General features: G+C 71.6%; 47 protein-coding genes (1 of these 47 cut by a window edge). 18 read left to right on the top strand and 29 right to left on the bottom strand.

Features of this window, described 5'->3' with window-relative positions:
- Nucleotides 1-4 precede the first annotated feature (4 nt).
- Nucleotides 5-931 carry a phosphotransferase family protein gene (locus ACFFHU_RS26110; RefSeq protein ID WP_377342906.1) on the top strand — a complete coding sequence of 309 codons (927 nt, stop codon included), beginning with the start codon at nt 5-7 and terminating at the stop codon, nt 929-931.
- Nucleotides 932-988: 57 nt separating this feature from the next.
- Here ACFFHU_RS26110 and ACFFHU_RS26105 read toward each other — a convergent pair whose 3' ends face one another.
- The gene (locus ACFFHU_RS26105; RefSeq protein WP_377342905.1) at nt 989-2,488 is read right to left on the bottom strand and encodes an FAD-dependent monooxygenase; all 1,500 of its coding nucleotides are present in this window, start codon (nt 2,486-2,488) and stop codon (nt 989-991) included.
- A gap of 126 nt (nt 2,489-2,614) precedes the next feature.
- Nucleotides 2,615-3,235, bottom strand: a complete 621-nt coding sequence (locus tag ACFFHU_RS26100) for a TetR/AcrR family transcriptional regulator (protein ID WP_377342904.1) — start codon at nt 3,233-3,235, stop codon at nt 2,615-2,617.
- Nucleotides 3,236-3,332: 97 nt separating this feature from the next.
- Here ACFFHU_RS26100 and ACFFHU_RS26095 point away from each other — a divergent pair, with 97 nt between their 5' ends.
- On the top strand, nt 3,333-3,956 hold the full coding sequence (locus ACFFHU_RS26095) for an HIT family protein (protein ID WP_377342903.1): 624 nt from the start codon (nt 3,333-3,335) through the stop codon (nt 3,954-3,956).
- 50 nt (nt 3,957-4,006) lie between these two features.
- On the opposite strand, the gene ACFFHU_RS26090 is transcribed toward ACFFHU_RS26095, so the two are convergent.
- Both ACFFHU_RS26090 and ACFFHU_RS26085 read right to left on the bottom strand, forming a co-directional pair.
- Nucleotides 4,007-4,582, bottom strand: a complete 576-nt coding sequence (locus ACFFHU_RS26090) for an AAA family ATPase (protein WP_377342902.1) — start codon at nt 4,580-4,582, stop codon at nt 4,007-4,009.
- Entirely contained in the window at nt 4,579-4,995 is a 417-nt protein-coding gene (locus ACFFHU_RS26085; RefSeq protein ID WP_377342901.1) for a GNAT family N-acetyltransferase, read from the bottom strand. The genes ACFFHU_RS26090 and ACFFHU_RS26085 overlap by 4 nt, the downstream gene beginning before the upstream one ends.
- 112 nt (nt 4,996-5,107) lie before the next feature.
- Here ACFFHU_RS26085 and ACFFHU_RS26080 point away from each other — a divergent pair, with 112 nt between their 5' ends.
- Together ACFFHU_RS26080 and ACFFHU_RS26075 are read left to right on the top strand one after the other, a co-directional pair.
- Nucleotides 5,108-6,346, top strand: a complete 1,239-nt coding sequence (locus ACFFHU_RS26080) for an MFS transporter (RefSeq protein ID WP_377342900.1) — start codon at nt 5,108-5,110, stop codon at nt 6,344-6,346.
- A gap of 164 nt (nt 6,347-6,510) precedes the next feature.
- A complete protein-coding gene (locus ACFFHU_RS26075; RefSeq protein WP_377342899.1) occupies nt 6,511-7,647 on the top strand; it encodes a hypothetical protein in 1,137 nt (378 codons plus the stop codon).
- A 187-nt stretch (nt 7,648-7,834) separates the two neighbouring features.
- Here ACFFHU_RS26075 and ACFFHU_RS26070 read toward each other — a convergent pair whose 3' ends face one another.
- The 3 genes from ACFFHU_RS26070 to ACFFHU_RS26060 form a co-directional block, all read right to left on the bottom strand.
- Nucleotides 7,835-9,364: an MDR family MFS transporter gene (locus ACFFHU_RS26070; protein WP_377342898.1), complete on the bottom strand. Its 1,530-nt coding sequence runs from the start codon at nt 9,362-9,364 to the stop codon at nt 7,835-7,837.
- A gap of 138 nt (nt 9,365-9,502) precedes the next feature.
- On the bottom strand, nt 9,503-10,207 hold the full coding sequence (locus ACFFHU_RS26065) for a response regulator (protein ID WP_377342897.1): 705 nt from the start codon (nt 10,205-10,207) through the stop codon (nt 9,503-9,505).
- Nucleotides 10,204-11,388 (bottom strand): sensor histidine kinase, encoded by a 1,185-nt coding sequence (locus ACFFHU_RS26060; protein ID WP_377342896.1) that lies wholly within the window; start codon nt 11,386-11,388, stop codon nt 10,204-10,206. The genes ACFFHU_RS26065 and ACFFHU_RS26060 overlap by 4 nt, the downstream gene beginning before the upstream one ends.
- Nucleotides 11,389-11,554: 166 nt before the next feature.
- Between ACFFHU_RS26060 and ACFFHU_RS26055 the strand changes: the two genes are divergently transcribed.
- The 3 genes from ACFFHU_RS26055 (at nt 11,555) to ACFFHU_RS26045 (ending at nt 14,482) form a co-directional block, all read left to right on the top strand.
- Entirely contained in the window at nt 11,555-13,720 is a 2,166-nt protein-coding gene (locus ACFFHU_RS26055) for an MMPL family transporter (RefSeq protein WP_377342894.1), read from the top strand.
- Nucleotides 13,721-13,740: 20 nt separating this feature from the next.
- The gene (locus ACFFHU_RS26050) at nt 13,741-13,959 is read left to right on the top strand and encodes a DUF5957 family protein (RefSeq protein ID WP_377342892.1); all 219 of its coding nucleotides are present in this window, start codon (nt 13,741-13,743) and stop codon (nt 13,957-13,959) included.
- Between the two features lie 172 nt (nt 13,960-14,131).
- Nucleotides 14,132-14,482, top strand: a complete 351-nt coding sequence (locus ACFFHU_RS26045; RefSeq protein ID WP_377342891.1) for a VOC family protein — start codon at nt 14,132-14,134, stop codon at nt 14,480-14,482.
- 119 nt (nt 14,483-14,601) lie between these two features.
- Here the strand turns inward: ACFFHU_RS26045 and ACFFHU_RS26040 are convergent, their stop codons facing one another.
- Nucleotides 14,602-15,375 carry a DeoR/GlpR family DNA-binding transcription regulator gene (locus ACFFHU_RS26040; RefSeq protein WP_377342890.1) on the bottom strand — a complete coding sequence of 258 codons (774 nt, stop codon included), beginning with the start codon at nt 15,373-15,375 and terminating at the stop codon, nt 14,602-14,604.
- A 38-nt stretch (nt 15,376-15,413) separates the two neighbouring features.
- The gene (locus ACFFHU_RS26035) at nt 15,414-17,447 is read right to left on the bottom strand and encodes a beta-galactosidase (protein WP_377342889.1); all 2,034 of its coding nucleotides are present in this window, start codon (nt 17,445-17,447) and stop codon (nt 15,414-15,416) included.
- A 274-nt stretch (nt 17,448-17,721) separates the two neighbouring features.
- Here ACFFHU_RS26035 and ACFFHU_RS26030 point away from each other — a divergent pair, with 274 nt between their 5' ends.
- From ACFFHU_RS26030 to ACFFHU_RS26020, 3 genes are read left to right on the top strand one after another with little or no spacing between them, the layout of a single operon-like run.
- Nucleotides 17,722-19,065, top strand: a complete 1,344-nt coding sequence (locus tag ACFFHU_RS26030; protein ID WP_377342888.1) for an ABC transporter substrate-binding protein — start codon at nt 17,722-17,724, stop codon at nt 19,063-19,065.
- A 22-nt stretch (nt 19,066-19,087) separates the two neighbouring features.
- The gene (locus tag ACFFHU_RS26025; protein WP_377342887.1) at nt 19,088-20,044 is read left to right on the top strand and encodes a carbohydrate ABC transporter permease; all 957 of its coding nucleotides are present in this window, start codon (nt 19,088-19,090) and stop codon (nt 20,042-20,044) included.
- On the top strand, nt 20,041-20,922 hold the full coding sequence (locus tag ACFFHU_RS26020; protein ID WP_377342886.1) for a carbohydrate ABC transporter permease: 882 nt from the start codon (nt 20,041-20,043) through the stop codon (nt 20,920-20,922). The genes ACFFHU_RS26025 and ACFFHU_RS26020 overlap by 4 nt, the downstream gene beginning before the upstream one ends.
- 34 nt (nt 20,923-20,956) lie before the next feature.
- Here the strand turns inward: ACFFHU_RS26020 and ACFFHU_RS26015 are convergent, their stop codons facing one another.
- Together ACFFHU_RS26015 and ACFFHU_RS26010 are read right to left on the bottom strand one after the other, a co-directional pair.
- A complete protein-coding gene (locus ACFFHU_RS26015) occupies nt 20,957-21,328 on the bottom strand; it encodes an ArsR/SmtB family transcription factor (RefSeq protein ID WP_377343490.1) in 372 nt (123 codons plus the stop codon).
- A gap of 178 nt (nt 21,329-21,506) precedes the next feature.
- Nucleotides 21,507-22,220: an FKBP-type peptidyl-prolyl cis-trans isomerase gene (locus ACFFHU_RS26010; RefSeq protein ID WP_377342885.1), complete on the bottom strand. Its 714-nt coding sequence runs from the start codon at nt 22,218-22,220 to the stop codon at nt 21,507-21,509.
- Between the two features lie 163 nt (nt 22,221-22,383).
- On the opposite strand from ACFFHU_RS26010, the gene ACFFHU_RS26005 reads away from it, so the two are divergent.
- Both ACFFHU_RS26005 and ACFFHU_RS26000 read left to right on the top strand, forming a co-directional pair.
- Complete coding sequence (locus ACFFHU_RS26005; RefSeq protein WP_377342883.1) at nt 22,384-23,535, top strand: endo-1,4-beta-xylanase; 1,152 nt, start codon at nt 22,384-22,386, stop codon at nt 23,533-23,535.
- 223 nt (nt 23,536-23,758) lie between these two features.
- Nucleotides 23,759-24,109, top strand: a complete 351-nt coding sequence (locus ACFFHU_RS26000; protein ID WP_377342882.1) for a DMT family transporter — start codon at nt 23,759-23,761, stop codon at nt 24,107-24,109.
- Between the two features lie 84 nt (nt 24,110-24,193).
- Here ACFFHU_RS26000 and ACFFHU_RS25995 read toward each other — a convergent pair whose 3' ends face one another.
- Complete coding sequence (locus ACFFHU_RS25995; protein ID WP_377342881.1) at nt 24,194-24,760, bottom strand: Uma2 family endonuclease; 567 nt, start codon at nt 24,758-24,760, stop codon at nt 24,194-24,196.
- A 270-nt stretch (nt 24,761-25,030) separates the two neighbouring features.
- Between ACFFHU_RS25995 and ACFFHU_RS25990 the strand changes: the two genes are divergently transcribed.
- Nucleotides 25,031-25,651 (top strand): L-threonylcarbamoyladenylate synthase, encoded by a 621-nt coding sequence (locus tag ACFFHU_RS25990; protein WP_377342880.1) that lies wholly within the window; start codon nt 25,031-25,033, stop codon nt 25,649-25,651.
- Nucleotides 25,652-25,692: 41 nt separating this feature from the next.
- Here the strand turns inward: ACFFHU_RS25990 and ACFFHU_RS25985 are convergent, their stop codons facing one another.
- From ACFFHU_RS25985 to ACFFHU_RS25970, 4 genes are all read right to left on the bottom strand, one after another.
- Nucleotides 25,693-26,586, bottom strand: coding sequence for a S41 family peptidase (locus ACFFHU_RS25985; RefSeq protein WP_377342879.1), 894 nt, complete (start codon nt 26,584-26,586; stop codon nt 25,693-25,695).
- 83 nt (nt 26,587-26,669) lie between these two features.
- Nucleotides 26,670-28,073, bottom strand: coding sequence for a glycosyltransferase family 39 protein (locus tag ACFFHU_RS25980; RefSeq protein ID WP_377342878.1), 1,404 nt, complete (start codon nt 28,071-28,073; stop codon nt 26,670-26,672).
- Between the two features lie 247 nt (nt 28,074-28,320).
- On the bottom strand, nt 28,321-29,424 hold the full coding sequence (locus tag ACFFHU_RS25975; protein ID WP_377342877.1) for an alpha/beta hydrolase: 1,104 nt from the start codon (nt 29,422-29,424) through the stop codon (nt 28,321-28,323).
- 2 nt (nt 29,425-29,426) lie between these two features.
- Complete coding sequence (locus tag ACFFHU_RS25970; RefSeq protein ID WP_377342876.1) at nt 29,427-30,461, bottom strand: hypothetical protein; 1,035 nt, start codon at nt 30,459-30,461, stop codon at nt 29,427-29,429.
- A 911-nt stretch (nt 30,462-31,372) separates the two neighbouring features.
- On the opposite strand from ACFFHU_RS25970, the gene ACFFHU_RS25965 reads away from it, so the two are divergent.
- The 3 genes from ACFFHU_RS25965 (at nt 31,373) to ACFFHU_RS25955 (ending at nt 36,772) form a co-directional block, all read left to right on the top strand.
- Nucleotides 31,373-34,219 carry a carbohydrate-binding protein gene (locus ACFFHU_RS25965; RefSeq protein ID WP_377342875.1) on the top strand — a complete coding sequence of 949 codons (2,847 nt, stop codon included), beginning with the start codon at nt 31,373-31,375 and terminating at the stop codon, nt 34,217-34,219.
- A 61-nt stretch (nt 34,220-34,280) separates the two neighbouring features.
- Nucleotides 34,281-36,389, top strand: coding sequence for a ThuA domain-containing protein (locus ACFFHU_RS25960; protein WP_377343489.1), 2,109 nt, complete (start codon nt 34,281-34,283; stop codon nt 36,387-36,389).
- A 41-nt stretch (nt 36,390-36,430) separates the two neighbouring features.
- Complete coding sequence (locus tag ACFFHU_RS25955) at nt 36,431-36,772, top strand: TIR domain-containing protein (RefSeq protein WP_377342874.1); 342 nt, start codon at nt 36,431-36,433, stop codon at nt 36,770-36,772.
- A gap of 323 nt (nt 36,773-37,095) precedes the next feature.
- Here ACFFHU_RS25955 and ACFFHU_RS25950 read toward each other — a convergent pair whose 3' ends face one another.
- Nucleotides 37,096-37,278, bottom strand: a complete 183-nt coding sequence (locus tag ACFFHU_RS25950) for an MBL fold metallo-hydrolase (protein WP_377342873.1) — start codon at nt 37,276-37,278, stop codon at nt 37,096-37,098.
- Nucleotides 37,279-37,298: 20 nt separating this feature from the next.
- The gene (locus ACFFHU_RS25945) at nt 37,299-38,276 is read right to left on the bottom strand and encodes a phosphotransferase family protein (RefSeq protein ID WP_377342872.1); all 978 of its coding nucleotides are present in this window, start codon (nt 38,274-38,276) and stop codon (nt 37,299-37,301) included.
- Nucleotides 38,277-38,294: 18 nt separating this feature from the next.
- Here ACFFHU_RS25945 and ACFFHU_RS25940 point away from each other — a divergent pair, with 18 nt between their 5' ends.
- Nucleotides 38,295-38,993 carry a hypothetical protein gene (locus ACFFHU_RS25940; RefSeq protein ID WP_377342871.1) on the top strand — a complete coding sequence of 233 codons (699 nt, stop codon included), beginning with the start codon at nt 38,295-38,297 and terminating at the stop codon, nt 38,991-38,993.
- 20 nt (nt 38,994-39,013) lie between these two features.
- On the opposite strand, the gene ACFFHU_RS25935 is transcribed toward ACFFHU_RS25940, so the two are convergent.
- From ACFFHU_RS25935 to ACFFHU_RS25895, 9 genes are all read right to left on the bottom strand, one after another.
- Nucleotides 39,014-39,415: a tautomerase family protein gene (locus tag ACFFHU_RS25935; RefSeq protein WP_377342869.1), complete on the bottom strand. Its 402-nt coding sequence runs from the start codon at nt 39,413-39,415 to the stop codon at nt 39,014-39,016.
- A gap of 51 nt (nt 39,416-39,466) precedes the next feature.
- Nucleotides 39,467-39,859 carry a VOC family protein gene (locus ACFFHU_RS25930; protein WP_377342868.1) on the bottom strand — a complete coding sequence of 131 codons (393 nt, stop codon included), beginning with the start codon at nt 39,857-39,859 and terminating at the stop codon, nt 39,467-39,469.
- A 115-nt stretch (nt 39,860-39,974) separates the two neighbouring features.
- Nucleotides 39,975-43,982, bottom strand: coding sequence for a galactose-binding domain-containing protein (locus ACFFHU_RS25925; RefSeq protein ID WP_377342867.1), 4,008 nt, complete (start codon nt 43,980-43,982; stop codon nt 39,975-39,977).
- 97 nt (nt 43,983-44,079) lie between these two features.
- Complete coding sequence (locus ACFFHU_RS25920; RefSeq protein ID WP_377342866.1) at nt 44,080-46,962, bottom strand: galactose-binding domain-containing protein; 2,883 nt, start codon at nt 46,960-46,962, stop codon at nt 44,080-44,082.
- A gap of 197 nt (nt 46,963-47,159) precedes the next feature.
- Nucleotides 47,160-48,785 carry a glycoside hydrolase family 13 protein gene (locus ACFFHU_RS25915; RefSeq protein ID WP_377343488.1) on the bottom strand — a complete coding sequence of 542 codons (1,626 nt, stop codon included), beginning with the start codon at nt 48,783-48,785 and terminating at the stop codon, nt 47,160-47,162.
- Between the two features lie 103 nt (nt 48,786-48,888).
- Nucleotides 48,889-49,779, bottom strand: coding sequence for a carbohydrate ABC transporter permease (locus ACFFHU_RS25910; RefSeq protein WP_377342865.1), 891 nt, complete (start codon nt 49,777-49,779; stop codon nt 48,889-48,891).
- Nucleotides 49,780-49,782: 3 nt separating this feature from the next.
- Entirely contained in the window at nt 49,783-50,742 is a 960-nt protein-coding gene (locus ACFFHU_RS25905) for a carbohydrate ABC transporter permease (protein ID WP_377342864.1), read from the bottom strand.
- A 101-nt stretch (nt 50,743-50,843) separates the two neighbouring features.
- Complete coding sequence (locus ACFFHU_RS25900; protein ID WP_377342863.1) at nt 50,844-52,220, bottom strand: ABC transporter substrate-binding protein; 1,377 nt, start codon at nt 52,218-52,220, stop codon at nt 50,844-50,846.
- Nucleotides 52,221-52,500: 280 nt separating this feature from the next.
- A complete protein-coding gene (locus ACFFHU_RS25895; protein WP_377342862.1) occupies nt 52,501-53,502 on the bottom strand; it encodes a LacI family DNA-binding transcriptional regulator in 1,002 nt (333 codons plus the stop codon).
- 188 nt (nt 53,503-53,690) lie between these two features.
- Here ACFFHU_RS25895 and ACFFHU_RS25890 point away from each other — a divergent pair, with 188 nt between their 5' ends.
- Nucleotides 53,691-55,742, top strand: a complete 2,052-nt coding sequence (locus ACFFHU_RS25890; protein WP_377342861.1) for a glycosyl hydrolase family 28-related protein — start codon at nt 53,691-53,693, stop codon at nt 55,740-55,742.
- Nucleotides 55,743-55,832: 90 nt separating this feature from the next.
- Here ACFFHU_RS25890 and pip read toward each other — a convergent pair whose 3' ends face one another.
- Nucleotides 55,833-56,825 (bottom strand): prolyl aminopeptidase, encoded by a 993-nt coding sequence (pip, locus tag ACFFHU_RS25885; RefSeq protein WP_377342860.1) that lies wholly within the window; start codon nt 56,823-56,825, stop codon nt 55,833-55,835.
- Between the two features lie 158 nt (nt 56,826-56,983).
- On the bottom strand, nt 56,984-57,142 hold the 3' portion of the coding sequence (locus ACFFHU_RS25880) for a CsbD family protein (RefSeq protein WP_377342859.1). The gene runs 15 nt beyond the window's last position; 159 of the gene's 174 nt are visible here — the last part of the coding sequence; its start codon lies off the right edge, out of view — the gene reads right to left on this strand; the stop codon is at nt 56,984-56,986.

Genomic DNA, 57,142 nt, shown 5'->3' with positions numbered 1-57,142 from the left:
CAGCGTGGATCTTTCCCATCTCGGCACGCCGACCGGGCCGCTGCTCCGCGTCCACGGCGGGTTCGCCAACCGGACGTACCGGCTCGACACCGACCGGGGGTCGTTCGCGGTGAAGGAGTTGAAACTCGTCGACGGCCGCCCGACGTACGAGGTCGAGGAGGTGTTCCGGTTCGAGCGGGCCGCCTTCGCCGCCGGGGTCCCGATGCCGGAGCCGATCTCGGCCGACCACCGCATGGTCGTCCACCGGTGGGTCGACGGCGAGAAGGTCCCCGAGGCGCCGGTGTCGCGGGCGTACGCGTTCGAGATCGGTGAGATCCTCGCGCGCCTGCACGCGCTCGACGTCCCCTGGACCCCGGGTCCGCTCGCGGTGGATCCGACGCCGCGGGACTGGCCCGAGCTGGCAGAGCGGGCGGTGGCGACCGGGCAGCCGTGGGCCGACGAACTGGCCGCCGCCGTCGAGACGCTTCTCGCGATCGCCCAGTTCGTGGCCGGCTGCGAACGGCCGGGTCCCATGGTGCTGACCCACCGGGACATCCAGCCGTGGAACCTGCTCGCCCGCGAGGGCCGTCCGGTGCTGCTCGACTGGGAGCTGTCGGGGATGCTCGACCTGTCCGGCGAGCTCGGCTCGACGGCGCTGAGCCTCTCGAAGGGGCCGGGCTTCGACGATGTCCGGCCCGCCGTCTTCCGCGCGGTCCTCGACGGGTACGCCGCGGCGGGCGGCACGCTGCCGCCGTGGGGTCCGAGCTGGTTCGTCTACCTGATCGGCGGCTGGCTCGGATTCACCAGGTGGAACGTCCTGCGCTGCCTCGCCGGGGTCGAGGCGAGCACCGGACCCGACCTCGCGCTGTCGCACGAGTCCGTACGCAACGGCGTGCGCGGCCTGCCCGACATGTTCGGCCGGCTTGCGGAGCTCGAGACGATGCTCGGGTGACCTGACCGCCGCCCGACCGGACCGCTGCCCAGCCGGTCCGGCCGACGGTGTTCCCGGTCATCGCGGGAGGCCGAAGTGCCGGGTGAGTGAAGCGCGCAGCGTGCCGGCGTCCCCGGCGGACCAGGCGATGAAGCAGTCGGGGCGGACGAGCAACGCGGTGGCGGTCGTGCCGTGCAGCGGTCCGGTGACCACCTCGACCCGGTCTCGCCACGGCCCGACGACGTCGACGTAGCCGCCCGTGGCGTCCAGCAGGAGCGGCCGGGCGGTACGGGTCAGTTCGGCCAGCCGGGTCGGGCCGCGATCGGCGTGCACCACCACGTCCGGGGCGCAGCGGCCGGCCAACGGGTCGCCGGGATCGGCCGGATAGCGGGTGTCCGCGCCGGACATCAGGGCCGCGATGTGCCCGGTGACCTCGGGTTTGCGCAGCAGCTCGGCGAACAACTCGCGCAGACCGGTGATCTCGTCGCCGGGGCCGATGAGCGCCGACTGTGCCTGGGTGGACATGACGACCCGTTCGGCGACGGGCCGGCGTTCGGTTTCGTACGTGTCGAGCAGGTCCTGCGGCGCCCAGCCGCGCACCGTGGCGGCCAGCTTCCAACCCAGGTTGGCGGCGTCCTGCAGGCCCAGGTTGAGGCCGGGACCGCCGATCGCGGGGTGTACGTGTGCGGCATCCCCGAGCAGCAGCACCCGACCGGCGCGGTACCGGGCCGCGATGCGGGTGTTTCCGCCGGTCAGCCGCCGCAGCATGCCGGGACCGGCGGGCGCGCCGATGGGGATGTCGGCGCCGAGCACCCGGGCGACACTGGCCCGCAGTTCCGCCAGCTCCATCGGAGCCTCGTCGGCGACGGGCGCGTCCGGCCACTCCGTCGCGCTCAGGATCGCCGGGCGGCCGGGGAACGGCGCCCAGGCGATCATGCCTCGGGCGGTGCGGGTGTGCTGGAACGGCGGAACGACGCCGAATCCGGGGACGCGCAGGCCGCCGGTCCCGGGGTCGAGGAAGGACGCCGGGACGGTCACGGTGCCGGTACGGGAGACCGACCGGTCGTCGGTGACGCCGGGGAACTCGATGCCGGCGAGTCGGCGTACCGCGCTGCGGCCGCCGTCGGCGCCCACGAGGAAGCGACAGGTGAGGGTCGTACCGTCGGAAAGGCTGACCTCGACCGCGTCGGGCCGTTGGTGGAGGTCGACGACCTCGTGGCCGCGGCGCAGGTCGACCTTCAGTTCCGCGGCCCGGGCGGCGAGGGTGGCCTCGAGCTGGGCCTGCGGCACGCCGAGGGCATACTGCGGGTTCTCCGCGAGCATCGTGAGATCCAGCGGGAAGGCGGCGAAGACGTACCGTGGCAGGGGCGACGGCGGGGTGCTCTCGCCGCTGAGCCGGGTATAGAGGCCCCGCCGGTCGAGCAGCCGGACGGCTTGGCCGACGATGCCGTTGGCGCGCGGCTCGCCGGTGGGCGCCGGGTGGCGTTCGAGGACGACCGGGTGTACGCCGGCGAGGGCCAGTTCGCAGGCGAGCATGAGGCCGTTGGGGCCGGCTCCGACGATGACGACGTCGATCATGGTCCTACTCCCTTCGAGGCGTGCGTCATCGCCACGACCGGCGCGGCGTGGGCCGGCCCGGCGCGGGATGCGACGCGGCTGGAGGTGCGGGTGCGGGCTGTGCCTGGAGTCTCGGCGCGGAGGGCGTCAGCGCGGCGGCGCGGGGAGGCCGGCGGCCAACTGGGCGAAGGCGTCGGTGACGATGGGCTCGATCGGGGTGGGCGGGTCGGCGCTGTCCAGATAGTGCTGCATGGCGACGGTGACGGCCGCGCTGACGGCAGCCGCGACGAGTCTCGGATAGATGTCGTGGGCGAGGTCGGTCCCGGTGCGCTCGGCCACCGCGGCGGCCAAGTCGGCCTCGGCGATCGCGGCGGCCCGCAGCCACTCGCCCTGCAGCGCGGGCTCGGCGATCATGGCTCGGATGCCGGCGGCCCATTGGGCATGTGCGGGCGTGGGCATCGCCGCCACCTCCGGACCGGGGGCGAACTGGGCCAGCGCTGACGCGGTGAGCGCCGCCCAGAGCGGCTCGTCGACGGGGCGTTCGCGCAGCGCGGCTGCGGTGCGCAGGCTGCGGTCGAGGTGCCGGTAGGCGATCGCCTCCGCCTTGCTGGAGAAGTAGTTGTTGAAGGTACGCGGGGAGACGCCGGCCGCCTCGGCGATGTCCTCGACGCGGACGTTCTCGTATCCGCGCTCGGCGGTGAGGTGGATTGCGGCCCAGCCGAGCGCCGCCCGCGTCTCGGCCTTCTTGCGCTCCCGCAACCCCGTCATGCCACCACGCTAGCAGAACCTGCGTAGCACGCAAATATGCGGGGCACGCAAAGTTAGCCGGACTAAGGCTGCTGATCTTTCGTACTAGGCTCGCGCCATGGCGTTGCGCCCGGACGAGTTCTATGACCACGCGGTGAATGTCGCCGACAGCGAGCGGCGGCTTCCGCTGGCCCGCATGACCGGCTGGGAGATCAGCCCGTTCGAACAGGATGGGCTGCGCGTCGCGCCGCTACGCCCACCGGTGCTGCCCGAGCCCGCCCGGCACGGCGAGGATCCGGCGGACTGCCAGATCTGCCCGAAGCGCGACGAGGGCATCTGGATCAACGATCACTGGCGGCTGACCCGCGTCCCGGGGGTGGGCGTACCGCTGGTGCTGATGCTGTATCCGCGCGACCACCATGACCTGGCGGACCTGCCCGACGACCTCGCCGCCGAGTTGGGGCTGCTGACCACGCGGATCGCGCGGCACGTGCAGGCCCTGCCGCACATCTCGCGGGCCCACGTGTACCGCTTCGGCGACGGCGCCGCCCACCTGCATGTCTGGTTCTTCGCGCGGCCCGAGGGTCAGGCGCAGCTCTTCGGCTCCTGGCTGGTCGTCTGGGACGACCTGCTGCCGGAGTATCCCGCGGAGGTGGCCGAGGCGGACGCCAACACCGTCGCCGACGCGCTGGTCGCCTCGCACGGGGGCCATCGGCCGACCACCGCCGCACCGCCCGCCTGACCGCCCGCTCGCGGCAGCCACGCGGCACCCTGGAACCACCCTGGCGTTGCTCAGCTGGTCATCCAGCCCGCACGGACCAGGACATCTTTGGCCACGTCGACGGCGGAACGGTCATTGACGATAGCGAAGTCCTCGACTGGAGGTGCGGCCGGCGCGCGGTCGTACTGGTCCAGCGCCCCGAGGTGCCGGTCAAGCTTCGGGCCCGTGTCGCGTCGCCGCAGGCGGCTGCGTACGGTTTCGTCGTCCGCGGTGAGCCGGACCAGGCGGACGTCGCAGCCGGCCAGGCTCTCGGCATACCACTCGCGCAGCGCCACGCTCTCGATGACCGCGGCCACAACGATGAACCGGGCGCCGGCGGCGCTGAAGTTGGCCCACACAGCCGCCAGGTTGGCGCACTTGAGCTCGTCGTAAAATTGGCCGCTCCGACCGTGTGCCGCGGGTGCCGGCCCGAACTGGGCCAGCATGTCGGTGTCAACGACGGCCGTCACGTGGCCCGCTGCGGCGAGGACCCCGCCGGCCGCCGCCGCCACCGTCGATTTGCCCACCCCCGCAACCCCGGTAAGCAGGAGGGCACGCTCGATCGGCGCCCAGGGACGCTCGTGCATGACGGGCTCGGGGTCATTCACGGATGCAACCGGAACCAGTAGTTGACCGTGGGACCCTGCTCGGCCAGGCCACCGCCCATCGACTCGTACAGCGCTCGCGCGGGCCCGTTTGCCTGGCCCGTGGTCAGAAACATCTTGGTCGCGCCGGCACACTTGCCAGCCCGCATGAAAGCCTCCAGAAGGGCCCGGCCAACGCCGCGTTTCCGGTGACTCTGCCGCACCTCGAGATGGTGGAGGTAGAGCATCGAAGAGCGATCCGGCCGGATCAGGTGATATCCCCAGCACCAGCCGACGACCTCGGCACCGTCGGAGGCGACGAACGCGACCGCGCCCGGACTTCGCAGATACGCCAGGCCGCCGCCGACCGAACCGTTGAACGTGCGTACGGCTCGTTCGAAAAGCCCGCTGTCGTCAGCCCCAACGCGATCGATCACACGCCATTCTGCGCCAGACCGAGCCTGGATCGCGAGCCTCGGCTGGTACACCGACCGGCCCGCCGGACGAAGGTCGACTCGTCGCCCCCCGCCCGCTAGAGTCAGTTCCCTTATGAAACTCACTACATTCTGGCGCTGGTGGACGGCCGGCACCGCCAGCCAGCTCGGCTCCGCGGTCGGCGGGGTGGCGCTGCCGCTGACCGCGCTGACCGTGCTGGACGCGTCCGCCTTCGACATGGGCCTGATCACGGCGGCCGGCTATCTCGCGTACCTGTTGATCAGCCTGCCGGCCGGCGTGATCGTGCAGCGAACGCCGCTGCGTGGCACGCAGGTGGCGCTGGATCTGATCCGGGCCCTCACCGTCGCGTCCATCCCGCTGGCGTGGTGGTTCGACGTCCTGACGGTGGCCCAGCTGATCGCGGTGGCTCTGGTGGTGAGCTTCGCCAACGTGCTGTTCGACGTGGCCAACCAGACCTTCCTGCCGGAGATCGTGCCGGCTACGCAGTTGCAGGCCCGCAACAGCCTCACCTCCGGCACCCACGCCGCCACCCAGCTCGGCGGGCCCTCGCTGGGCGGCCTCGCCGTGCAGCTGCTCGGGGCGGTGCCGACGCTGCTCGTGGACACCGTCAGCTACCTGATCTCCGCCGTGCTGCTGCGTACCCTGCCGGCCCGACGGGTGCGCCGGCCCGACGACCGGCCGCCGATGGCCACCATGATCCGCGAGGGCTGGCACTTCGTGCTGCGGCACCCGATCATCGGCCCGGCGATGTGGGACGCCACCGTGACGAACTTCGTCGCCGGCGCGCTGCTGGCCCTGTCGCCGTACTACCTCTTCCGCGACCTGCACGCGCCGCCGTACCTGGTCGGCCTGCTGCTGGCCACCGACGGCCTCGGCGCTCTCGTCGGCGCCGCGGTGACGACCCGGTTCACCGACCGGGTCGGCACGGCCCGCGGCCTGATCGTCGGCGCCTTCGTCAGCGTGGCCGGCGCGCTCATCATCCCGCTGGGCACCGGCGTGGCCGGTTACCTCGCCTTCGCCATCGGCAACGTCGTGCTCGCCGTCTCCTCGGTGGTGCTGAGCGTCACGACCCGGACCTACCGGATGCTCGCCAGCCCGCCGGACCTGCTGTCGCGGGTGATCGCCACGGTCAAATTCGTCTCCTGGGGCGCCATCCCGCTCGGCGGGCTGCTGGCCGGTGCCCTGGCCGGACCGCTCGGCGCCCGCACCACCCTGCTGATCTTCGGGGCGCTGACCGTGCTGTCCCCCGCCATCTACCTCTCGACCCCGATCCGCCGACTGCGCGATCTGCCCCTCGACGCCGCCCCGATGCCCGCCGAAGCCCGGGTGTGACCTGGGCGGTGGCAACGCTCGGCCGCCTCCGCAATGGGTTTGCAACGCCCGACGGGCATCGAACGGCATCCTTACGGCTCCCTTACGGACGTCGAGCGGGGTGCGCGCCGAGGGTCGACGAGCCCGATGCTGATGGTCAGCTACCAAAACGGGGAAGGGCCATCATGGAATCTTTGACACGGCGCGGGTTGTCGGCCGCGACGCTCGCCGCGGTCGCGGCCGGCGCGATGCTCCTGCCGGCGACGTCGGGCCAAGCCGCCACCACGTCGGCGTGGGAGGCGACGGTGCCGTCGCTGATCCCGGACAGCCGGTTGACCGGCGTTGCCGCCACCGGCCCGAACAACGCCTGGGCGGTCGGCTACCAGGCGTCGACCTACACCGGATACTCGACCGACCAGCCGTACGCGTTGCTGCAGTGGAACGGGCGGACGTGGACCGAGCGTCGGCTGCCGCACGAGGCGTTCGTACTGTCCAAGGTGTCCGCGGCGAGCGCTGCGGACGTCTGGACGGTGGGGATCAGGAAGGGCGGCGAGCCGTACGCCGGCCACTTCGATGGCCAGACCTGGACGGCACACACGCCCTTGGGCTCCTCGGCGGGGTATCCGGCTCTGCTGGACGTGGCCGCCACCGGTGGCGGACGGGCGGTGCTCGTCGGCGGCGACAACTCCGGGCCGCTCGTCGTCGAGGGCGACGCCCGGGCGTTCAATCGGGTGGCGGTGCCGGGCGCGGCGGGACGCAGCGGCGTTCTGCGAGGGGTATCGAACGCCAAGGACGGCAGCGTGTTCGCCGCCGGGGAGGAGTATCTGGCCGACGCCCCCTACCCGGTACCGATGATCGTGCAGCGCGTCGGCGGCGCGTGGCGGGTGGCGACGCTGCCGTCGATCTCGAGCGCCCGGCTGACCGGTGTGTGGGCCCGCTCGTCGACCGACGCCTGGGCGGTCGGCACGCAGGACTACGACTCCGACGCCAAGCCGGTCATCCTGCACTGGAACGGCAGCACGTGGCAACGGGTGGCCGGACCGGCAGCGGCCGGCTGGACGTACGCCATCGCCGGTGACGCCAACGGCAATGTGTGGATCAGCGGCACGAACCCGATCCCGCCATACATCGAGTACCCGGGCACGCTGCTGCTGCGCTACACCGGCGGCCGGTGGAGCGTCGCGTACGGGCCGAAGGTCGCCGGCAGCGACCCAAGCCTCGACGCCCTGGCCAATGTTCCCGGCACCACATCCTTCTGGGGTAGCGGCGCCTATTCGGGCAACGGCGTCGGCCTCGGCGGTGTGCTCGAACGAACCAGGTGACGGCAGCAGGGTGAACCCCGGCGCCGGCGCCACGTGAAGACCGCGTCCCGCTGACCGCCGTGGTCCTGCTCGCGGCAGGCACGTACCGATGAGGTGTACGGGCCTGCCGCGAGCAGGGGCGGGATCGTCGACCGGTTTTCCGCGCCGCGGCGGTCGGAGCCCGGACCGGGGCGGGTCGAGTGGCGGTCTATTCGAATGCGGTGGTGGACGGTTCCAGGTCAGCCCGCTCGGCCGCGGCGTTCTCCTGCGGTGGGGTCGGGCGGCCGGGCAGGCGAAGCGCTATGCCGACGGTGCCCAGGGCCAGGACGGCGGCGACCGCGAAGGCCCAGCGGAAGCCGCTGACCGCCGCGGCGGCGGGGTCCGCGCCGGCGGCCACGAGGGCCGTCGATCGGGCGGTCAGCACGGCCACCGACAGCGCGGTGCCGACGGCGGCGGCGACCTGTTGAACGGTGCCCAGCAGCGAACTGCCGTGGGCGTACAGGCGGGCCGGCAGGGAGCCCAGGCTGAGCGTGAACGCCGGTGGCATCACCATGGCCAGACCGCACATGATCAGCAGGTGCCAGCCGACCAGGCCGGCCAGGGGCGTCGAGCGGCCCAGCAGGCCCAGCCCGATCAGGCCGGCCGCGACCGCGACGCTTCCGGGGATGATCAGCGGCCGGGCGCCCCACCGGTCGTAGGCACGCCCGATGCGGGGCCCGGCCAGCCCCATGGCCAGCCCGCCCGGCGCGACCAGCAGCCCCGTCTGCAGCGGGGTGAGGCCGCGCAGTCCCTGCAGGTAGAGCGGCAGCAGGATCATCGCGCCCATCATGGTCAGGAAGGCCACCGCCTGCAGACCCAGCGCCATCCGGAACGTGCGGTGGGTGAGGGCGCGCAGGTCCAGCAGCGGTCCCCGCGGCCGGCGCTGAAGCCTCTGCTGGCGGACGGCGAACAACCCCACCGCCGCCATCCCGGCGACGACCGACGCCCACGGCGGGACCGGCGCGTCGGAGCTTGCGCCGAGGCCGTTGAGCCCCCAGACCAGCGCGCCGAAGCCTACGGCGGCGAGCACGACGCTGAGCACGTCGACCGAGCCGGGCCGCGGCTGGCCGACGTTGTCCAACCGGCGCAAAGCCGCGATGGTGACCAGGGCCGCGGTGGGCAGCACGACGAGGAAGAGCCACCGCCAGCCGGTCACCTGCAGGACCAGCCCGGCCACCGTCGGGCCGAGCGCGGGCGCGACCGAGATGGCGAGGGTGACGTTGCCCATCACCCGTCCCCGGTCGCGCTCCGGCACCACCGTCATGACGGTGGTCATCAGCAGCGGCAACATGACCGCGGTCCCGGCGGCCTGGACGATCCTGGCCACCACCAGCACCCAGAACGCCGGAGCGGCCGCGGCCAGCAGGGTGCCGCCGCAGAAGGCGACCATTGCGACCGTGAACGCCTGGCGGGTGGTCGCGCGCTGCAGGAACCAGCCGGTCACCGGGATCACCACGGCCATGGTCAGCATGAACGCGGTCGACAGCCACTGGGCCGCGCCGGCGGTGACGGCGAACTGCGCCATCAGCCGCGGGATCGCGTTGACCATCAGGGTCTCGTTGAGGATGACGACGAAGGTCGCGAGGGTCAGCCAGCGCAGCACGGCGTACGGCGAGCCTCGGCGGCCGTCGGCGTCGGCCAGCGGGTCGGTGCCCGGGACCGGGCGACGCTCGAGGGACTCGGTCATGGTGGCGGTCATCGGATTCTCCAGGTGATCGCGCGGGACGGTCCGGCGCGTCTGCCAGCAATGACCGGTCGGGGCGGCAAAGCTCATCGGTCCCGGCGAGGATTTCTTGCCGCCGGACGGGCGAGTGTTCCCGCCGCTCGCCGTCCTGCGCTACGGGGCGTTCTTCGCCGGCGGCCGGGACGGTCGGTCGCGGCCGCCCGGATGCACCAGGCCCGTCTCGTACGCCAGGACGACGGCCTGGACCCGATCTCGCAGGTGCAGCTTGGCCAGGATGCGTTTCACATGCGTCTTGACGGTGGATTCCTCCACCACCAGCTTTGCGGCGATCTCACCGTTGGACAGGCCGTGCCCGATGAGCGCCAGGACGTCGCGTTCCCGCGGGGTGAGCAGCTGCAACCGGCGGACCAGCGCCGGGTCCGGTGGAGCGCCCTCCCGGGCGGCCCGCTCGATGACCTTGCGCGTCACCGAGGGGGACAGCAGCGAATCCCCCGCCGCCACGGCGTGGATGGCGGCCATCAGGTCCTCCGGCCGGATGCGCTTGAGTACGAACCCGGAGGCGCCGGCGGCCAGCGCGCCGAACACGTACTCGTCGTCCTCGAACGTGGTGAGGATCAGGACCCGCGCCTGGCCGGCCTCTTCGAGCACGGCACGGGTGGCCGCGACGCCGTCCATGGCGGGCATCCGGACATCCATCAGCACGACGTCCGGGGCATGCAGCCGGACGGCCTGGACCGCGTCGCGGCCGTCCCCGGCCTCCGCGATCACGTTGATCGTGTCGTCCGTGCCGAGGATGGCGCGCAATCCGGCGCGCATCAGCTCGTCGTCGTCGACGATGAGGACCCGTACGGCGGTCATCGGACGGGCTCCTCGTACGGTAGCGACGCACGCAGCCGGAAGGTGCCGTCGGTGACGCGGACGTCCAGGCTCCCGCCCAGCAGGGTGGCCCGCTCGCGCATGCCGACGATGCCGTGTCCGCTCCGGCCGGCCGGGTTCTCGGCCGGGGCGCGGACGGCCCGGACCGGGTTGCTGACACTGATCTCCACCTCGGCCGGGCTGAACGCGACCGTCACCGCGGCGCTGCCTTCGCCGTGCCGCGCCGCGTTGGTCAACGACTCCTGCAGGATGCGGTACGCCGCCCAGGCCACACTGCGCGGCAACGCCACTCGGGTCCCGCGCAGGTCGGTGGCGATGCGCAGGCCGTCCGCCCGGTGCGCGTCGAGCAGCTCCTCCAGGGCGGCGGGATCGGCCGGGACCTCCGGGGTCCCGTCGGCGTCCCCCGCGCGCAACGCGTGCACCAGCCGGTCGATCTCTTCGATGGTGCCGCGGGCCACCCGCTCGATGATGCGAATCGCGTCCAGGGACCGGTCCGGCGCTCGCTCGTGCAGCAGTCGGGCCGCTCCGGCCTGGACGAGGATGACGTTGATGGCGTGCCCCGCCGAGTCGTGCAGTTCCCGGGCGATGCGGGTGCGTTCCTCGGCGGCGGCCAGCCGTCGCTCCCGTTCCGTCTCCCGATCGTTGCGTTCGGCCCGCTCCTGAAGCTCCAGCAGCCGTTCCCGCCGGACGCGGCTCAGGTCGCCGGCCAACCAGGCCCCGGCGAAGGTCAACGCCCAGAACAGGATGCCGGCGAGCATGCCGTCGGCCCAGTAGCCGGCCGCCGCGTAGGTGGTGGCGGCGACCGGGACGAACGCACCCACGACGACCCGCGTGCCCCAGCGGAGGGCCCGGCGCGGGTCACCGCCGTACGCGGCGGCCACGGTGTAAACGGCCAGGACGCAGCCGAACGGAAAGTCCAGCGGATAGTGCTGCCAGAGCAGCAGTCCGGTGCCGACGGCGACGACCAGGTAGGCGGTCAGCGGCGCGCGACGGCGGCCCGCGAGCGGCAGCGAGGCGGCCAGCGCGAGGGCCACCCCCTTTCCGTCCAGCGGGACGGCCTCCGGCGACGCGGTGCCGAGCCCGCCGGCCGCCAGCACGGCCAGCGACAGGGCGAGGACCAACAGCGCGACGCCCAGGTCGGCGGCGAGACTGCGACGGGTCACACCGCGCAGCGTAATCGCGGAGCGGGCCGATGCGCCTCGCCCCGGCGGGGCAGCTCCGATACCTCCCTGGGGGTACGCGGGATGCCTTCCGTCGGGGGTTCCGGACCGGCGTCCGGCGTTCGTAGCGTCTGGAACACCGATCCGACGGGCAGGAGGTCCCCGCGCCATGATCTATTCACCTCAGGCGTCCCACACGCCGGGCACCGCGGCGTCCCGTCCGGGATTCCTGTGCCGCCTGGGCGGCTGGTCGTACCGACACCGCTGGTGGGCGCTGCTGGGCTGGCTGGTGCTGCTGGTCGGCATCGGGGCGGGCGCCTCGGCGGTCGGGGCCGACTACCGCAACGACTACTCGCTGCCCGGCACGGACTCGCAGCGGGCGGTGGACGTGCTGCGGGCGCACGCGCCGGCCGAGGCAGGCGCCTCCGTGCAGGTCGTGGTCGCCGATCCTGCCGGGCTGAGCAGCCCGGGCACCCGCACGCGCGTCGAGGACATGCTGGCGAACGTGCGGACGTTGCCGCACGTCGCGGACGTGCGCGACCCGTACACCACGCCCGAGGCGCTGTCCCGCGACGGCACCATCGGGTACTCGACCGTCACCCTGGACCGCCAGTCGACCGACGTGCCGGCCGCGGACATCCGCCGCCTGATCGACACGGCGCAGGCGGCGCGGGGCGCCGGGCTTCGGGTCGAGCTGGGCGGGGACAGCATCGTCGGCGCCGAGAAGTCCGGTGGCGGCCCGGCCGAGGGCGCCGGCCTGCTCGCCGCGCTGGTCATCCTGGTGCTGCTGTTCGGGTCGATCCTCGCGGCCAGCCTGCCGATCGTCATCGCGATCTTCGCGGTCGGTACCGCGATGGGGCTGGCCATGCTCGCCTCCCATCTGGCCACGATCGCCGACTACACGGTCTCGTTGATGGTGCTGGTCGGCCTCGGCGTCGGCATCGACTACGCGCTGCTGCTGTTCTCCCGCTTCCGCGCCGAGCTGCTGGACGGGGCCACCCGCCAGGAGGCGGTGGACCGTGCTCTGGACGCGGCCGGCCGTACGGTGCTGTTCGCCGGCTGCACGGTGATCGTGGCGCTGCTCGGCCTGGTCGCGCTGGGCCAGGGATCCCTGCAGGGCGTGGCGGTCGCCGTGGCGTTGACCGTGCTGGCCACCATGGCGGCGGCGATCACCCTCCTTCCGGCCCTGCTCGGCGTGCTGGGGCGGCGTATCGAGCGCACCGTCCGCCGCCGCGCGGCGCGCTCCCGGCATGACGGCTCGGGCTGGGCCCGGTGGTCGGGCCTGGTGCAGCGCCATCCCTGGCCCGCCGTGTTGCTGGCCACCGCGGCCCTGCTCGCGCTGTCCGCTCCCCTGCTCGGCATGCGGCTGGGCATCGCCGACGCCGGCAACAACGCCACGTCGCGGACCAGCCGGCAGGCGTACGACCTGATGGCCCGGGGCTTCGGGCCGGGATTCAACGGCCCGCTGATCGTGGTGGTCGACGGTGGTGACGCCGGAGCCGCCGAGATGGCGCGGCGCACCCTTGCCGGCACGCCGGGCGTCCGGGCGGTCACGCCGCCGTTCGGCGGGCCGGACGGCACAGTCAAGACGATCATCGCCTATCCGGACGCGAAGCCGCAGGATGCCCGTACCCAGGAACTGGTCGACCGGCTGCGCAGCGACGTGTTGCCGCCGCTGCACCGGGACACCGGGGCGCGGTTCCTGGTCGGTGGCGCCACGGCGGCCACGGTGGACTTCGCCGCGTCCATCGCCGCCCGGCTGCCCCTGTTCATCGCGGTGGTGGTGGGGTTGTCCGCGGTGCTGCTGTTGCTGGTCTTCCGCTCGCTGCTCATCCCGGTGAAGGCTGCGGCGCTGAACCTGCTCAGCGTCGGCGCCTCGCTGGGCGCGATCGTCCTGGTGTTCCAGCGTGGCGTGCTGGGTGGCCCGCTCGGGGTGCAGACCGGGCCGATCGAGGCGTTCGTCCCGGTCATGATCTTCGCCATCGCCTTCGGGCTGTCCATGGACTACGAGATCTTCCTGCTGTCCCGGATGCACGAGCACTGGCAGCGGCACCGCGACGCGCCGGCCGCGGTACGGGAGGGCATGGCCACCACCGGGCGCATCGTCACGGCCGCGGCGGCGATCATGGTGGTCGTCTTCGCCTCCTTCCTCCTCGACCCCGGGCGGATGCTCAAGCAGTTCGGGCTCGGGCTCGCGGTGGCGGTGCTGGTGGACGCGCTGGTGATCCGCTGCCTGCTCGTACCGGCGCTCATGCAGCTGTTCGGGCGGCGCGCCTGGTGGCTGCCGGCGGCCGTGGCCCGGCGGCTGCCCCGGGTGGCCCTGGAACACCGGTGATCCCCGCCAAGGAGGACGAGATGAAGAACCTGCCCTGGATCCTGCTCGGCGCCTTCGTCGGCATCGTCGCCGGCCTGGTGCTCTCGGAAGTGATCGGGATAGTCGGCGTGCTGGTGTTCCACCGCGCGGTTGGCATCCGGTACCTGCCGCTGATCCTCGCCGCCGTGGGTGCGGCGCTGAGCCCGTGGGTCGCCAACCGGGTACGGCGTACCGGCCAGCACCACCGGCCGGGGAAATGAGTTGATGCGGCTCGACCAAGTCCGCAGTGGGTCCATTCGGGGCGGCCGGCGGATCAGCCGAGTTGTTGCGTGCCAGCCAGCCAGCCCGCGCGCGGCGGACGCCTGACCGCCGCCGTGCCGAAATGATGGACCCCCACCAGCCCTCAATGACACCGTCGATGCGGAGGACGACATGAAGATCAACAGCATTTCCGGCCTGCGTTACCTGGTGAAGGACCTGGACCGGACAGCCGAGTTCTACCAGCTGCTCGGATTCCGGATCGGCAAGCGGGACGAATCGGAGGTCACCTGTTACATCAACTGGTTCTGGGTGATCTTCAGTGTCGACCCCGCCGGCGCCGCGGCGGCGCCTGACTTGGGACCCGCGCTGTACCTAAAGGTGGACGACATCGACGACTCGTACAATGCGCTGCTGGCCAACGGGCTGTCGCCGGCGAGTGAGCCCCGCAAGGACCGCTCGGGCCGCAAGGAGTTTGTCCTCCTCGACCCGGACGGCAATTCGCTCGTCTTCTTCACCAAGTAGTCCCCCGATCCCTCATCGGTGAACGCGCCACCGGGACCGGCGGCGGTGGCACAAGCCACCGCCACCCGTTCGCTCAGGTGCGGTCCGCAGCGGCGCAGCGGTTACCGACACGACCGCGGTCACGTCTGGACCACGATGAGTTCGCCGACCTGTTCACCGATCTGGCGGCGCGGATCCGGCGGCAGCCCGGCGTCGGTGACCAGGACGTCGGCCCGCTCCAGCGGGGCCATGGTGGCGATGCCGGTCGTCTCCCACTTGGTGTGGTCGGCGAGGACGACCAACCGCCGGGCCGCGCCGATCAGCCGCTTGTTGACCGCCGCCTCCAACAGGTTGGGGGTGGTGAAGCCGGCGCGCGGGCTCATCCCGTGCACGCCGAGGAAGAGCAGGTCGATGTTGAGGGTGGCGATGGTCGCCTCGGCGACCGGCCCGGTCAACGCGTCCGACGGCGTACGGATGCCGCCGGTGAGCACCACCGTCTGGTCCGGCCGCGGGTTCTGGTACAGCACGTCGGCGACCGGGATGGAGTTGGTGACGACGGTGAGCCCGGGCACGTCGGCGAGCCGGGCGGCGAGGGCCGCCGTGGTGGTGCCGGCGGAGAGGGCGATGGCCATGCCGGGCTCGACGAGCCGGACGGCGCGTTCCGCGATGGCCCGCTTCTCGGCCTGCTGCCGGACCGACTTCGCGGCGAAGCCCGGCTCGTCGGCCGAGCCGGGACCGGCCAGGGTGGCGCCGCCGTGAACCTTGTCCACCAGGCCGCGCTCGGCGAGCGCCTCCAGGTCCCGCCGGATTGTCATGTCGGAGACGCCGAAGCGGCTCACCAGCTGGCCCACCCGGACGCCCCCGCGCTGGCGGATCAGCTCCAGGATGGCGCTCTGCCGTTGCTGAGCGAGCATGTGGCCTCCTCCGGTCGCACGCGGCACGGTACGCGGGCTCAGTCGGCCGCGGACGGCCCGTCCCGGTACGTGGAGGGGCCCGTCCGGGCCGCTTCCTCGCGGACCACCGCCACCTCGCCGGCCGGTACCACCAGCTCGCCGTCGCACCGGCCGCCGCCGAGCAGCTCTGTGCCGCGTACGGGCAGCCGGGCGTCCCGGTCGGTGTGGTTGATGGCGAACAGCCAGCTCCGGTCGCCGTCGCGGCGGCGGACCACCTCCACGCCGGTTGGGGCCGCCACCGGCGGCCGTACGCCCGCCTCGGCGAGCAACCGCGCCACCAGCCGGTCGGTTCCGGCCTCGTCGAGCCGGGTGGCGAGGTACCAGGCGGCGCCCGCGCCGGCGGGGCGGCGGGTGAGCGCCGGCACCCCGGGCAGCGGCCCGTCGGCGTACGACGCGAGCACCTCGGCCTGCTCGGCGTGCAGCCACTCGGTCCACACGTCCGCGGTGGCGCCGTCGTCGAGGTGGACCCGCTCGCCGGCTCGCAGCGGGAAGAACTCCTCGGTCCGTACCCCGAGCAGGTCGCGGAACGCGCCGGGGTAGCCGCCGAGCCGGATGTGGTCGTTCTCGTCGACGATGCCGCTGAAGTAGGTCACCAGCGCCGTGCCGCCGGCCTCGACGAAGCGGCGCAGGGCCGCGGCGTGGGCGTCGCGGACCAGGTAGAGGGTGGGCGCCAGGACCAGCCGGTAGCCGGAGAGGTCCGCGGCCGGGTGCACCACGTCGGCGGTGACACCGGCCCGCCAGAGCGCGCCGTGCAGGGCGGCGAGCCGGTCGGTGTACGTGACGTCGACGGTGGGGTGCGAGTCGAGTTCGGCGCCCCACCATGCCTCGTAGTCGAACAGGATCGCGACGTCGGACTCGACCCGGCTGCCGCGCACCTCGGCGATGGCGCGCAGGTCCGCGCCGAGCCGGCACACCTCGCGGAACACCTTGGTCTCCGGTCCGGCGTGCGGGACCAGCGCGGAGTGGAACTTCTCGGCCCCGGCCCGGGAGGCCCGCCACTGGAAGAAGAGCACGCCGTCGGCGCCGCGTGCGACGTGGGCGAGGCTGTTGCGGCGCAGCTGGCCGGGCGCCTTGGCCAGGTTGCGGGGCTGCCAGTTGACCGCGCTGGTGGAGTGCTCCATCAGCAGCCACGGGTCGCCGCCGGCGACCCCCCGGCTGTGGTCGGCGGCGAGGGCCAGGCCGAGCTGCGGCGCCGGGTCGGCGGCGGTGAGGTAGTGGTCGTTGGCCACCACGTCCACGTCCGGGGCCCAGGAGTGGTAGTCCAGGTGCTTGAAGCCGCCGATCATGAAGTTGGTGGTGACCGGTTGCGGGGCGATCCGGGTGAGCAGCTCCCGCTCGGCTCGCAGCTGGGCGCGCTGCTCGTCGGAGGAGAAGCGCAGGAAGTCCAGCTGTTGGGTCGGGTTGGCGAACGTCGGCGCCGTACGCGGCGGGTTGATCTCGGCCCAGTCGTGGTAGCGCTGGCTCCAGAACGCGGTGCCCCAGGCGGCGTTGAGGGTGGCCAGGTCGCCGTACCGGTCGCGCAGCCAGCGCCGGAACGCCTCGGCGCTGACGTCGCAGTAGCAGTGCGCGTTGTGGCAGCCCAGTTCGTTCGAGACGTGCCACAGCACCACCGCCGGGTGGCCGGCGTACCGGCCGGCGACGGCCTCGACCAGCGCGAGCGAGCGATCCCGGTACGTCGGCGAGCTGGGACAGTACGCCTGTCGCCCGCCCGGCCACAGCACGGTCCCGTCGGCGCGGCGGGGCAGCGTCTCCGGGTGACGGTGGGCCAGCCAGGGCGGCGGGCTGGCGGTGGCGGTGGCCAGGTCGACGCCGATCCCGCCCTCGTGCAGCAGGTCGAGGACCCGGTCGAGCCACCCGAAGTCGAAGCGGCCCGGTTCGGGTTCGAGCAGCGCCCAGGAGAAGATCCCGACGGAGACCAGGGTGACCTGCGCCCGGCGCATCAACGCGATGTCCTCGGCCCAGGTCTCTTCCGGCCACTGCTCGGGGTTGTAGTCGGCGCCGTACCAGATGCCCGCACCGTGCCAGTTCCGCATGAAAACAGAGCGTGCCCGTTCGGGCCAATCAAGTCAACATGATCAAACATCGACCGACATTAGCCCGTCTACCGGGGCATCTCTTGCCATAACTGGCCTGCGATCATCCATCGACCCCCTTGACAGCGTCGATCCACCGAGTAGCTTCAACCGCCACCGGCTGTTTGTGTTTGGTCATGTGGAGTTTCGGTGATCTGCCGCCGCCAATCCGACCGCCGGCCCGGCCGCCCGTCCCGACCCTTGAGCGCAGGGCCCTCTTCCCGCAGGAGGCACGATGTCCCGTCCTCGTTCGCAAGCCGAATACCTCAGCCGCCTCGTACCCCCGTCCGTCGCCGGTCTCCGCCGCCGCTCGCTGCTCACCGGCGCCGCCAGCACCGGCGCCCTGCTCGGCACGGGCCTGCTCGGCACCGGCCTGCTCGCCGGCTGCGGATCCGACTCGGGTGGCGGCGGCGGCTCCACGACCGTGTCACTCGGCTCCAACCAGTCCGACCCCAAGCCCAAGGACGTCATCGCCAAGGTGGCCGACGGGTTCAAGACCTCCTCGGGGGTCTCCGTGAACATCAACACCGTCGACCACAACACGTTCCAGGAGAACATCAACAACTACCTGCAGGGCAAGCCGGACGACGTGTTCACCTGGTTCGCCGGCTACCGGATGCGGTTCTTCGCGGCGAAGGGCCTGGCCGGCGACCTCAGCGACGTGTGGGGCGACCTCTCCGGCTTCTCCGACGCGTTCAAGAAGGCGTCCACCGGGGACGACGGCAAGCAGTACTTCGTGCCGGCCTCGTACTACCCGTGGGCGGTGTTCTACCGCAAGTCGGTGTGGCAGCCCCGCGGCTACCAGGTGCCGAAGACGCTCGACGAGCTGAGCGCCCTCGGCGCGCGGATGAAGAAGGACGGCCTGATCCCGATCGCCTTCGCCGACAAGGACGGCTGGCCGGCCATGGGCACCTTCGACATCCTCAACCTGCGGATCAACGGCTACCAGTTCCACGTCGACCTGATGGCCGGCAAGGAGGCGTGGACCTCCGACAAGGTGAAGAAGGTCTTCGACACCTGGGCCGGGCTGCTTCCACTGCACCAACCGGACGCCCTCGGCCGCACCTGGCAGGAGGCCGCCCAGTCCCTGCAGCAGAAGAAGAGCGGGATGTACCTGCTCGGCCTCTTCGTCGGCCAGCAGTTCAGCAACGACGAACAGGATGACCTCGACTTCTTCACCTTCCCCGAGATCGACCCGGCCATCGGCACCAAGGCGCTCGACGCCCCGATCGACGGCTACATGATGGCCCGCAAGCCGAAGTCCGAGACCAACGCCAAGAAGCTTCTGCGGTACCTGGGCTCCAAGGACGCGGCTCAGGTCGTGGTCAAGAACGACCCGAGCACCCTGGTCGCCAACACCGGCGCCGACACCAGTGGCTACACGGCGCTGCAGCGCAAGGCCGCGGAGCTGGTGGGCTCGGCCACCGAGATCGCCCAGTTCCTCGACCGGGACACCCGTCCCGACTTCGCCTCCACCGTGATGATCCCGGCGCTGCAGCAGTTCATCAAGAACCCCAAGGACATCGGGGGGCTGCTGACCAGCGTCGAGAACCAGAAGAAGTCGATCTTCACAAGCTGACGGCGGAAGGGAAGGCGCCACCATGTCCGACCTGCCCCTGGTCCAGGCGGACCGCGCCGTGCCGCCACCGGCGCCGGACACCCGCCCGAGCGGTCGCCGCCGGCGGCTGCGTTTGCTGTCGCGCGCCGACCGCGTCGTGATCACCCTGATGGTGCTGGTGCCCCTGGTGCTGGTGGTCGGCCTGGTGTGGCTTCCGGCGGCGGCCACCGTGCTGCTGTCCGGGACCGACTGGGACGGCATCGGCCCACTCGGCGGGATCGACTGGGTGGGACTGCGCAACTACCACGACGTGGTGAGCATCTACCCGCCCTTCGCCCCCGCGGTACGGCACAACGTGCTGTGGCTGGCCGCGCTGTTCGTGGTGGCCAGCCCGTTCGGGATGTTCCTCGCCGTGCTGTTGGACAAGGAACTGCGCGGGGGCCGGTTCTACCAGACGGCGCTCTACCTGCCGGTGGTGCTCTCGCTCGCGCTCATCGGCTTCATCTGGCAGCTCATCTACAGCCGCGACCAGGGCCTGCTCAACGCGGTGCTCGGCGGAAACACCGACTGGTACGGCGATCCGAAGGTCAACATCTGGGCGGTGCTGGTCGCCGCCAGCTGGCGACACGTCGGCTACATCATGCTGCTCTACCTGGCCGGGTTGAAAAGCGTCGACCCGACGCTGCGGGAGGCCGCCGCGGTGGACGGCTCCTCCGAGGTCAGCACGTTCTTCCGGGTGATCTTCCCGGTCCTGCGGCCGGTCAACGTGATCGTGCTGGTGGTGACGGTGATCGAGGCGCTGCGCGCGTTCGATCTGGTCTGGGTGGTCAACAAGGGCCGCAACGGGCTGGAGCTGCTCTCCGCCCTGGTCACCCAGAACGTGGTGGGCGAGGCGAGCCGGATCGGCTTCGGCTCGGCGCTGGCGACGGTCATGCTCCTGGTCTCGCTGCTGTTCATCAGCGTCTACCTGTTCACCGTGATGAGGGAGGACGAGCGATGACGACCGTACCGGCCGACCGGCGCCGGCCCGTGCGGCCCGCCCGGGTGGTCCTGCACCTCTTCCTGGCCACCGTGGCCATCGGCTGGCTCTTCCCCATCCTCTGGGCGGTGCTGACCTCGCTCCGGTCCTACGACTACACGGCCCGGCACGGCTACGTGTCGCTGGGCGGTTGGACGCTGAACAACTACTTCACCGCCTGGCGCACCGCCGACTTCGGCACGCACTTCCTCAACTCCGTCTACATCACGGTGCCGGCGGTGCTGCTCACGCTGCTGCTCGCCTCCTGCGTGGCGTTCGTGATCGCCCGCTTCCCCTGGAAGCTCAACATCGCCCTGCTCGGCCTGTTCACCGCGGCGAACCTGCTGCCGCAGCAGGCGCTACTGATTCCGCTGTTCCGGCTGTTCACCCAGGTGCCGCTGCCGGCCTGGATGAGCGACTCGGAGCTGCTCTACGACAGCTACTGGGGTCTGATCCTGGTGAACGTGGCCTTCCAGTGCGGCTTCTGCGTCTTCGTGCTCAGCAACTACATGAAGGCCCTGCCGCACGAGCTGTACGAGGCGGCGATGGTCGACGGGGCCAGCGTGTGGCGGCAGTACTGGCAGATCACCATGCCGCTGTGCCGGCCGGCGCTGGCGGCGCTGGCCACCCTGGAGGTGACCTGGATCTACAACGAGTTCTTCTGGGCGACCGTGCTGATGCGCTCCGGCAACAAGTTCCCGGTCACCAGCTCGCTGAACAACCTGCGGGGCGAGTTCTTCACCGACAACAACCTGGTCTCCGCCGGCTCGGTGCTCGTCGCGGTGCCCACCCTGGTGATCTTCTTCCTGCTGCAGCGGCACTTCGTCCGGGGCCTCACCCTGGGATCGGCCAAGGGCTGACGACCGGGCCGTTGCGTGCGCGGCTCGCAGGCGGTCAGCGGGCCTTCTTCGTCGCTCGCTTGCGGGGCGGCGTCAACAGGTCGGCGACCGTGGCGATGGCGGACGGCACCAGGCGGTAATACGCCCAGACGCCGCGCTTGTCACGCTCGATCAGACCGGCCTCGGTGAGGATCCGCAGGTGGTGGCTGACGGTCGGCTGGGAGAGCCCGAGCGGCTCGGTGAGGTCGCTGACCGACGCCTCCCCCTCCGGCGCCGACTGGATCAGGCTGAGCAGTCGCAGCCGGGCCGGGTCGGCGAACGCCTTCAGGACACCCGCGAGCCGTTCGGCGTCGGCGCGTTCGATCGGCTCGCCGGCGAGGGGCGAGATGACAGGCTTGGCAGTCTCCACAGTTCCCACGTCATACATCGTTGCAGCAAGCACCATCGATCCGCTGGTGAACGAGGGCAGGATCACCATGAATTTGCTGCGGAGCCCACCTGGTACGCCGACGACAACGCCGGCGCGCTCCGGATCACGCGCCCCGGGGCCCCGGCCATCCGACGGAAATCCGATAGGCAGCGACGCAGCGAGGCGGGGCTGCCGGTCAGGATGCCGACAGGACGTCGACGACGAAGCGCAGCGCGCCAGCAGGCTGTCCGCCGGTGGGTTTGTCGCCGTACGCCAGCTTGGCCGGGATGTCGAGCTGCACCCGGCTGCCGATCTTGGCCCCGATCAACCCCTGGTCCCAGCCCTTGATCACCCGGCCGGCCCCGACCGGGAAGCTGAACGCCTGCGAGCGGCTCCAGGACGAATCGAACTCCTTGCCGTCGGCGTAGGTCACGCCGACGTAGTTCACGTTCACCGTCTGACCCGACTCGACCGCCGCGCCCGTGCCCGGGATGAGGGTCGTCGTCTTGAGCGCGGTGAGGGGCCCGGTGCCCGCGGTCACGGCCGGCTTCTTGCCCAGGGCGGGGTCGGCGCCGGCCGGTAGGGGCGGAAACGCCGCGCTCGCCGAGACCGCGTCGGGGCTGGGCGTGGAACTGGCGGCCGCGGCCGCGCTGGTCGTCGGCTGCGACGAGGAGTGGGAGATCCACACGATCAACCCGACGACCAGGGCCAGCACGGCCACCGCGGCGCCTCCGACGGCCAACGCCTGCTGGCGTTTCTGTCTCGCCCGGGCGCGCGCCTTGGCGGCCTTGGCCTCGGCCCGCTTCTCGGCCTTGGTCTTGGGTGGCGGCGCGGCGGCGTTCCGGCGGGGCGGAACGGCGGTCGCGCGTTTGGCGGCCGCGCTGCCGCGGCTCGTCACGGGATCGGGCACCGGATGAGAGTACGTCAGGTCGGGCCGTGGGTCCGGCCCGTGCCCAGCGGCGGCGGTGGTCATGCCGGAGACGGCCGAGCCGGTTGACGGCATCGCAGTACATCGATACCCTCCCCGAAATGGCTCGAAATATCATCGAAAGTTTCGACTGCGGAGGGTCGGCATGAGACGGGGACTGCGGTTGGGGGTCGCGCTGCTGGCCATGGCGCTGGCCGGAAGCACCACGGCCGCGGCCGCGGCCCCCGCCGGCCCGGGTCACTTCAGGCCGCCGGCCGACTCGCTGCGTGCGCTGGCCGCACCGACCGGCCTGCGCTTCGGCACCGCCGTCGTCCCGTCCGACTTCGACAACCCCGCCTACGCCAAGGTCGTCGGCGAGCAGTTCTCCGTGCTGACCCCGGGCAACGAGATGAAATGGCAGCTGGTCGAGCCCACCCGCGGCACGTACGACTGGTCCGGCGGGGACCGCGTGGTCACCTTCGCGCAGGCGCACGACCAGCTGGTACGCGGGCACACCCTGATGTGGCACAACCAGCTGCCGGACTGGCTGACCACCGGGGTGTCCGACGGCAGCATCAGCAACGACCAGCTACGCGCCCTGCTGCACAAGCACATCACCGACGAGGTCACCCACTTCAGGGGAAAGATCTGGCAGTGGGACGTGGCCAACGAGTTCTTCGCCAACTCCTGGGACCCGCACCCGCTCGCCGATGGCATCAACGGCGACGACTTCTGGGTGTCACACCTTGGCGAGGGCATCCTCACCGACGCGTTCCGCTGGGCACACGAGGCCGACCCGCACGCGCTGCTGTTCTACAACGACTTCAACATCGGCGGCGAGGACGGCACGAACGCCAAGGCCGACGCGGTGTATGCCTGGATCAAGAGGATGCGCGCCGAGGGGGTGCCGATCGACGGGGTGGGCAGCCAGGGCCACGTGGACACCCAGTACGGCTACCCGAGGCAGCTGACCGACGACCTGCGCCGGTACGCGAGCACCGGAGCCAAGGTGGCCATCACCGAGGCGGACGTACGCACCTTCGTGAACAACGCGACCGAACAGGTGCCCACCGACCACCTCGCGGAGTTCGCCCAGCCCTACGAGTTTTCCAACATGCTCAAGGCGTGCCTGGCCGTGCCCGAGTGCCTCTCGTTCACCGCGTGGGGCTTCACCGATGCCGAGTCGTGGATCCCGGACGTGTTCCCCGGCGAGGGCTACGCCCTCCTCTACGACGTGCACCTCAACCCCAAGCCCGTCTACACCGACCTGCAGGACGACCTGCGACTCGCCCGCCACGGCGCACCGCACCGGCGGTAGGCGCCGCATCCTCCGCTTCCTTTTTAGCGATCAGGGCCACGGCGGGTGACCGTCCCGGCCGGCGACCGCCGCCGGCCGGGGTCGCCGCGGAACCGCCGCTGGCCACCGCCTCGACCGGCACGCTGCTGGTCCTGCTCGGCGGCGGCGTGACCTTGACCTCGGCTTCGGGGCGTGGGGATGGTTCTGGCTCGCCTGCATCGCCGTGGTCTGCACCGTCGCGGCGATGCTGACCTTCTTCGCCGGCCTGGAGCGCACCGGTCCATCGACGGCAGCCATCCTGTCCACCTTCGAGCCCGTCGTCACCGCGGCGCTGGCCGCTCTCGTCCTCGGCGAGTCGCTGAGCCCGGTGCAGCTCGCCGGCGGCGCCCTGGTGTTGTGCTCGGCGGCCGTCCTCCAGCTTCGCCGCGCCGACGCCGGCCACCGCATCGGGACTCGCCCCAGACTCCCCGGCCAGGCCGCCCGGGGTGCGCTGCCGGGTGATGGCGGTGGGCCACAGCGCGTCTGGCCGGTCGGCGACGAACCGGACGCCTCATCCACCACGGCCCGGGCCGAGACGGGCCGTCCGGGCCACTGAGATCAGCTCACCGAGCCCTACCAGCGGATAGCTCTCCTGCCCCTCCGGGCAGATCCTCGGGCGGGTCGCCGACCACCGCAGCGATCAGAGCTGTCCGAGATCCACCTCGAACGGGAAGGGCGTGGCCAGCTTCACGACGTCGGTGAAGACCCCACCCTCCCGATAACGGCGGGTCGCCGGGTCGAGGACGTATGTGTAGAGGACAGGAGCACCCGTGGCGATCTGCTCAACCCGCCAATAAAACTGAATTCCAGCCCTCGCGTACTGGTCGGCCTTGACGATCCGGTCGGTCGTTTCCGACCCGGGAGAGACCACCTCGACCACCAGGAGCACATGCCCGGGCCGGGTCGGAGCGACGTCGATACTCTCCGCCCTATAGACCGTCACGTCAGGGCGGAGGTTATTGAGCGGCACATCCTGCAGCCGGACATCGAAGTCGACATCAGCGTTCCAGTCCGGTCCCGCGGCCGTATCGAGGGCATTCGCCAGAAGCCTGGCCAGGCGGTTGTGCCGCTTGGAGGCACTCGGACTGACCAGGACCATCCCATCCACGATCTCAATACCCGCGCACTGCTCTTCTGTCCACGTCGCGTACTGCTCGGCCGTCACCTGCTCATGCATCCAGGTCGTCGCGACCATCGCCGCAGTCACATACACCCCCTGAACGCCTGTCGGCCGCCGACCTTCAAGATATCGCAGCGTCGGCTACGGGCGGACCTCTCCGAAAGGTACAAATACCAACCAATAGGCTCTTAGTCGAGATCTTGCACGTCGGCGCTGCCCCGTCCGGCCCGAGCGGCGGCCCACCCAGGTTCGGCCAGCGCGGCAGCTGCCGCGCCTGGTTGCCTCCGCCGAAACGGCAATGCCGGACGGCGACCACCAGTTCGCAGGCAGCCGGCGGCGAGTTCTAGGCTCTCGAGCGTGGCCAGGTACTTCGACGTGCATCCGGGCAACCCGCAGCCCCGGACCATCGGGCAGGTGGTCGACCTGATCCGCGACGGTGGGCTGATCGCCTACCCCACCGACTCGTGCTTCGCGCTCGGCTGCGCTCTGGGCAACCAGGAGGGAATCGACCGGATCCGGGCCATCCGGCACCTCGACGACCGGCACCACTTCACCCTGGTCTGCCGGGACTTCGCGCAGCTCGGGCAGCTCGTTCAGATCAACAACGCGTCCTTTCGGATGATTCGTTCGGCGACCCCGGGCCCGTACACCTTCATCCTGACTGCCACGAAGGAAGTGCCGCGCCGGTTGCTGCACCCGCGGAAGAAGACGGTCGGTGTCCGGATCCCCCAGCACGCGGTCGCCCAGGCGCTGCTGGCCGAACTGGGTGAGCCACTGGTGTCCAGCACCCTGCTGCTGCCGGGTGAGGAGGAGCCGATGACCCAGGGCTGGGAGATCAAGGAGCGGCTCGACCACGCCATCGACGCGGTGATCGACTCCGGCGAGTGCGGCACCGAGCCCAGCACGGTGGTCGACCTCTCGGACGGCGAGCCCGAGATCCTGCGCGAGGGCGCTGGCGACCCGTCCCGCTTCCGGTAGGAGCGCCGATTGGAAGGAACGGCCGCCCCGCGCGGCCGCGTCTATCCGTCCGAGTCGCCCCAGATGGCCTTGAGCGCCGTGTCGAGTGCCTGGTCCGCCGGGACGGGTACATCGGGAGTCACTCCCACCCCTTCCCAGTTGGTGCCCGTGACGCTGTTGATGGTCCGGGCAGTCGGCACGGTCACGAGGATGTGTTCAGTGATCGCGTAACGGGCCGTCGGATGCGCGCCGCCACGTGTCGTCTCACCGACCACGACGGCCCGGCCGTGCGACTGAAGGGTGTACGCCACGTCCTCACCCCCGGAGAACGTATCCGGGCTGGTGAGCACATAGACCGGACGATCCACATAGCGCGGCGCGGGCAGGTGCGCGGTCGTCCAGAACTGGCGTGTGGCGCCGGTGGACTGCTCGTAGAAGTCGTTGAGGTGCACCTGATCGTCGCGGAAGAAGTAGCTGCACCACATCGCGGCTCCCTCCGGCACTCCGCCGGCACACGCGCGCACGTCGAGGATGAGCGCGGAGCTGAGGGCGACCAACCGCATGGCCGCGCCGATCGTCTCGGCGCCTTCGTCGGCGTACGGGATGCGTCGCACGTCGATGAGCCCGACATTCCCGTCCAAGCGCTCGACACGGCGGATCCCCTGATTCTCCGCCCTGAGCAGCGCGAGGAACGCAGCCCGCCCTCCGTCTTCGTCCGCTGGATCCAGCGACTGCGGCTGGTCCGCCCACAGCAGCCGCAGATGCCTGTCCGGGCACGCCTGCTGAAGGTGAGCGGTCACCGTCTCGCAGAGCGCCGGCCCGTCCAGGTGCTCGTACTCGCCTGCCGCCAGACGGCGCCGGATCGCGGCGTCGATGTCCACCACCTTCGCCGGAAAGACGTACCCTGCCTCGATCCGATCCAGTGCCTGTCCGATGATCTGTTCGTTTGAGAGCACGGCGGCCCACGCTAGACCGCACCCGGCCTCATGACCACCGGATTTCTCGCTCCCCCTGGTGCGCCACCTGCGCTCGCGGTGCGCTACCTGCTCCCCGAGCCTCGCCGGAACAGCAGCACGGTGATGCCGCTGACCCGCCACCGGCCCGTCTGGCGGTAGGCCCGGGCCAAGGCGTCCCTTACCGGAGGCAGCTGCACCTCCGGCCGGTGGCTGGACAGCGCGTCCGGCACGACCTCCCAGACGCGCGCCACTCCGGCCAGGGCCGCGGCCGGCGAGGTCACCTGCGGGGTCCAGAAGCTGCCGACCGCGGTGCGGGAGGTCGCCGCCAGGATGTCCCGGGGGGTGTTGTGGCGCAGGTTGTACTCCATCGCGATGTCGACGAACTGCCAGCCGGCGCGCTGGTAGACGATCGCGTCGCCGGGCAGCTCGTCGTGCGCGATCACCCGGGCGGCGCCGCGATAGTCGATCAGCTGGGCCGAGGTCTGCTCGTGTGAGCGGCGGACCTCGGCCTGCTCGGGCAGGGTGATCAGGGCGAGCAGGACCACCACAGCCAGCCCGAGCGGCAGCCGTAGCCGCGCCAGCGCCAGGCCGGCGAGCACGCAGGCCAGGGGCGCGACGAACAGCACGTAGCGGTGGTTGAAGACCGGAACGAAGAGGCCGAGTACGGCCAGACCGGCGATCGGGGCCAGCGTCAGCAGGCCGAACACCCGCCCTGGCCCGCCGCCCAGGAGCGCGCCCGCGGCGGCCAGCACCAGCAGAGCGCCCGCCGCGACGGCGCCGCAGCAGACGCCGGCCGGCAACTCGGCGACCAGGTAGAGCGTCGTACGGTGGAAGGTGCCCAGCTGGGTCCCGGTCTGGGTGTATCCCCGCAGCATCAGCGGCACCAGCATGCTGACGGCGGCCAGCACGGCGACGCCCGGCCCGAGCAGCGACCGCCAGGAGCGCGTGGTCCGGGCGTGATGGAGCACGGCGACCAGATGGCCGGCGAACAGCAGCAGCATCGCCAGGTGGAGCAGGCCGAGCACGGCCAGCGCCACGGCGTAGGCGAACCACAGGCGCCGGCGAGGCCGGCGCAGCGCGAGGAACAGCAGCAGGGTCGCCGCCAGCGCGGCGAACTCCCCCAGGGCGTACGGCCGGGCCTCCTGCCCGTAGCGGATCGTCGACGGCAGGACCGCGTAGACCAGACCGGCCAGCAGGCCCGCCCACCGGCCGGCCAGCAGCGTGCCCAGCACGGCGACGAGCCCGGCCGTCGCCACCGCGGCCAGGACGGACGGCACCCGCAGGGAGACCACCGAATCACCGAACAGGGCGATCCACAGGTGCAGGAGGCGGTAGTACGGCTCCAGGACGCCGTCGATGTGTTCGGTCAGCCGGTCCAGGGCGGCCGGCGACCGGGTGGCCGCCCACCAGGTCGCGTACTCGTCGCGCCACAGCTGCGGTCGCGAGACGTGCCAGCCGACCACCACGGCCGTGAGAAGAACCGGCACCAACCACACCTGACCGGCGAGCCGGGCCCGGACGTCGCCCGCGGGTACCTTCAGCACCGCCGGGGACAACGGCAACCCGCCGGGGCCGCGGCTGCGGGTTCGCTGGGGATGTGTGAACCGGTCACGGCGCGCCCATGGTGGCACAGGCAGGATCTCGGAATGCGGCACCACCGGGCCAGGATGTCATGTCGGGGCAGGCCGGGGCGCACGGCGGTCCGCAACCGGGCACACGAAGACGCCGCGCGGGTCAGCGGCGCCCAGCCGGTGTCGACGCGGTCGCAGCGACCGGGTACGGCTGGCCGAGCCAGGTCGACAGCCAGTCGAAGGCCGGCGCCTCCATGGCGTGCCACGTGCGGGTGTTGTGGCCGCCGCCGTGGACGTACGCCGTCGACAGGGACAGTGGCGCGTGCGCGAGCTGGGCGATCGTCTGGGTGCCGCGCAACGCGTACTTGTCGCCCTCGGCGCAGGCCAGGTAGAGGGCGACCGCCGGCTGCGGCAGGTGGGTGAGCCGCCACAGCTCGTTGTAGCCGGTGTGCTCGGAGCCGTCACCGACGCGGATGCCGGGGTTGGGATATCCGGACAGGCTCGCGCCGGCCGCATACTGGGCCGGGTGCCGCAACAGCAGGTCCGAGGCGCAGTAGGCGCCGGCCGAGAAGCCGATCAGTCCCCAGCTGTCCGGGTCGCCGCGCACGTGCAGGTGCGACGCGGCGAAGGCGGGTACGTCGTGGGTCAGGTACGTCTCGGCCTGGGGCCCGCCGAGCATGTTCGTGCATTCGGTGTCCAGCGCCGGGTTCGGTGTCTGGTAGGGGAACAGCACGACGGTCGGCGCCATCCGGCCGGCATCGATCTCCTGGTCGAGAACCGTGGGGGCGCCGAGTTTCGTCAACCAGAACAGCGGCCCGCCGGGCGCCCCGTGGAACGCCTCGATGACCGGATAGCGCAGGGCCGGGTGGGCGTCATAGCCGGGTGGCAGGTAGACGTACATCGGCATGGTGATCCCGCTCGCCACGCCCGTGACGGAGACGGTGACCACGCGACCGCCGCCGGAGAAGGTCTTCGTCACCGGCAGCGGGGCGCCGTCGTCGGGCTGCTGCCCGGTGGGCGAGGCAGCGCCACCCTCGGCATTCGATCCGAACACGCGCGACCAGGTCGTGTAGGCCTCGACCTGGCGGTTGACCGCGAACCCGCCGGCGGCGACCGCCGTCAGGAGGCACAGGACCGCGCCGCCGGCGCGGGCCGGCACCCGCCACCACCGCCGGGTGACCCGGGACCAGCCGAGGCCGAGGACCACGGGCGCGAGCACCGCGACGACGATCGCGATCAGCTCCACCGCCTGGCTGTCCGGCGACATCGTCATCTCGTGGCCGGGGCGGGCGACGGGCTTCCGGCGTGGCCGCCGAGGGGCGCGGACATCGGCCTTCCGGGGCCGCGCTGCGCCGCGGCAAGCCGGGCGGCCGGCGCCGCGAGCGGCGGAGGTGTCCGCCCGATCGCCCAGGACAGCGCCGTGTACAGGGCGTCGGCGTCCGTGCTCGGCAGCGGCACCACGCCGTCGTCGTGCCGGCCGACAAGGCTGGCCTCGACGGCGGCCCAGGTCACCCCCGCCGGTAGCACCGCGGGCCGGGTGACCGAGGCCGAGGCCAGGCCGCCGTGAGTGCCGGCGGCGACCGCGACGGAGGGGTAGCGGGTCGCGGCGGCAGCGGCGGCGGACTGCGCCAGGGCGGCGTCGGGGCCGGAGGCGACGATCGCCCAATGGTGCGTCGTGACGCGCAGGTCGCGACCGAGCTGGTCGGGCAGCGTCTCGTCGAGCGTCCGCGCGGTGGTGGCGGGCGTGGTGGCGGCGAAGACCACGACCGCCGAGACGCCGTTGGCGGTGACCCGTCGAGCGGCGGCCCGCTCGGCGGCGGCCGGCCAGCCGTCGCTGCCGTCGCCGACGACGACCACTGCCGAGTAGGACCAGGTGGGGTGCCGCAGGTAGCCGGGCGGTGTGCTGACGATCGGCGCGGCCGACAGTCCCCAGCCGCGCCATCCGGCGGGCTGCCAGGCGAAGGTCAGCGCGGCGTCACGGTGCCCGCCGGCCTGCGCGGCGAGCCGCCGGTCCAGACCGCCGGGCCCGTCCCGGTACGTCGCGTCGTTCGAGTCTCTGAGGACCGTTGCCGGCCCGGTCCTCGTGCCCAGCAGCGCGGCCCAGGTGGGATAGAACTCCTCGGACCGATTCACCACCAGCCCGACGGTCGACAGCATCAGCACCTCGGCCAGCAGCACGCCGGCCGGCCGCAGGAGGTAACGCACGCGGCCGAACCTGTTCCACAGCAGCACGGTGCCGGCGACACCGCCGACGGCGCAGAGCGCCACGAGCAGGATGAACGGCCACCCCGTCAACGCCATCATCGACCTCGCCTCATGACGCGCACGTCAGGGAAGGATAGGCGTGCCCGTTACGCGTCGGACGGCCGGCCGGGTCATCGACGGTTGAGGGTGGCGCTGCCGCTGGGCAGGTCGACCTCCCGGCGGTGGCGACGCTGGCCGAACACGGCCGGCCACGTGCGCGAACGCGCCGGCGTGGTTGACGGGTATCCCCGTACCGCGGTCAGCCGCTTGTGTCAATGCCCACCGAGGCTTCGCTGAGCAGCCGTACCTGCCGCTCACGCCGACCGGCTGGCCTCGGGTCCGAACGGATTCACCGGGGTGGGCGAGGCGGCCCGATCTTTCAACAGCAGCCCGCTTTCGTACGAAGATGCAAAACTTCTAAACCATCAGCGCGAACCTCTGGACACTGCCGACGGAACGCGCCTACCGTGGCGGGCACCAGACATCGACGCACTTGCCGGTGTGACTGGAGCGGGTGCCCGGACCGGGCCCGGGTGACCGGCTGGCCGGGCCCACCCGGGCGCGGGGGAGGCAGGGCGGCCACGCCGACCCTCCCTGCCTGCCGGCTCCGCCCGTCCGTACGGCGGCCTCCGGGGCGTCGTCGCTGCCGCCGACTCCGGCGGCGCGCCGGGTCAACCGCCCGACCGGGCGGGCGGAGCGCTCCGTCCCACCCTCCCCCAGCAACCGACCGGCACCTCACGGGCCGATCGAACGCGCCGTCCGCAACTTTTCGCTCGATCGACGAAAGTCCGCTCTGGAACATCAAGAGATATGGACAGCGCGACTGAAAGACATTACTGTCTGTCCTCACGCGAATGCTCCTCAGCTTCATCGACCGGCGGCGCGGTCGGCACCTCCCCAACACCCCCACGGCAGCCGGCGCGGCGGCGCGCGCCCTGCCTGACGTCCTCGTCAGGAAGGGGACACGGCTCATGTCCACACGGCACAACCGGATCGGCCGCCAGCGACGCTGGCGGGCGGCCGGCTCGGCGCTGGTGCTTCTGGCCAGCACCGCCACCGCGACGCTTTCCGCCAGCCCCGCGCGGGCCCACCCCATCAACGCCAGCGACTTCAACCAGGTCGAGCTGGCCCGCGGCGTCGCCGAGGTCGGCGAGCCGATGTCCCTGGCCGTGCTGCCGGACCGGTCGGTCCTGCACACCGCTCGCGACGGGACGCTCCGCCGCACCGACGCGGCGGGCAACACCGCGGTGGTCGGCCGGCTCGCCGTCTACAACCACGACGAGGAGGGCCTGCAGGGCGTCGGCGTCGATCCCGGCTTCGCCAGCAATCGGGCCATCTACCTCTACTACGCCCCACCACTGTCCACACCGGCCGGTGACGCCCCGGCCAACGGGTCCGACTGGTCGGCCTGGCAGGGCGTCAACCGGCTGTCCCGGTTCACCCTGAACGCGGACTGGACGCTCAACACCGGAAGCGAGAAGCCGGTCATTGACGTGCCGGCCGACCGGGGCATCTGCTGTCACGTCGGCGGGGACATCGACTTCGACGCCGCGGGCAACCTCTACCTGTCCACCGGCGACGACACGAACCCGTTCGCCTCCGACAGCTACTCCCCGATCGACGAACGCCCGGACCGCAACCCGGCCTACGACGCGCAGCGCAGCGCCGCGAACACCAACGACCTGCGCGGCAAGATCTTGCGGATCAAGGTCAACGGGGACGGTTCCTACTCGATCCCGAGCGGCAACCTGTTCCCGCCGGGCACCGCGAAGACCAAGCCGGAAATCTACGCCATGGGCCTGCGCAATCCCTTCCGGCTCAGCGTGGACAAGGCCACCGGCATCGTCTACGTCGGCGACTACGGCCCGGACGCCGGCGCCAGCGACCCCAACCGCGGACCCGGTGGACAGGTCGAGTTCGACCGGATCACCGGCCCGGGCAACTTCGGCTGGCCGTACTGCACCGGGACGAACACCCCGGCCGAGACCTACAACGAGTGGGACTTCGCCACCGGCGCCAGCGGGCCCAAGTTCGACTGCGCCGGCGGCCCCACCAACAACTCGTTCCGCAACACCGGCCTGACCAGGCTGCCGCCGGCCCAGCCGGCCTGGATCCGGTACGGCGGTGACGCCGGCAGCCCGCCCGAGTTCGGCGGCGGCTCGGAGTCGCCGATGGCCGGCCCGGTCTACCGCTACGACCCGAACCTGAACTCGCCGGTGAAGTTCCCGGAGTCGTTCGACGGGCAGTTCTTCGCCACCGAGTTCGGTCGGGGCTGGATCAAGCCGATTCATGTCAACGCGGACGGCTCCCCCGGGACGATCGACAACTTCCCCTGGACCGGCAAGCAGGTGATGGACTCGGCGTTCGGGCCGGACGGCGCGTACTACGTGCTCGACTACGGCACCGGCTACTTCAACGGGGACGCCAACTCGGCGCTCTACCGCTTCGAGTACGTCGGCGGCGGCAACCGGGCGCCCACCGCCGCGGCAAAGGCCGACCGGACCTCCGGCACGGCGCCGCTGACCGTCGCCTTCTCCTCGGCCGGTTCGTCGGACCCGGAGGGCGGGGCGCTGTCGTACCGGTGGGACTTCGGCGACGGGGCCGGCTCGACCGACGCCAACCCGACCCACACCTACACCACGAACGGCGCCTACAGCGCCACCCTGACGGTCACCGACCCGCAGGGGGCGACCGGCTCGTCCAGCGTGCCGATCACCGTGGGCAACACCGCGCCGACGGTCACGATCGACACCCCGGGCAACGGGCAGCTCTTCTCCTTCGGCGACACGGTGCCGTTCCGGATCACCGTCACCGACCCCGAGGACGGCGCCATCGACTGCTCCCGGGTGAAGATGACCTACGTGCTCGGCCACGACCAGCACGGCCACCAGATCAGCTCCGTCAACGGCTGCTCGGGCCAGCTCACCATTCCCGTGGACGGTGAGCACGACGCGGCGGCGAACATCTTCGCCATCTTCGACGCCGAATACACCGACGACGGCGGGCTGACCACGCACACCCAGCACATCCTGCAGCCACGGCACCGGCAGGCCGAGCACTACAAGACCTCGTCGGGGATCGCCACGTACGCCAAGACCGAGGCCGAGGGTGGCAAGACCGTCGGCAGCATCGACAACGGGGACTGGATCGGGTTCGAGCCGTACCGGCTGGGCGACGTCACCTCGTTCAGCGCCCGGGTCTCCTCGGGCGGCGTCGGCGGCACGCTCCAGGTGCGGGCCGGCTCGCCGACCGGCACGGTGCTGGGCTCGGCCGCCGTCCCGGTGACCGGCTCCTGGGAGACCTTCACCGACGTCACCGGCGCGGTCTCCGGCGCGCCGAGCGGCACCACCACGCTGTACCTGACCTTCGCCGGCGGGCCGGGGGCGCTCTTCGACGTCGACTCGTTCACCTTCACGACCGGTGGTGGTGGCGGTGGTGGCGCCGGTCCGGTGGTCGGGCTGGCCGGCAAGTGCCTGGACGTCCGCGGCGCCGCCACCGCCGACGGCACCCAGGTGCAGCTGTACTCCTGCAACGGCACCGGCGCCCAACAGTGGACCGTCGGATCCGACGGCACCCTGCGCGCCCTCGGCAAGTGCCTCGACGTCTCCGGCGGGGCCACCGCAGACGGGACGAAGATCCAACTCTGGACCTGCAACGGCACCGGCGCGCAGAACTGGTCGGCCCAACCGGACAAGACCGTCCGCAACCCCCAGTCCGGCAAGTGCCTCGACGTCGAGGGCAACAACCCGGCCGACTCCACCCCCGTACACCTGTGGACCTGCTACGCCAACCCCAACCAACAGTGGACCCTGCCCTGACGTTGAAGGAGGGACCCCTCACCACGGGGTCCCTCCCAACCTCCGATCGGGAGAGCGAATGATGCGCACACTGCTCCGTACCGTCCTCGGCGGCGTCACCGCGGGCCTCGCCGTCCTCGCCTGCGCCACCCCGGCGCGGCCGGTCGCCGCCGCCGACGCGGGCTACGACGTCCTCGTCTTCTCCAAGACCGCCGGGTTCCGGCACGACTCCATCCCCGCCGGCATCCAGGCCATCCGTGACCTCGGGGCCGCGAACAACTTCTCCGTCACCGCCACCGAGGACGCCGCCGCCTTCACCACCGGCAACCTCGGCCGGTACGCGGCAGTGGTCTTCCTCAACACCACCGGCGACGTCCTGGACGGCGGTCAGCAGGCCGCATTCGAGTCCTACATCCGCGGCGGCGGTGGCTTCGTCGGCGTCCACTCGGCCGCCGACACCGAGTACGACTGGCCCTTCTACGGCCAGCTCGTCGGCGCCTGGTTCGCCTCGCACCCCGCCATCCAGCAGGCCACCGTGCGCGTCGAGGACCGGGCGCACGCCGCCACCGCCCACCTGCCACAGGCCTGGACCCGCACCGACGAGTGGTACAACTACCAGACCAACGCGCGCTCGACCGCGCACGTGCTCGCCTCGCTGGACGAGTCGTCGTACTCCGGCGGCTCGATGGGCGGCGACCATCCGCACTCCTGGTGCAAGACTCTCGACGGCGGCCGGTCCTTCTACACCGGCGGCGGCCACACCATCGAGTCGTACGCCGACCCGGCGTTCCGGGCCCACCTGCTCGGCGGCATCCGGTACGCGGCCGGTCGCACCCACGCCGACTGCCGGCCGGAGACCGGCTACACCACCCTGTACGACGGTGCCACCGCCGGCTGGTCGCAGGCCGGCCCGGGCGGCTTCACCAACACCGACGCCACCCTCACCTCCTACGACGGGCTCGGCCTGTACTGGTACACCCAGCGCGAGTACGCCGACTACTCGCTCAAGCTGGACTGGAGGATGGCCGGGGACGACAACTCGGGAGTCTTCGTCGGCTTCCCCGCCTCCGACGATCCCTGGTCCGCGGTGAACAAGGGCTACGAGATCCAGATCGACGCGACCGACACCCCCGATCGCACCACCGGCGCCGTCTACGGCTTCCAGTCCGCCGACCTCGCCGCCCGCGACGCCGCGCTCAACCCGCCGGGCGAGTGGAACACCTATGAGCTGCTGGTGCAGGGCCAGCGCCTGCAGGTCTTCCTCAACGGCGTGAAGATCAACGACTTCACCAACACCGACCCCGCCCGGTCGTTGGCCGGCCACGTCGGCATCCAGAACCACGGTACGGGGGACGACGTGTCGTTCCGCAACATCCGGATCAGGGACCTGGGCGGCGCCGGCGGCGGCGACACCACCGTCGAGGCGGAGGCGTACAGCAGTGCCAGCGGGGTGACCCCGTTCGACAAGCCGGGCGCGCACGGCGGCCGTACCCTCGGCTACATCGATCCGGGCGACTGGGCCGGATACGACGGTCTGGACCTGACCGGGGTCACCGCCCTGGTCGCCCGGGTGGTCTCCGGCGGGCCGGGCGGCACCATCGAGGTACGGGCCGACTCGCCCACCGGCCCGGTGCTCGGCTCGGTGGCGGTGCCCAACACCGGCGGCTGGACCAGCTTCGCCGACGTCTCCACCGGGCTGTCCGGCGTGCCGACCGGCGCCCACACGCTCTACCTGACCTTCGCCGGCACCGGCAACGGGCTCTTCGACGTCGACGACGTGACACTGCGCCGCGGCACCGGTGGCGGTGGGCGGACCGGTCCGGTGGTCGGACTGGCCGGCAAGTGCCTCGACGTCCGAAACGCCGCCACCGCCGACGGCACCCAGGTCCAGCTGTACTCCTGCAACGGCACCGGCGCCCAACAGTGGACCGTCGGATCCGACGGCATGTTGAAGGCGCTGGGCAAATGCCTGGACGTCTCCGGCGGCGGGACCGCAGACGGCACGAAGATCCAACTCTGGACCTGCAACGGCACCGGCGCGCAGAACTGGTCGGCCCAACCGGACAAGACCGTCCGCAACCCCCAGTCCGGCAAGTGCCTCGACGTCGAGGGCAACAACCCGGCCGACTCCACCCCCGTACATCTGTGGACCTGCTACGCCAACCCCAACCAGCAATGGACCCTGCCCTGACCTGAAGGAAGGGCCCCTTGTTATCGGATTCCGGCCGGCAGGTGACCGAGGCGCTCGCCGACTATCTGGAGCGATGCAGCTTCGCCGTGTGCGTGCTGACCGCCGAGGACTTCGCCGGCGACGGTCGCCTCCTGGCCCGCCAGAACGTCATCCACGAGGTCGGCCTGTTTCAGGGCCGGCATGGCTTCGACCGGGTGCTGGTGCTCGCGGAAGAAGGCTGCGACTTCGTGCCCGCGTCCGCGGACCCGTACACGATCACCTTCCCGCGGCATGGCATCAGCAGCGCCTTCTACCAGCTCGACGAGATGATCCGAGCCCAGGGCTTCGCCCGTCCCGGGAATCGCCGGCCGGCCGGCCGCGCCTGGACCGTCGATACCGACTGACGGCAGGCCGAAGGCCGGGCCGGGCGGGCGGACGCCGCGTCGTAGCTCGCAGCCGTCTCGGCGGCCCGCCGATCGCTACTGCTCATCCCGGCACCCGGGATCACAGCCGTCGCGGACGGCCGGCCCAGGCCTCGCCTGGCCTCAGAACTCGTACGTGGTGTGATATTCCGGCACCATCACCCGGGTCTTCGGCGAGACGCGGCGGATCGACTCGACGAAGGCGGCGAACCGCTTCGAGTCGCCGTTCGCGTACGCCAGGGTGTGGCCCTCGGGCAGGTCGAGATCGTCTGTGGGCGCGGCGGCGGGCTCAGCCGCACCCCCGGCTAGCCCATCGAGTAGGCCCGGTTGCGGTTGTGCGGCGCGGCGATCACCTCGACCGTGTAGTCGCCGAAGTCCAGCACCTCCCCGCCCTTGACCGGGGCGAGCTGTCCGGCCGGCACGTCCAGCGCCGCCGCCAGGTGATAGGTGGTGAGGGTGCCGAACACCCGGGCCGGTCCGCGCGCCATCGCGATGTACGGCCAGCTGGTTACCGGAGCAGGGGCGTGAGGTAACCGCCCTCGGCGTCGAGCAGGTCCGTGAGCAGGCGGCTCGGGCGCCAGTCCTCGACCCGTTCGTCGGCGCTGTCGTGGCCGAGCCAGATGTCCAGGTCGCGGAGTTGGTCGAGCACCGCGGCCCCGTGGATGAGCGCGGAACCATGCACCGGATCCAGGTGACGAGCGGCGATCTCCAGCGCGGCTTCGCCCGCTTCCGAGTCAACGCGCTGGCCTTCCCCGGACACGCGGGCCTCGCAGACGAGTCGGCACAGGTCGATCTCGATCGGACCGAGCACCGCGAACTCGAAGTCCAGCAGGGCGATGACCTCGCCATCCCAGAGGGCGTTCATCAGGGCGAGGTCGCCGTGGTTGACGGACTGCGCGACGAGGGGCGCAGTCCGGAAGTAGCCCTCGATGATGTCGTGGAGCCGCGACCGCTGGGCGCTGGACAGTCCCAGCGCACCGTCGGCGCGTCCAGCCGCCGCGGTGGCAGCGCCGACCGTGGCCGGGATGAAGCCCCCGTGCGATGCGACATGCGTCCTGAGAAACGGGCTCGCATCGTGCGCGGCACGGGCTCGGAACCACAGTTGATGAATCGCCTGGCGCTGCGCGGCAGGTGTCAGGGTCGGCCATGCCTCGTGCAGGTTCTGGCCGCGAACCTCCTTGGTCACGATCCAGCCGTGGCCTTCGGCCGCGCCTTCTCCGAGGATCTCCGGGTGCCCGACCTCTCGTGGTAGAGCACGCACGAGCGCGGCCTCGCGAGCCATGCTGACAGGTGTATGCGCGATCCGCACGGCGATGCCGTCACCGACCCAGGTCGCGTTCGAGTACCCGTTCGCTCGCCGCATCCGCGTGAGGTCGCCGCCGTAGTGGGCTGCCACGTCGGCGGCCAGGGCTCGGACGAGGGCTGAGGCGGACGGGTCGCGGTGCTGGTCGAGCGGGTGGCCGCCCGCGCCCGGCGCTGCCGTCATGTGACGTATCTTGCCCGCATGGGTACGGTGCGGAACGCCTTGCTGGCCGTGCTCGGCGTCGACGCGGCGCTCGTGACCGCCGGCCTGGTCGGCTATCCCGCCTTTCTCGACCAGCGTGGCAGCGTGGCGTACCTGGTCGAGCCGATCGCGCTGCTGGCTGTCTACGCCGTCGTGGTGTTCGCCGCCACGAGGTCCCTATCCGCCGACCGAGCCCGGGTGCTCCGGGTGGCGGCGCTGGTCGGCGTTGCCCTGGGCGTGCTGGAGATGGTCAACATCTCGGTGGAGACCTTCGCCGGGCTCTCGGGCGCGACGAACCTGGCCACCACCGCGCCACTGATCCTGGGACCGTTCCTGATCTGGTCGGTCGTCGCCGGTTGGGCCGCCCGGGCCACCGGATCGCTGCGGCTGGGGCTGCTGGCGGCGGTCTGGTGCGCCATGGTCACCATGATGATCGGGGTGACGTACGGGTTCGCCCTGGCCCTGGCGGCTCCGGGCAGGCTCGCGCAGGACCTGGCCAACGATCCGGACTACCTGCGCAGCGGCTGGACCGATCTCAGGGCGTTCGTGCTGGCCAACTCGTTCGACAACGGCTTCACCCACCTGCTGGGCGGGCTGCTCGTCGCATCGGTGGTCGGCCTTGTCGGCAGCCTCGTGGGGACCCGGCTGGCGCGCCGGCGCCGACCCCGGCTCGACCGCCCGGACGCAGCTGCCCGGTGATGGCTGCTGCTTCCATAGGACTAGTCGCTGGCGCGGGCGTCGCTGATGACCTTCCCGCCGAGCCCGGACCGAGACGTGGGTTGGCCGACAAGGTCGACGAGAATCTCTTCGCGGCATTCGTTGCCGAATATGGCAGCAACAGCGTCGGTAAGCGCGGCTACGAGCTGTGTGATGACGCTGGCCGCGTCCGCTCGCGCGAACACCTCCTCGCGCATGCCAAAGGTGACGGAGGGGGCGGCCGTGGCGACCGTGACTCCGCCGCGAGCCCAGCGTCCGGCAGGGATGCCGATGAGCCTGACATCCACCGAGCTTCGGGCCCACTCGCCATAGACGGAGACGACGGCGCTGGTCAGTTCCCCGATGAGGGCCGGTTCACGTCCGGTGAGCTCTTCTTCGAGCGCGTAGAGCGTTACGTGCGGCATCGGCAACTCCCGGATGTCAGAGAACAGGTGCCGGACTGCGACTGCTCGCCGTCATGGGATCTCCTTGTGAACGGCCTCGACGTTGTTGCCATCCGGATCGCTGACGAACGCGCAGTAGGCGCGATACTCACTCCAGAACCGCGGAGCGTGCCTGATGACGCCCCCGGCCGTCAGTGCAGCAGCGTGGAAGGCGTCTACCGCCGCCCGGCTGCCGGCCGCGAACGCCAGGTGCATTCCCTTGGTCACGGTTGCCGCCTGGTCCGCACGTTCCAAGGACACCGACGGCGTGTCCTGGCCCGGGTGCCAATACTCGGCCACACCGTCGGCTCGGTAGCCAGCGGCGATTCCGAGTGACTCCAGCGTGGCCGTGTAGAACCGCTCACTTCTGTCGAAGTCCGAGGCAAACACGCCAAGGTGATGGATGAACGGCGTCGGCGATCCCATGAGGGCCGAGCCTAGCGGGATCGAACGACCCTCGAGGTGGTCCCCTCCTCAGCGACGGAACGGCGTCCACGGGCCGCCGGGAGAACCCCTCCCCCGGCGGCCCGTGGAAGGGTGATCAGTTGCGGGTGATGGTGAACGTGCTGGTCGTGTTCCTGATGTCCTGATAGTTGTCGCTCAGCCGCAGGTTGGTGAACGTGGCCGAGCCGACCGCCGGGCCCTGGCCCGCCTCGGGCATCTCGTTGACCCAGATGCCGAAGCCGGACTTGGCGTCGTACGCGTCGCCGCTGCGCCGCGCCCCCGAGATGGACACGTTGGTGAGCACGGTGTCGGTGATCGGGTTCTCCGGTTGGCCGCCGGTGTACTTGGTCTGGAACATGATCCCCGAGTACGTCGGGTCGACGATGTCCACGTCGGTCACCCGGATGCCGCGGAACTCCTTGGACGCGGAGAACAGCCACATCGCGGGGAACGTCTGCGCGCCCCAGAAGTGCCCGCCCGAGCGGATCAGGGAGATGTTCTCGAACCGGGTGGGCGGGCTGGCGCCGAACCCGACGAACGGGTAGCCGAAGTCCAGCGAGCTGATGGTGATGCCCGCGTACGTCAACTGGTCGGCGACCAGCAGGTTGCGGAAGGTGTTGTCGTAGCCGCCGTACACGGCGATGCCGGCGGCCCGCCAGGTCAGCGTGGCGGTCAGGTTCTCGAACACGTTTCCGTGGTTGCCGGTCGCACCGCCCTGGTCGGTGGCGGAGAACAGCGCGAACGCGTCGTCGCCGTTGGAGCGGCCCTCGGAGTTGGTGACCAACGCGTTGGTGCTGCCGTTGGTCATGTTCACCCCGTCGGCGAAGGTGTCGCGGATGCGGCTGTCCCGGATGGTGAGCCCGTCGACGCTCACTCCCCAGTAGGCGCAGACGGTGTGCTCCACCCAGACGCTGTCCAGGGTGAGGTTGTCGACGTCCTTCAGCTCTCCCCACACCTTGCCCGGACCGTCGATCCGGTTGGTGTAGTTGCCGAAGAAGGCCAGCTGGGCGAAGGTCGATCCGCTGGCCGAGGACTGCACGGCGAAGCCGGCGTCGGTGTTCTGCTGGTTCGTCGGCGTCTGGAAGCGGGTGTACCACATGCCGGCGCCGACAACCTTGACGGCCTTGCCGTACACCTGGAACTTCTGCGCGGTCTCGTAGGTGCCGGCCGGCAGGTAGACGCCGACCAGGGTGCCGGTGGTGTCCATCCGCACCGCGTCCAGCGCGTTCTGCACGTCCTGCTGGCTGAACCCGGCCGGCACCTTGTAGTGGGCCGGGTCCGGGTTGGCCCGCGGCGCCACCAGCTCGGTGTTGATGAAGTCGATCGCGTACGTGGTGGTGTTGGCCGGGTCCTTCTGCAGCCGGATCCGGCTGCCCGCCGGGACGGTGGAGTCGAGCAGCACGTTCGCCTCGTCGTAGAGGTGCCGGGCCGGGCCCGCGCCGGGCGAGTCGCTCGGGGCGGCCTCCGCGCCGTAGAGCCAGATGTGCTTGGAGGTGAGGCTGATCGGCTTGTGCAGCACGCCGTTGACGTAGATGTTCAGCGTCGAGTCGATCCCGCCGCCGCCGGGGGCGTCCGGGATGGAGAAGCGGGTGACCAGGGCGTTCGCCGCCGATCGGCTGGTCCACTCGACGTACGCGCCGGTGGTGTTGAGGGTGACCGCCCGCCGGCCGGACGCCTCCCCGGCGAGGTCGCCGATGGTGCGGTTCGGCCCGATCACCTGGGCGCCGCCGCCGACCGAGCCGTCCTCGGCCTCGTACATGTCGTAGGGCAGGTTCGCCCCGCGGCCGACGAACAGCGCCCGGTCGCTGGTGTTGTTCTGCCGCTTCACCGGCAGCTCGTTGGCGTCGTCGGCCAGCACCACCCGCACCGTGTAGCGGCCGTTGGCGGCGGTCCAGGCGCCCAGCGACACCGGGCCGGTGGTGGCCCCGGCGGCGATGGCGCCGCTGTAGGAGCCGGTGAGCGTGCTGACCACCGCGCCCGCGTCGTTGAGCACGGTCAGCGTGATGCCGTGGGCGCCGCTCGCCGAGGCGATCGTGCCCTGGTTGCGCAGCGTCACCGCGAAGCTGACGGTGGCGCCGGCGCTCGGCGTGCCGGGCGACCAGGTCACCGCGGAGGCCACCAGGTCGGAACTGGCCACCGGGGTGACCGTCAACGCGTTGGGGTTGGTGTAGCTGTTGTTCGCCTCGTTCTGCTCGATCACCGCGTTCGACTCGTCGACCTTCGCGGTGAGCTGGTAGCTGCCCGCGTCGCGGGTGCCGATGCCCGCCGAGACCGTGCTCGACGCGCCGGCCGCGAGCGCGCCGACGGCCGCGGTGCCGACCTTCGTCGTACCCAGGTAGAAGTTGACGTCGGTGGCGGCGGACGCCGCGGTGCCGGCGTTGCGCACGGTGGCCGACAGGGTGATCGCGTCGGTCTCCACCGGCGCGGCGGGTGCGGCGGTAACGCCGGTGACGGTGAGGTCCGGGTTGGCGGCCGGTACGCCGATCACCTGGAGCTCGGCGACCTGGCCGTTGGATGAGCCGGAGTTCGCGGTGAACTGCAACCGGACGTCCGCGGCGGTCGCCGTGACCGGGATGGTCACGGTGTTGCTGCTGGCGGGGTTGAACGCGTACGTCGCCGACCCGACCAGGGTGGCGAAACCCGTGGCGGACTGCTCCCGGCCGAGCACCTGGAACGTCTGGGTACGCGCGCCCCACGCCGGGTCCGGGTTGAGCTTCACCACGATGGCGCTGATGCTGGCGTTGGCGCCCAGCGCGACGGTCAGCGTGCTCGGGTACGCGCCGGGCGCGCCCTCCCAGTAGGTGGTGACGTCGTTGTCGACGGCGTTGGCCGCGGTGAACACGTGCACCGTCGAGGACGCGGTGGCCGGCCTGCCGACCGCCAGGTTGGTGCCGCCGGTGGTGGCGCCGGTCCGGGTCACGGTGTTGCTGTTGGCCGACACGTTGCCGGCCGCGTCCCGGGCCCGCACGTAGTAGGCCACGGTGGTTCCCGCCGGCTGGGTGTCGGTGTAGGTCAGCGTCGCGCCGTCGACGCTGGTGCGCAGCACGCCGTTGGCGTACACGTCGTAGCCGGTGACGCCGACGTTGTCGGTGGACGCGGTCCAGGTCAGCCGGATCTGCCCGCTGGCCGGCTCGGTGAACGCGAGGTTGCCCGGCGTGGTGGGCGGCTGGGTGTCGCCGGTCGCGGGTCCGTAGATCTCCAGCTCGGAGAGTTGCCCGGCGGGCCAGGCGCTGTTGGCGGTGAACAGCAGCCGCAGGTAGCGGGTGGAGGCGGTGGGCACGGTGACGGTCACCGTGTTGCCGCCGGCCGGGTCGAACGCGTACGACGCGGCGCCGACAAGCGTGGCGAACGACGTGCCGGTGGCGCTGCCCTGCACGGTCAGGGTCTGCGTGCGCGCGCCCCAGCCGGCGGGTAGCCGCAGCACCAGCCGGTTGACGCTGACCGCGGCGCCCAGGTCGGCCTGGATCCACTGCGGGAACGCGTTGTTCGGGCTCTCCCAGTAGCTGGCCGCGTTGCCGTCGTTGGCGTTGCCCGCCCCGTAGACGTCGGCGTGGCCGCTCTCGGTCATCGTCGCGCCCAGCGCCAGGTTGGTGGACGAGGACGCGGTGCCGTAGACCTCCAGCTCGGCGAGCTGGGCGGCGGGCCAGCCGGTGTTCGCGGTGATGACGACGCGCAGGTAGCGGGCGTTGGTGGCGGGAAAGCCGAGCGTCACGGCGTTGCCGGCGGCCGGGCTGAACGACCGGGCGGCCGCGGCGACGACCGTGCCGAATCCGCTGCCGTCGGCGCTCGCCTGCACGGACAGCGTCTGGTCGCGGGCCTCCCAGGCGGCCGGCAGCTTGAGCACCACCTGGTCGACGGCGCGGCCGGCGCCGAGGTCGACCTGGGCCCACTGGGGCAGCGCGCCGCCGCTCTCCCAGTAGCTGCCCTGGTTGCCGTCGGTCAGGTTGGCGGTGACGTAGGGGCCGTTGACGCTGCTGGCGGCGGCGGGCCGGCCGGCGGCGAGGTTCGGGCCGCCGGCGGCGAGGGCGGGCGGGGCCGGGGCCGCGGTGACGGCCAGGCCGATCGCGGCGAGCACCGCGACGATTCCGGTACGGAGTCTGGACATGGTGGAGGGACACCTTCTTCCCGGGGGGCAGGTGCGCGGGCGTGCGGGTGGCGCGGTGGTGCGGCGGGGGTCCGGCCGGGACCCCCGCCGTGCCGGGTCAGGAGGCGTAGACCTCGAACTCGGAGAGTTGGCCGGCCGGCCAGCCGGTGTTGCCGGTAAACGTCAGCCGCACATAGCGGCGATCACCGGTGGTCAGCGGGATCGTCACGGTGTTGCCGGACGCCGGGTCGAACGTCCAGCCGGCCGCCGGCTTGAGCGTGGTGAACGACGAGCCGTCGGTGGAGCCGAGCACCGCCACCGTCTGGGTGCGGGTCTGCCAGGCCGCCGACGGTGGCAGCTTGAGCACGACCCGGGCGACCGGCCGGGCGCTGCCCAGGTCGACGGTCACCGACTGCGGGAAGGCGTTGTTGGCGCTCTCCCAGTAGGTGTTCGGGTTTCCGTCGACGCAGTTGCCGGCGCCGTAGACGTCGGTGTGGCTGGTCTCGGCGACGGGTCGGCCGGCGGCCAGGTTGCCGGTCGGCGGCGCGGTGGTCGGCGGCGGAGTCGAGGCGGGCGGGGTGGTCGGCGGCGGGGTGGTCGTGCCGTCGCCGTACACCTCCAGTTCCGACACCTGACCTGCCGGCCAGCCGGTGTTGCCGGTGACGGTGACCCGGACGAACCGGCGGTCGCCGGGCGGCACCGCGATCGACATGCTGTTGCCGGACGCCGGGTCGAACACGCGGTCGGCCGGCGCGGCGAGCGTGCCGTACGACGACCCGTCGGTGGAGCCGAGCACGGACAGCGTCTCGGTGCGGCGTTCCCAGCCGGCCGGGAGTTTGAGCACCACCCGGTCGACGGCGCGGGCGGCGCCGAGGTCGACGGTGAGCGACTGCGGGAAGCTGTTGTTCGCGCTCTCCCAGTAGCTGGCCGCGTTGCCGTCGACCGCGTTACCGGCGAGGTACGTCTGGGTGGTGCTGGTGGCGGTCGCCGGTCGGCCGAGGGCCAGGTTCCCGCCGGTCGGCGGCGGCGTGGTCGGGGGCGGCGTGCTCGGCGGCGGCGTGGTGGGCGGGGCGGTGGTCGGCGGCGGGCTGGTGGGTGGCGGACTGGACGGCCCGTTGCCCCACTGCGGCTCCGGCCACGGCCCGCAGTACGGGGTGGCCGTGTACCAGCCGGAGTTGCCGGCGCCCTGGGTGATCTGGAAGCCACTGCCGACGCAGTTGTACATCGGGTTGGCCTGGGCGATGTTGGTGGCCCGTACGTTGGTGAAGCTGACCTGGCTGGGCGCCTGCGCCTGGAGCGCGAACGTGCCCGCGCCGTCGATGCGGACGTTGTTGAGGGAGATGCCGCTGGTCTGTCCCTCGATCCAGTGCAGCGCCGCGTACGAGCTGTCCAGGATGTCGGTGTCGGTGACGTTGATGGCGGCGCCCTGGATCGGCTCGTTGAGCGCGGAGAACCAGATCGCGCCCACCCCGAACTGCCAGTTGTAGTCGGAGTTGCCGTTGCGGATCAGCGTGTTGCGGGCGATCGTGATGGTGCCGGCCACCGCGGTCGGCCCGTTGACCCCGGGATAGCGGTTGGCCACGTGGATGCCGCCGCCGTTGGTCACCGAGTCGGCGGTCACGTTGTCGGCGATGGTGATGTCGCGCCCGCCGTAGGTGACCAGGTGGTTGGCCAGGACCGTGACGCCGACCGTGTTGTGCGTGAAGGAGTTGCCGACGTTCGGCACGTTCTGCGCCCACATGGCCAGCCCGTCGTCACCGGTATTGCGGACGAACGTGTTGGTCACCGTGGAGTTGGTGACGCCCCAGTGGAAGTTCACCCCGTCGGCGGTCTGGTCGAGGATCCGGCTGTTGCGGATGGTGAGGTTGTTCATCGGGCCGTCCATCCAGGCGCCGACCTTGGTGTGCTGCAGCCAGACGTTGTCCACCACCGAGTCGGTCAGCGCACCGCCGAGCGCGTTGACCTGGTCCTCGTCGACCCGTTCCCGGATGTCGCCGATGATGGCGAAGTCCCGCAGCGTGACGTTGCGGCTGGGGCCGCCGGCCTCGTACGGGCGGATCTCCCCCGAGTAGCCGCCGCCGGAGACGTACTTGCCGTAGATGCCGGCGGCCCGCTTGCGGTCGGTGGGGTGCCGGCCGCCGAGCACCGAGTACCACGGCCCGGCGCCGCGCAGCGTCACGCCGTCGACCACCACGTGGTCCCAGAGCGTGAACGTGCCGGTCGGGATCCACACCGCCCTGCCCTGCGCCTTGCCGGCGTCCACGGCGGCCTGGAACTTCGCCGTCGAGTCGGTGGCGCCGGTCGGGTCGGCGCCGAAGTCGGTGACCACGTCCAGCACGCCGGCCGGTTTGTCGATCGGCGCCCCGACCAGCTCGAAGTCGGCCAGATCGATGGTGAAGCTGGGCGACTGCGCGGTCGAGGAGACCTGGAGGCGGATCTTCGTGCCGGCCGGGTAGGTGGCGCCGAACATGGTCCGGGTCTCGTCGTAGAAGTGGTGCGGGTTGGTGTCGCCCGGGTTGTTGTTGAACGGGTAGCCGCCGTAGTACCAGCCGTACCGGGAGGTGACCGGGACGGCCTTGACCAGCGTGCCGTTCGCGCGCAGGTCGACGGTGGCGTCCCGGCCGGTGCCGGCCGCGTTGTCCGGCAGGCTGTAGCGGAAGGTGACCGCGTTGGCCGGGGCGGCGAGGGTGAACTCGACGTACTGGCCGACGGTGTCGAGGGTGACCGCCTCCCGGCCGGACGCCTCGGACGGCAGGGTGCCGTAGTGCCGGTCGGGGCCGATCTTGGTGCCGGTGTAGGCGGCCCGTTCCGCCTCCTGCTCGCGGAACGGGACGGTGGCGCCGCGGCCGGCGATGTCGAACGGGGACAGCCCGGCGGCCTGCGCCGGGGTGGCGGTGGCGGTCAACGCCACGACGGTCAGCGTCGAGGCGGCGAGCGCGGCGGCGGCCAGGGCCGCCAGCCCGGTCCTGCGGTGGCGGTGCGCGGTGGTGTGCTCGGCCATGCGGGGTGTGCTCCCTTGGGTCGGTGGCCAGGTTCCCCCGTGCGGCGGTGCGGCGGTCTCGCTCCCTCCTCCCAGGTGTGGCGCGGCGGCGGCCGGGACGGGCCGCTGGTCGCGGTGGTGGCCCCGGCGGCGGGGCTGTCCGCCGGGCGGTCCGCGGTGGCGCCGGTGCTGCGGGGGTGCCGCCGGCGCCGCCGCGGTCAGGTCGATCGGGTACGCAGCCAGACGGCCGTGTCCGGCGGCAGCCGGTCGTCATCCAGCGGCCCGCTGGCCAGCAGCAGCCGGTCGTGCCGGGGCAGCGCCACGGCCCGATCGCCGAGGTTGACCACGCAGGTGAAGCCGGGTTCGCGGGCGAACACGAGCACCCCGTCCGGCGCGGGCAGCCAGGTCAGCCCGCCGTCACCGAGCGCGGGCTCCGCCCGGCGCAGCGCCAGGGCTGCCCGGTAGAGCTCGAGCATCGAGTGCGGATCGCCGGTCTGGACGCGGACCGTGCGGTCCTTCCAGTCGGCCGGCTGGGGCAGCCACGGCGCGGCCGTCGCGCCGTCGGGGCTGAACCCGAACGGCGGGGTGTCGCCCTGCCAGGGCAGCGGCACCCGGCAGCCGTCGCGGCCCGGGTCGACCCGCCCGGAACGCTCCCACATCGGGTCCTGCCGCAGCTCGTACGGGATGTCCTCGACCTCCCACAGCCCCAACTCCTCGCCCTGGTAGACGTAGGCCGCGCCGGGCAGCGCGAGGCAGAGCAGCGCGGCGGCCCGGGCGCGGCGGGTGCCCAGTTCCAGGTCGGTGGGGATGCCTTCGCGCTTGGCGGCGAAGCTGAACGTGGTGTCGGCCCGGCCGTAGCGGGTGACGTGCCGGGTGACGTCGTGGTTGGACAGCACCCAGGTGGCCGGCGCGCCGACCGGCGAATGCGCGTTCAGCGTCCCGTCGATGCTTTCCCGCAGCGCGCCGGCGTCCCAGGCGCAGCCGAGGAAGTCGAAGTTGAACGCGGTGTGCAGCTCGTCCGGGCGCAGGTAGTTGGCGAACCGCTGCCGGTCCGGCAGCCACACCTCACCGACCAGCGCCCGCTGACCCGGGTAGCCGTCGGCGATCCGCCGCCAGGCACGGTAGACCTCGTGTACGCCGTCCAGGTCCCGGAACGGGTGCGGCCGGTCCGGGTGGACCTCCGGCAGCGTGCCGTCCTTGACCAGCAGGCCGGCCGAGTCGATGCGGATCCCGTCCACGCCACGGTCGAACCAGAAGCGCAGGATGTCCTCGAACTCGGCGCGCACCCGGGGATGGTCCCAGTTGAAGTCCGGTTGCTGCGGGGAGAACAGGTGCAGGTACCAGTCGCCGGGGGCGCCGTCCGGGTCGGTGGTGCGGGTCCAGGTCGGGCCGCCGAACTCGCCGGTCCAGTCGGTGGGCGGCAGGTCCCCGCCCGGCCCCCGGCCGGGGCGGAACCAGAACAGCTCCCGCTCGGGCGCGCCGGGCCCGCCGGCCAGCGCGGCGCGGAACCACGGGTGCGCGTCGGAGCAGTGGTTGGGCACCACGTCGACGACGGTCCGGATGCCCAGCGCGTGCGCCTCGGCGATCAGCGTCTCCACCTCGCCGAGGGTGCCGAAGACCGGGTCGATGTCGCGGTAGTCGGACACGTCGTAGCCGGCGTCGGCCATCGGTGAGGGGTACCAGGGGCTGAACCAGATCGCGTCGACGCCGAGCGCGGCGAGATGGTCCAAACGGGATCGGATGCCGGCGACGTCGCCGATCCCGTCGCCGTTGCCGTCGGCGAAGCTGCGCGGGTAGATCTGGTAGATCACCGCTGAGCGCCACCACGGGCTGCTGTCGACCATGGGCACGGTCACCTGCTTTCTGCGGGTCGGTACGTCGGCGGGTTGCGGCGCCTCGGCGGTCGGGCGGGGGCGGGGCGGACGGCGGTGGCCGCACGGCGGCGGGTCAGCCCTTGAGGCCGCCGGTGGTCAGGCCGGACATGATGTTGCGTTGGAAGAGCAGGAACAGCACGACCGTGGGGATCGCGGCGATGACAGATGCGGCGATCACCACGTTCATCGGGGTGCCGCCGGCGAAGGCGTAGATGCCGACGCTGACGGTCCGGGTCTCCGGGGACGGCATGACCAGCTTCGGCCAGAGGAAGTCCTTCCAGACCGCCGTGACGGCGAAGATCGCGACCACGCCGAGGATGGGGCGCGACATCGGCAGGACGATCGACCAGAGCGTACGCAGCGGCGTGGCGCCGTCCATCACGGCGGCGGCCATCAGGTCCTCCGGTATCGAGTCGAAGAACCGCTTGAGCAGGAAGATGTTGAACGCGTTGGCGACCAACGGGAGCCAGATCGCGAACGGTGAGTCGAGCAGGTTGAGGTGCAGGATGGGCAGGTCGATCACGGTCACGTACTGCGGGACGATCAGCACCATCGCCGGGATCATCAGCGTCGCCAGCATCATGCCGAGGATCAGCCCGCCGAGCACCGGGCGCAGCTTGGACAGCGCGTACGCGGCGGCGGTGTCGAAGACGAGCTGGAACAGCACCGCGCCGGTGGCGTAGTAGAACGTGTTGAACAGCAGCTTGGCCAGGTCGAGGTTGGCCCAGGCGTCGGCGTAGTTCTGTGGCCGCGGATCCCGGGGAAACAGCGACGGCGGGGTCTGCGCGACCTCCTGGCCCGACTTCAACGCGCCGGTGACCATCCAGTAGAGCGGGCCGAGGAAGACCAGGGTGAACGCCGTCACGACGACGGCGAGCACGATCCAGTAGAGGACCCGGCCGCGACCGCGCCGCAGTTGGGCCGCCGAGATGAGGGTCCGGGTGGTGGGGTCGTCGGCTGCCATGTCCTAGTCCTGTCTCGCGGTCAGTCGCAGGTAGCCGGCGGAGAACCCGGCCAGCACCACCAGCATGATCACGCCGAGCGCGGCGGCGCCGTTGAGATCGTTCTGGAAGAACCCGTGCTGGTAGATCAGGTACGCCACCGAGGTGGCCGAGTCCTGGGTGCCGGCACCGTTGGCGAGGATCAGCGGCTCGATGAACAGCTGCATGGTGGCGACGATCTGCAGCATCGCCAGCAGGGCGAGGATCAGCCGGGTCTGCGGGATCGTGACGTCGACGATGCGCCGCCACACGCCCGCGCCGTCGATCTCGGCGGCCTCGTACAGCTCACCGGGGATGTTCTGCAACGCCGCCAGGTAGATCAGCACGGCGCCGCCCATGTTCATCCAGGTGGATGCGAGGACCATGGCCGGCATGGTCATCGTCGGCGACTGCATCCACTCGGACGTGGGCAGGCGCAGCGCGTGCAGGATCGCGTTGAACAGCCCCGCCTCGCTCGGGTCGTACGCGTAGAACTTGAACAGGAACAGCGCGGAGGCCGGCGGGAGCATCACCGGCAGGTAGACCAGCGCCCGCAGGTAGCCCTTGGCGTGGCGCAGCTCGTTGAGCAGGATCGCCACGAAGAACGGCACGGCGTAGCCGAGCACCAGCGCCAGGCCGGTGAAGACGAACGTGTTGCGCCAGGCGGTCCAGAAGCTCGGGTCGGCGATGATCCGCGCGTAGTTGTCCCAGCCCACCCAGGTCGTGTGACCGCGCCGGGTGCGCTGGAAGCTCATCACCACGCCGCGGACCATCGGGTACCAGGAGAAGACGGCGAAGCAGGCGACAGCGCCGAGCAGAAACGCGTGTCCGGTGAGGTTGTCCCGTACCCGCCGGCCGACTGCGGCGCGGCGGGCGGCGGCACGCCGCGGCGGCGGGGCGGCCCGGCCGGCTCTGCCGGTGGCGACCGGGGCGGTGGTGAGCGCCAAGGCGACTCCTGCGGTAGTGGGGGCGTGACGTGCGTGCCGGTAGCGCCGGGGTGGCGTGGGGGCCGGGGTGGCGTGGCCGGCCGGCCCCCACGCCGGCCGGGTCAGCTCTTGGCGGCCAGCAGCTGGTTGACCTTGCCCTCGGCGGTCTTGAGCAGCGCGTCGATGTTCGCGTTCGGGTTGGTCAGCACGCCGGACATCGCGGCGTCGAGCACCGCGTAGATGGCCTGGGCGTCGCGGGGCTCGCCCTTGATCGGCACCGGGTTGGCCTCGAAGAGCGCGAAGTTGGCGGTGTCCACGTTGGCGTTGGCCTTGCGCAGGTCGAGTTCCTGCTTCTGCGCGTCGCTGCCGTTCGTGAACAGCAGTGGCTGGGGCAGGCCGACCGGGTAGTTCTGGGGCTTGGCCCGGGCGTAGTCGAACTGTCCCTTGCCCGGCGTGAGCTTCTGGTAGGCGATCCACTTCAGACCGGCCTTGACCTGGTCGGCGGAGAGACCCTTCTTGAAGAAGTAGCCCTCGCCACCGCCGAGGGTTGCCTTGGCCAGGCCGTCCTGGCCGGGCAGCGGACCCATGGCCCAGTCCTGGTACTTGCCCTGGAACTGGCTGACGATGGCCTGGGTGGCGTCGGGCGCGCCGATGAACATGCCGACCTTGCCGGCGCCGGCGTTGGTCAGCAGGTCGCCCCACTGGAGCAGCTGCCGGCTTCCCATGCTGTTGTCGCCGTAGCGCATGTCCTTGAGGTTCTGCAGGACCTGCCGGCCCATCGCGTTGTTGAAGTCGGCCTTCTTGCCGTCGGCGGTCAGCACCTGACCGCCCTGGGCGTACAGCAGCGAGGTGAAGTGCCACCCGCCGGTGTTGCCGGCGCTGTACTCGGAGTACCCGGCGACGCCGCCGCCGAGGGCGGCGATCTTCTTGGCCGCGACGCGCACCTCGGGCCACGTCTTCGGTGGGTTGCTCACGTCGAGTCCGGCGCGCTGGAACAGCGCCTTGTTGTAGATCAGGCCCATCGAGTAGTTCTTCACCGGTACGCCGTAGAGCTTGCCGTCGTCGGTGAAGACCTGCTTGAGCGCCGGGTCCACGCTGTCCCAGGTGGGGATCGTGTCCTTGTTGACGTACGGGGTGATGTCCATCGCCTGGCCGGAGTCCAGCACCTGCTGAAGGTCGGTCATGTAGCCGTAGAAGACGTCGGTGACGGTGCCGCCGGCGAGCCGGGCGGTGAAGTCGGGCGGGTTGTTGCACTGCTCGCCGACGCTGACGCTCTTGACGACGATGTTGGGGTTCTGCCGCTGGAACTCGGTGACGTCGTCGTTCCAGTTCTTCAACAGTTCCTTCTGCGCGCCGACCGGCTGGCAGTCGACCGTGATGGTGACCTTGCCGCCGGCCTCGCCGGCGTCGCCGCTCTTGGTGGAGCACGCCGCCAGGCTGAGCCCGAGGCCGGCCGCGAGCGCCAGCGCCGCGACCCTCCGGTGCTGCGGTACGGACATCTGTCCATCCCTTCGGGAACGGATGTATCGATTGACTTCACTGATCTGCGGTGACCGCGCGGCTGCCGGCGCCCCGGGGTCCGGTGGAAGTGGAGTCAATGTAGCGACACAGACTCTTTACAGCAAGGTCTCGACCTAATGACGAAAGAATGCGACTTCGCGACGGCTGGATGAGACAGCAGGCTTCGGAGACGCGAAGCGGTCGCCGGCCGCAGGTGGACGCGGTCGACGGCCGGATGGCGCGAGGTGGCGCCGAGGCGGTGCGGGGTGGCGCGAGGGATCAGGGGCGCGGCGCGGGCGCGGTGGAGCCGCGGACCACCAGCTCGGGTTCGAAGAGCAACTCGTCGTGCAGCACGCCGGCGCCCTCGATCTGGGTGACCAGCAGGTCCACCGCGGCCTGACCCATGGTCTCGATCGGCTGCCGCACGGTGGTCAGCGGCGGGTCGGTGCAGGTCATGAACGCGGAGTCGTCGAAGCCGACCACCGACACGTCGGCCGGCACCGCGCGGCCGAGCCGGCGGGCCGCCCGGATGGTGCCCAGGGCCAGCACGTCGCTGGCGCACACGATGCCGGTCGCGCCGCGCTCCACCAGCTTGGTCGCGGCCACCCGGGCGCCCTCCATGGAGAAGCTGGAGCGCTCGACGAGGCCGCGATCCTCGCCCCAGCCGGCGACCCGGACCATCGCGTCCAGCTTGCGCCGCGAGGGCACGTGGTCCACCGGGCCGAGCACCATGCCGATCCGCTCGTGCCCGAGCGACCGCAGGTGCCCGTACGCCTGCTCGACGGCGACCGCGTCGTCGGTGGACACGCGCGGGAAGCCCAGCTCCTCGACGCCGGCGTTGACCAGCACCACCGGCAGCCCCCGGTCGGTCAGCCGCCGGTAGTGCTCGTGCGAGGCGTCGGCCAGCGCGTACGAGCCGCCGGCGAAGATGACGCCGCTGACCTGGTGGTCCAGCAGCATCTCCACGTAGCCGGACTCGGGCACGCCGCCGATGGTGCGGGCGCAGAGCGCCGGGGTGAAGCCCCGTTGCGCGAGCGAGCCGGTGACCACCTCGGCCAGCGCCGGGAAGATCGGGTTCTGCAACTCCGGCAGGACCAGTCCGACCAGCCGGGCCCGTTCCCCGCGCAGCTTCGTCGGGCGCTCGTAGCCCAGCACGTCCAGGGCGGTCAGCACGGCCGTGCGGGTCGCCTCGGACACCCCGCCGCGGCCGTTGAGCACCCGGCTCACGGTCGCCTCGCTGACGCCCGCCTTGCGAGCCACCTCGGTCAACCGTTTCGTCACGGCGGCAATCGTACGTCAGATTCTTGCAAGAACTGAACGGTGGCACCGACAGGCGGCGGCCCGGTGGGTCGACGGAAGGCCGAAATATTCGGCCAGACCGATGCTTGAAACACGACAGCGGCCAGGAATAACATGAGGAACCTTGTTGACGGGCGCTCCCGGCCCCTGCCGAGAAAGTGGGTGCTCCGATGCCACGGAGCGTTCGACGCGCGACGGGACGCCCCGTCGTCCCCCGGATCCTCGCCGCGGCGGCCGGCGCGGTCATCCTCATCGCGGCGCCCGGCACGGTCACGCTGGCCGCACCCGGCCCGGCGCTCGCGACGTCCGAGCCGCCGCCACCCCCGGCGGTCACCCGCGCCGCCCTCGATCCGGCCCTGGTCGCCGGCCGCGGCGCCGCCGTCGACTACGTCGAGCAGGAGGCCGAGCGGGCTCGGACCACCGGCACCGTCATCGGCCCGGACCGCTCCGCCTACACCCTGGCCGGCGAGGCGTCCGGCCGCCGGGCCGTGCGGCTGGCCCCGGGCCAGTACGTCGAGTTCACCCTCCCCCGGGCCGCCAACGCGCTGACCGTGCGGTACAGCATCCCGGACGCGCCGGGCGGCGGCGGAATCACCGCGCCGCTGCGGGTGGCCGTCGGCCGGACGCCCGCGCGCACCATGACGCTCACCTCGCAGTACGCCTGGCTCTACAACCAGTACCCGTTCACCAACGACCCGGACGCCGACCTGCTCCACCCCGACTGGTGGATCACCGAATGCTCCTGCGTGCCGGCCGCCACCACGCCCGCCCCGGTCATCGGCAAGCCGTTCCGGCCGCACCACTTCTACGACGAGCAGCGCCTCCTGCTCGGGCGGACCCACCGGGCCGGCGAGGTCGTCCGGCTGACCGCGCCGGTCGACACACCCGCCGCCTGGACCGTGATCGATCTGCTGGACGCGCACCTGATCACCCCACCCCGGGTGCTCCGCCACGCGGTGAACGTGCTGGCCTTCGGCGCCGACCCGACCGGTCGGCGCGAGTCCGCCGACGCGTTCGACCGGGCCGTCGCGTACGCCCGGCGGGTGAACCGCCCCCTCTACCTGCCACCGGGCGCCTTCCAGGTCAACCGGCACATCGTCGTCGACGACGTGACGATCGTCGGCGCCGGCAGCTGGTACACGGTCGTGCAGGGACACCAGGTCACCCTGGACACCCCGGCGCCCGACGGCTCCCGGCACACCGGCGTCGGCTTCTACGGCCGCGACGCCGCCGCCGGCGGCAGCCACGACGTGCACCTCGCCGGCTTCGCGGTCGAGGGCGACGTCCGCGAGCGGATCGACACCGACCAGGTCAACGGCGTCGGCGGGGCGCTCAGCCACAGCACGATCGACGGCCTCTACCTGCACCACACCAAGGTCGGCCTGTGGTTCGACGGACCCATGACCGACCTGCGGGTCACGAACACCGTCATCGCCGACCAGATCGCCGACGGGCTCAACTTCCACACCGGCGTCACCCATTCGTCGGTCACCAACACGGTGGTCCGCAACACCGGCGACGACGCCCTGGCCATGTGGTCGGAGGGGACCCAGGACGCGGCCAACACCTTCGCGTACAACACCGTGCAGTCGCCGGTGCTGGCCAACGGCATCGCGCTGTACGGCGGCGCCAACCTGACCGTCGCGCACAACCTGATCGCCGACCCGGTACGCGAGGGCAGCGCCATTCACGTCGGCGCCCGGTTCGGGGCGGAGCCGTTCACCGGCCGGATCGAGATCACCGGCAACACCACGGTCCGGGCCGGCACCTACGATCTCAACTGGAACATCGGGCTGGGCGCGATCTGGTTCTACGCGCTGGACCGCAGCATCGACGCCGACATCCGGGTGACCGGCGACGCCTACCTGGACAACACCTACAACGCGATCATGCTGGTCAGCGACTGGCCGGTGAAGGACAGCGTACGCATCGACAACGTCGCGTTCCGCGACATCCGGGTCGACGGCGCCGGCACGTCGGTGGTGAGCGCCCGGTCCGCCGGCGGGGCGAGCTTCGCCGACGTCGACGCGCGCAACGTCGGCGCGGTCGGGGTGAACAACTGCGGCTCGTTCCACTTCACCGCGGCCGGGTCGGAGTTCGGCCTGACCGATCTCGGCGGCAACGACGGCGGCTGGCTGGCCCCGTGGCTGCTGCCCAACACCATCACCTGCGACGACCGTCCGCCGGTGGTGCCGCCGCCGCCACCGTCGCGCTGGCCCTGAGGCCGCCGGGGCCGCGTCCGGGCAGCAACAGGCCGCGGAGCGTCGAGTCCGCCGGACGGCTGCGGCGCCGGTCAGGCTCTCCTCGGGACGTCAGCGCGGCCCCGGCGCGCTGGCGAACCGGTCGGTGGCCTCGACCAGTCGGTGCACCATCCCGGGTTCGTCCAGCGCATGCCCGGCGTCGTTGACCAGGTGCAGGTCGACCTCCGGCCATGCCCGGTGCAGGTCCCACGCGGTGGCCGGCGGGGTACACAGGTCGTAGCGGCCCTGCAGGATGACGGCGGGGATGTGCCGGATCGCGTCGACGTCCCGGATCAGTTGACCCTCGTCCAGAAAGCCGGCATGCGCCACGTAGTGGCTCTCGATCCGGGCGAACGCGACCGCGAACCTCGGCTCGCTGAAGATCGCCTCGATGGCGGGGTCGGGGTGCAGCAGCATCCCGGCGGTCTCCCAGCCGGTCCAGGCCACCGCCGCCGCGACCCGGACCCGCTCGTCGGGTGATTCCAGCCGCCGCCGGTAGGCCGCGACGAGGTCGTCGCGCTCCCCGGCCGGGATGTGGTCGCGGAACCGTTCCCACGCCTCGGGCAGCAGCCGGCTCGCGCCGTCGCGGTACACCCAGGCGCGCTCGGCGGCGCGCAGGGTGAAGATGCTGCGCAGCACCATGGCCCGCACCCGCTCCGGGTGGGCCTGCGCGTACGCCAGGGCGAGGGTCGAGCCCCACGACGACCCGGACAGCACCCAGGTGTCGACGCCCAACTCCGCGCGCAGCCGTTCCGCGTCGGCGATCAGGTGCCCGGTGGTGTTGGCCGCCATGGACACGGCCGGATCGCTGGCGTGCGGGCGGCTGCGGCCGCAGCCGCGCTGGTCGAACAGGATGATCCGGTACGCGGCCGGGTCGTAGGCGCGGCGGTGGTCCGGCATGCATCCGCCACCGGGACCGCCATGGACCACCAGCACCGGCGTGCCCGCCGGGTTGCCGCATTCCTCCCAGTACACCTGCTGCCCGTCGCCGACCTCCAGCATCCCACTGCGGTACGGCTCGATCGGCGGGTACAGGCCGCGCGGACCATGCTCGCGCTCCCCCACAATTGCCCTCCCCGGTGCCCGGCCGTGCCGAGCGACCGACGCTACCAGGACCGGCGCCCGCGACGTCGCGGGACGACACGGCGGCGGCGCGCATGGCCGGTCCTCAACGCCGTGCGGGCCGCGGCTCGATGCCGCGGCCCGCACGAGCAAACGCGCAGTCAGGACTTGAACGCGTCCTTGATGTTCTCACCGGCCTGCTTCAGCTTCGAGCCGGCCTGGTCGCCCTTGCCCTCGGCCTCAAGGCGTTCGTCGTCGGTGGCCTTGCCAACGCCCTCCTTGACCTTGCCGCCGAGTTCCTCGGTCTTGTTGTCAACCTT

The organism is Plantactinospora siamensis (genome assembly GCF_042434095.1).
Lineage (GTDB): Bacteria > Actinomycetota > Actinomycetes > Mycobacteriales > Micromonosporaceae > KBS50.
The sequence above is the reverse complement of the archived record's forward strand: the minus strand, read 5'-3'. Positions and strand labels throughout refer to the sequence as shown.

Excerpts from the sequence above, each read along its gene's own strand:
- ACFFHU_RS25960 (WP_377343489.1), top strand. The coding sequence starts at position 34,281 with ATGCGCACACTGCTCCGTACCGTCCTCGGCGGCGTCACCGCGGGCCTC.
- ACFFHU_RS26080 (WP_377342900.1), top strand. The coding sequence starts at position 5,108 with ATGAAACTCACTACATTCTGGCGCTGGTGGACGGCCGGCACCGCCAGC.
- ACFFHU_RS25940 (WP_377342871.1), top strand. The coding sequence starts at position 38,295 with ATGGGTACGGTGCGGAACGCCTTGCTGGCCGTGCTCGGCGTCGACGCG.
- ACFFHU_RS26050 (WP_377342892.1), top strand. The coding sequence starts at position 13,741 with ATGAAGAACCTGCCCTGGATCCTGCTCGGCGCCTTCGTCGGCATCGTC.
- ACFFHU_RS26075 (WP_377342899.1), top strand. The coding sequence starts at position 6,511 with ATGGAATCTTTGACACGGCGCGGGTTGTCGGCCGCGACGCTCGCCGCG.
- ACFFHU_RS25950 (WP_377342873.1), bottom strand. The coding sequence starts at position 37,278 with ATGGCGCGCGGACCGGCCCGGGTGTTCGGCACCCTCACCACCTATCAC.
- ACFFHU_RS25910 (WP_377342865.1), bottom strand. The coding sequence starts at position 49,779 with ATGGCAGCCGACGACCCCACCACCCGGACCCTCATCTCGGCGGCCCAA.
- ACFFHU_RS25970 (WP_377342876.1), bottom strand. The coding sequence starts at position 30,461 with ATGATGGCGTTGACGGGGTGGCCGTTCATCCTGCTCGTGGCGCTCTGC.
- ACFFHU_RS25925 (WP_377342867.1), bottom strand. The coding sequence starts at position 43,982 with ATGTCCAGACTCCGTACCGGAATCGTCGCGGTGCTCGCCGCGATCGGC.
- ACFFHU_RS26095 (WP_377342903.1), top strand. The coding sequence starts at position 3,333 with ATGGCGTTGCGCCCGGACGAGTTCTATGACCACGCGGTGAATGTCGCC.
- ACFFHU_RS26030 (WP_377342888.1), top strand. The coding sequence starts at position 17,722 with ATGTCCCGTCCTCGTTCGCAAGCCGAATACCTCAGCCGCCTCGTACCC.
- ACFFHU_RS26105 (WP_377342905.1), bottom strand. The coding sequence starts at position 2,488 with ATGATCGACGTCGTCATCGTCGGAGCCGGCCCCAACGGCCTCATGCTC.
- ACFFHU_RS26020 (WP_377342886.1), top strand. The coding sequence starts at position 20,041 with ATGACGACCGTACCGGCCGACCGGCGCCGGCCCGTGCGGCCCGCCCGG.
- ACFFHU_RS26055 (WP_377342894.1), top strand. The coding sequence starts at position 11,555 with ATGATCTATTCACCTCAGGCGTCCCACACGCCGGGCACCGCGGCGTCC.
- ACFFHU_RS25930 (WP_377342868.1), bottom strand. The coding sequence starts at position 39,859 with ATGGGATCGCCGACGCCGTTCATCCATCACCTTGGCGTGTTTGCCTCG.
- ACFFHU_RS26070 (WP_377342898.1), bottom strand. The coding sequence starts at position 9,364 with ATGACCGCCACCATGACCGAGTCCCTCGAGCGTCGCCCGGTCCCGGGC.
- ACFFHU_RS25945 (WP_377342872.1), bottom strand. The coding sequence starts at position 38,276 with ATGACGGCAGCGCCGGGCGCGGGCGGCCACCCGCTCGACCAGCACCGC.
- ACFFHU_RS26065 (WP_377342897.1), bottom strand. The coding sequence starts at position 10,207 with ATGACCGCCGTACGGGTCCTCATCGTCGACGACGACGAGCTGATGCGC.
- ACFFHU_RS25935 (WP_377342869.1), bottom strand. The coding sequence starts at position 39,415 with ATGCCGCACGTAACGCTCTACGCGCTCGAAGAAGAGCTCACCGGACGT.
- ACFFHU_RS25965 (WP_377342875.1), top strand. The coding sequence starts at position 31,373 with ATGTCCACACGGCACAACCGGATCGGCCGCCAGCGACGCTGGCGGGCG.
- ACFFHU_RS26045 (WP_377342891.1), top strand. The coding sequence starts at position 14,132 with ATGAAGATCAACAGCATTTCCGGCCTGCGTTACCTGGTGAAGGACCTG.
- ACFFHU_RS25920 (WP_377342866.1), bottom strand. The coding sequence starts at position 46,962 with ATGGCCGAGCACACCACCGCGCACCGCCACCGCAGGACCGGGCTGGCG.
- ACFFHU_RS26025 (WP_377342887.1), top strand. The coding sequence starts at position 19,088 with ATGTCCGACCTGCCCCTGGTCCAGGCGGACCGCGCCGTGCCGCCACCG.
- ACFFHU_RS26035 (WP_377342889.1), bottom strand. The coding sequence starts at position 17,447 with ATGCGGAACTGGCACGGTGCGGGCATCTGGTACGGCGCCGACTACAAC.
- ACFFHU_RS26015 (WP_377343490.1), bottom strand. The coding sequence starts at position 21,328 with ATGTATGACGTGGGAACTGTGGAGACTGCCAAGCCTGTCATCTCGCCC.
- ACFFHU_RS26005 (WP_377342883.1), top strand. The coding sequence starts at position 22,384 with ATGAGACGGGGACTGCGGTTGGGGGTCGCGCTGCTGGCCATGGCGCTG.
- ACFFHU_RS25975 (WP_377342877.1), bottom strand. The coding sequence starts at position 29,424 with ATGTCGCCGGACAGCCAGGCGGTGGAGCTGATCGCGATCGTCGTCGCG.
- ACFFHU_RS26040 (WP_377342890.1), bottom strand. The coding sequence starts at position 15,375 with ATGCTCGCTCAGCAACGGCAGAGCGCCATCCTGGAGCTGATCCGCCAG.
- ACFFHU_RS25900 (WP_377342863.1), bottom strand. The coding sequence starts at position 52,220 with ATGTCCGTACCGCAGCACCGGAGGGTCGCGGCGCTGGCGCTCGCGGCC.
- ACFFHU_RS26100 (WP_377342904.1), bottom strand. The coding sequence starts at position 3,235 with ATGACGGGGTTGCGGGAGCGCAAGAAGGCCGAGACGCGGGCGGCGCTC.
- ACFFHU_RS25915 (WP_377343488.1), bottom strand. The coding sequence starts at position 48,785 with ATGGTCGACAGCAGCCCGTGGTGGCGCTCAGCGGTGATCTACCAGATC.
- ACFFHU_RS26000 (WP_377342882.1), top strand. The coding sequence starts at position 23,759 with ATGCTGACCTTCTTCGCCGGCCTGGAGCGCACCGGTCCATCGACGGCA.
- ACFFHU_RS25890 (WP_377342861.1), top strand. The coding sequence starts at position 53,691 with ATGCCACGGAGCGTTCGACGCGCGACGGGACGCCCCGTCGTCCCCCGG.